Below are 56,981 nucleotides of genomic sequence, written 5' to 3'. Positions count from 1 at the left end.
CGGCCGCCGGCCGGGGGGTCAGAAGCCGGGCAAGGTGCGCGGCGCTCACCGTAGCGGTCCACTGAGGCATCGAACTCAGTCCACCTTTCCCGGATTGGCTGTGGAAGAAAGCCGTGTACAGGCCACAGAGTGGCATGCGCGTCCGTTCACACGCCAGGGGGGTACCCGTGCGCCGTCCACCCGTCCACCGCCTCGTCCGTCTCTACGCCGGGCTCGCGCTGTACGGCGCGAGCGACGCGCTGCTGGTCCGCGCCTCGCTCGGCCTGGACCCGTGGGACGTCTTCCACCAGGGGCTGTCGCGGCTGACCGGGATCAGCATCGGTCTGGTCTCCATTGTCGTCGGTGCCGCCGTTCTGCTCCTGTGGTGGCCGATGCGGCAGCGCCCGGGGCTCGGCACCGTGTCCAACGTGGTGCTCGTCGGCCTCACGCTCGACGCCACCTTGGCCCTGGTGCCGTATCACGCGGCGCTCGCGGTGCGGGTGCCACTGGTGGTGGGCGGGGTGCTGCTGAACGGCGCGGCCACCGGCCTGTACATCTCGGCCCGGTTCGGCCCCGGCCCCCGCGACGGCCTGATGACCGGCCTGCACCGCAGGACCGGCCGCTCGCTGCGGCTGATCCGTACCGGCATCGAGCTGACCGTGCTGGGGGCGGGCTTCGTACTCGGCGGCGGCGTGGGCGTCGGCACCGTGCTGTACGCCGTGTCGATCGGCCCGCTCGCCCAGTTCTTCCTGCGCCTGTTCGACACTCCCCCGGCCCGGTCCCAGGCCGGGCCCCCGGCCTCGTCCGCGGCCTTGTCCGCGGCCGGTTCCGAGCCGATCATGGCCGGTACGGACGGCTCTGCGGGCATTCGCCGGGAAGCGCCGGAACACCGGGTGGTGGACACGATTTAGCCCTGAGGGGTGCGGGCGGGTAGTGTACGCGGTTGGCCCAGCGAGCTGACCGCTACTGCACGCAAAAGATACGACGACAGCGGGTGACATATCCCGCCGAGTGTGACAAATGGGATGTCGCTGGGTAGAAACAGGGGCGACACGACGGGCGACGCATATCCCGAAACGGGAATCTTCACCGCCGACCGGACGTTGACCGGATGACGACGACAGCGACACCTGTCCTGTGGGCGACCAAAGCCCGGGAGGCACGATTCATGAGTGAGCGAGCTCTCCGCGGCACGCGACTCGGGGCCACCAGCTACGAGACCGACCGCGGCATCGATCTGGCCCCGCGCCAGACCGTTGAGTACGCATGCCGGAACGGCCATCGATTTGAGATGCCGTTTTCGGTTGAGGCCGAGATTCCTCCGGAGTGGGAGTGCCGCGCCTGCGGCCAGACCGCGCTTCTGGTGGACGGAGAAGGTCCCGAGGAGAAGACCACGAAGCCGGCGCGCACGCACTGGGACATGCTCATGGAGCGGCGCACGCTCGAAGAGTTGGAGGAAGTGCTGGCCGAACGGCTCGCCGTCCTCCGGTCCGGAGCGATGAACATCGCGGTGCATCCGCGCGACAACCGCAAGACCGCCTGACGGACCGGGTCCGCGGCGCCGCGGGCCCCACTCCGGGCCCGCATCCGCGGCCCCCGAACCCTTCCGCCCGGCCGGAGCATCCGCTCCGCGCCGGGCGTACCTATGCCGTCCTACGGTGTCCTGTGCGGGCCCGATCCTGTGCCGCCGGTCGCCGCGGCCGACGGCAGGCCCCGCCGCCCGCCGTAACAGGCCGAGAGGGCCGTGGCGGGCCGTGGCGGGCAGTCCGTGCCGGTTGCGGGCGGTCAGTCCCGGTTGATGACCTCGCCCTGGACCACCTTGTCCCCGGAGGAACCAGGCCCGCCGTCCGAGCCGCTGCCGGAGCCGGGCCCACCACCGGGGCCGGCCCCGCCGCCGAAGCCGGGTCCACCGCCGAAGCCAGGTCCGCCGGGCCCTCCGAAGCCGCCCGCGGGCCCTCCCGGCGGCATCGGCACGGCGCGGCCGAGTATCGCCCGGTCCACCCGGCGCCCGATGAACGCCCGGGCCTGCGGGATCAGCAGGACCAGCGCGACCGCGTCGGAGACGAACCCGGGGATGATCAGCAGCAGCCCGCCCAGCATGGCCAGGCCGGTCCGGCCACCGCCCTGGGGCGGGCCGGGCTGCACCCCCTGCTGCTGGGCGTTCACGGATGCCGCGAGGTTCTGCCAGGCGCTGCGCCCGGCGCGCTTCACGGCGGCGGCGCCCAGCACGAACCCGGCGAGGATGCACAGAAAGACCACGAGCCAGTTGGTCGCCCCGGCCACCACCGTCAGCAGCCAGATCTCCAGCGCCACCCACACCGCGATCGCGATCGGCACGATGGTGCGAGCCCGCGAGCGACGCTGTCGCTGCGGCCTGACCGGGGGCGGTGTGTTCGTCGTCATATCTCAAGTGTGCCAAAGGCCGGGTAAAGCCCGTCGCCGGGCGCCCGTGGCGCTGGACTGGCGCCGTACCGGCCAGCGACGATGTGCGGCGTGACACACCCGGAGCCCTCCGACGACCCCGCGCCGCAGGCACACCAGCCCCGAGCCGCCGACCCGCACGCCGGATCACCCGGCGGTCCTGCCCCCGAGGGCGACACCCTCGCCGACCGCCTGGCCCGGATCGAGGCCCTGCTCGTCCCCGCCCGGGCCGAACCCGGCACAAGCCGGAACGAGGCCGTACCGGCTTGGCGCCGGGCCACCCGGGGGGAGCCGCGTTGGGCCGCGACCGCCTCCGTGCTCGCGGTGGTGGCGATCCAGCTCGTGCTGCCCGACCGGCTGGTGGGCCACCCCCGGATTCTGGTCCCCGTGGTGGAGGCGGCCCTGCTCGCCTGCCTGATCGCGCTCAACCCGCACCGCATCGAGCGCGGCTCCCGTACGTACCGGGTGCTCAGCCTGGTGCTCACCCTGGCGATCGGGGCCGCGAACCTGTACTCCGTGGTCCTGCTGGTGCGCGGGCTGGCCGAGGGCACCGACCACACGCCGGCCGGGAGGCTGCTGCTGACCGGTGGCGCGATCTGGCTGATCAACGTCGTGATCTTCGCGCTCGCCTACTGGGAGCTGGACCGTGGCGGCCCGGCCGCCCGCGCGCACGGCGAGCAGGACGTGCCGGACCTCCTCTTCCCGCAGTTGCAGTCCCCGCAGCTGTCGCCTCCGCACTGGGAGCCCGCCTACCTGGACTACTTCTACCTCTCCTTCACCAACTCCACGGCGTTCAGCCCGACCGACGTGCTGCCGGTGACACGGAAAGCGAAGCTGCTGATGATGGCGCAGTCCGCGGTGTCGCTGGTCACCGTGGTGCTGGTGGTGGCCCGGGCGGTCAACATCCTCAACTGACCGGCAGCGGCGGCCCGATGACGCTACGGCAGCTGGCGGCGCCCGGTGATCTTGCTCGCCCGCGCCCCGACGCCCCACGCGGTGACCCGCCACAGCGCCTCGGCCACGATGTTGCGGCTCATCTTGCTGTCACCGCGCTCGCGCTCCACGAAGGTGATCGGCACCTCGACCACGTGGAAGCCGGCCTTCACCGCGCGCCAGGCCAGGTCCACCTGGAAGCAGTAGCCGGCGGAGGCGATGTCGCCCATGCCCAGGCTCTCCAGGGTCTGCCGCCGGAAGGCCCGGTAGCCGCCGGTGACGTCGCGGAGCGGCACGTCGAGCATCATCCGGGAGTAGGTGCTGCCGCCCCGGGAGAGGTACTCGCGGTGCTTGGGCCAGTTCACCACCCGGCCGCCGGGAATCCACCGGGAGCCGAGCACCAGGTCGGCGCTCTTCAACGCGGTGAGCAGCCGCGGCAGTTCCTCCGGCTGGTGCGACCCGTCGGCGTCCATCTCGACCAGCACGCCGTAGTCGTGGTCGATCCCCCACTGGAACCCGGCCAGGTAGGCGGCGCCGAGGCCCTCCTTGCCCTTGCGGTGCATCACGTGCACCTGCGGGTCGTCGGCGGCGAGTTCGTCCGCCAACTTGCCGGTGCCGTCAGGGCTGTTGTCATCGGCGATCAGGATGTCCGCTTCGGGCACCGACGCCCGGACCCGCTTGACGATCGGCCGGACGTTCTCCGCCTCGTTGTAGGTGGGGATGATGACCAGGACCCTGCCGAGGGAGTCGAAGCTCCGCTGCTCGTCCTCGTTCACTGCTGCGTCTGCCCTTTCGCCATGCGCGTGCGCTCCAGCCTGCCGATCGCGGTGGCGGCCGCGCAGGACAGAAGACCAACCATAGCGAGTGCCCACTCAGGTGCCGCACCGACTCGGTCCGCGATCGTCTTCTCGTCGCGCAGCGGAATGTCGGCGCTGATGACCTGCTGGGTGAACTCCTTGCTGCGCTTCTCGATCGTCCCGTCCGGCTCGACCACCGCGCTGATCCCACTGGTCGCCGCGGTGACCACGGCCCGGCCGTGCTCGACCGCGCGCAGCTTGGACATCGCGAGCTGCTGGTCGGGCTGGCCGGTGCGGCCGTAAGTTGCGTTGTTGGTCTGTACGACGATGGCGCGGGCTCCGGCGTTCACTGTGTCGCGCACAATTCCGTCGTAGGCCACCTCGAAGCAGATCACGTCGCCCAGCTTCGCCGGTCCGATCTGCATCACACCGCTGCCCTTACCTGGGTAGAAGTCCTTCGGGATCTCGTTCAGCATCGGGATGACCTTGGTCAACTCTTTACGGAACGGGACGTACTCGCCGAACGGCACCGGGTGCTGCTTCGTATAGTGCGCGCCCGGGCCGGTGACCGGGTCCCAGACGATCCCCTCGTTCTGCACGTGCGCCTTGTCCGGGCCGTCGACCAGCGCGCCGACCAGCACCGGCACACCCACCGCCTGGACCGCCTCGGTGATCTTGTCGTACGCCTGCGGGTAGGTGAACGGGTCCAGGTCCGAGGAGTTCTCCGGCCACAGCACGATGTCGGGCTTGGGCACCTTGCCGGCCTTGATGTCCGCGGCAAGCTTGAGGGTGGCCTGCACGTGGTTGTCCAGGATCTTCATCGGGCGGCCGAGGAAGTGCATGCCGGGCTGCTGCACGTTGCCCTGCACGATGGCGACCTTCACGTGCCCGACGGCGTTGGTGTGGATCGGCACGAGCAGGCCGGACAGCAGCACCGCCGCGGCCAGGACGAGCGCCCCGGCCGCGGGCAGGACGCCCCGCACGGTCAGTGCCCGGGTCCGTGGCGCCTCGGGGCGGGCGCGGTACGCCCGGTGGGCGGCGAGCGCCGCCGCGGCCAGCAGGGCGCCGCTGAGCGCCACCGCGAAGCTCACCAGCGGGGCGCCGCCGAGCGCGGCGAGCGGGGTGAACGGCGACCCGGTGTTCGCGAACGCCAGCCGGCCCCAAGGGAATCCGCCGAACGGCAGCCGGTCGCGGACCAGTTCCTGGGTCACCCACAGGCAGGCCGCCCACAGCGGCCACCACGGCAGCCGGCGGGCCACCACCATCAAGGCGGCCATCACCACCAGGTAGAGCGCCTCGATCGCGGACAGGCCCACCACGGCGAGCCAGATCACCGACCGCAGCCACAGCAGCAGCCACAGGAAGAACGGGAACGCGAAGGCGAAGCCCAGCCAGGCGCCCTGGCGGACCGTGCGGCCCTCCAGCACCAGCGCGAGGCCGGCCACCGCGACCAGCGACAACGGCCACACGCCGTACGGCGGGAAGGCGGCGGCCATCATCAGGCCGAAGGCCGCGGCCACCCCGCTCCTGGGGGCCGCGGCCCTGGCGGTGGCCTTCCACCGGGCGCGCCGCGTCGCCGGTACGACCGGTACGACGGTCACGTCGGCGGCAGGCACGGCCACGGGGGGCGCCGCGGGGGCGTTCGGCGGACGCAGGCGCACGGGGGTGGCCTTCCTGCAGGTCGAGAGAGTTGTCGAAGGTGACCGTACCTCGTCTTCCTGGCGGTTCGGCCGGGGCGGGGTCCGCCCGTCCCGCCGATCCCCGTGGGTTCCCGGACCTCGCGGCACGCGGGTGGCTCGCCGCGCCGTTCTCCCGGCGCGATCAGCCACTGACCAGGAGTGGTCCCTCAACCGGCGGAACGGGGCAGCCGGGCGGGTCAGGGCCCCCAACGGGAGCGGGCCCGGACACCCTTCGGGCCGACCTGGGAACCGCTGGCTGCGGCTCGGCACCGAGGCCGTTGTCTACTGGGCGTCCGGGCCCTTCCCGGGTCACACCTGTCGATCGGGCGGCACTCCCCCCGCGTTCCGCGCCGCGGACGCTGGACCTGGCTGCCAGTGGCGGCGCGCGTGCGGCGCGGCGCCCCATGGCCCAGCGGTGTTCGACGCAACCGCGGAGAGCCCCCGGTCCGACGTCCTGTGGTGGACCTGGCCGAACCTACTCGCCCCCGACCAGCCACTGTCAACACCCCTGTGACCTGCGGACTCCCGGTAAATCAGCAGGTCAGTGGCGAGGCACCGGCGCGACCGCGACACGCCGCCACCGGTCCACCGCACACCGTTCGGCCGCATGCCGGAAAGCGCAGGTCACCCGTTCGGCGGGCGGTGGATCGTGCGACCGGCGACGACCGTGCGCAGCGCGGTGGGCAGCGGCGTGCCGGGGGTGAGGTCGGGCAGGCCGGGGGTGCCGGAGCGGGGGTCGGTGGACCAGTTGGCGACGCGTTCGTCGGGGGTCTGCACGATCAGGTCGCCGACCTGCCAGACCGCGTAGTCGGCCGGGGCGCCGGGCACGAGCACGCCGGCGTCGTCGCGGCCGAGGGCGCGCCAGCCGCCGCGGGTGTGGGCGTTGAAGGCGGCGCGGGCGGAGATGCGGTGCTCGGGCGTGCGGTGGAAGGCGGCCGCGCGGACGGTGCCCCAGGGGTCGAGGGGGGTGACGGGGCTGTCGGAGCCGAGGACGAGCGGCACCCCGGCGCGGGTCATCGCGGCGTACGGGTTGAGGGTGCGGGCCCGCTCGCGGCCGAGGCGGGCCGCGTACATGCCGTCGTCGCCGCCCCAGGCCGCGTCGAAGGCGGGCTGCACGGACGCGATCAGGCCGTACTCCGCGAACGCGGCGATCGTCGCGTCGGTCATCGACTCGGCGTGCTCGACGCGGTGCCGCAGGGCCCGTACGCGGTCCAGGCCGGCCGTGGAGGTCGCCGCGCGCACTCCGTCGACCACGGCGGCCACCGCGGCGTCCCCGATGGCGTGGAAGCCCGCCTGGACCCCTGCCTGGGTGCACAGGGTGAGGTGGCGGGCGATGGTGTCGGCGTCGAGGTAGGTGACGCCGCGGTGGCCGGCCTCCGCGTCGGGGCCGTGGTCGGCGTACGGATCGTGCAGCGCGGCGGTGCGGGAGCCGAGCGAGCCGTCCACGAAGAGGTCACCGCCGGCGCCGACCGCGCCGAGGTCGCGCAGCCGCTCCAGGTCGGCCGGGCCGCTCACGGGCTCGGCCCAGTAGCCGTGCACGCGGGGGCCGGGTTCTGCGGCGGCGAGGGCGAGCAGGCCGGTGAGGTCGTCCTGCGAGGAGATGTCGGGGCCGGCGCACTCGTGCAGGCTGCCGATGCCGCGGGCGGCGGCGTGCCGGAGCGCGGCGCGCTGGGCGGCGGCGCGCTGGGCGGGGGTCACGGCGGCGTACGCGGCCGCGCGGGCGGCGTGGTGGGCGTCGCGGGTGAGCGGGCCGGCCGGGTGGTGGCCGGGCAGGTCGGCGGCGCCGGGCACCAGGTCGAGCAGGGCGGTGGTGACGACGGCGGAGTGCACGTCGGTGCGGGCGAGGTAGAGCGGGCGGCCGTGCACCGCCCGGTCCAGCTCCTCGCGGGTCGGCGGGCGGCCCTCGGGCCAGCGGGTGTCGTCCCAGCCGTGGCCGAGCAGCACCCGGTCGCCGGGGTGCGCGTCGGCGTACGCGGCGGTGCGGTCCAGCGCGTCCGCGAGGGTGGGAGCCGCGCCGAGGTCGAGGCCGGTCAGGGCCAGGCCGGTGGCCGTGGTGTGCACGTGGGCGTCGACGAAGGCGGGGGTGACCAGCGCGCCGTCGAGCTGGACGACCTGGTCCACGCCGTCGGCGAAGGAGTCGGCGGCGCCTTCCGAGCCGACCCAGGCCACCGTGTCGCCGTCGACCACCATCGCGGTGGCGAAGGGGTCGGCGGGGCTGTAGACGAAGCCGCCGCGCAGCAGCACGGTGCCGCCGGCGGGGCCGTCCAGGTCGTTCGGGTCGGGGGTCGTGGTCGCCGCTGCGGCGGGGCGCTGGTGCATACCGCCAGTCTCCCCCGGCCCGGGCCGGGATCAGATCCGGGGGGGCCTGGACTCGTAGGCGGTGGACAGGACCACGGTGGTGCGGGTGGAGACGCCGGCCAGCGACCGTATCCGGGAGAGCAGGTGCTCCAGCTCGATGGGCGCGGAGACCCGCACCTTGAGGATGTAGTTCTCGTCGCCGGCCACGCTGTGGCACGCCTCGATCTCGGGCACCTCGGCGAGCCGGTCGGCGATGTCGTCGGGCGCGCTGGGGTCGAACGGCTTGACGGAGATGAACGCGGTCAGCGACAGGCCGACCGCTTCCGGGTCGATGACGGCCGCGTACCCGCGGATGACGCCGCGCTGCTCCAGCCGGCGCACCCGCTGGTGCACGGCCGAGGTGGACAGGCCGGTGGCCTTGCCCAGGTCGGTGTAGCTCATCCGCCCGTCGGCGACGAGCAGTTCCACGATGTGCCGGTCCAGCTCCTCCACAGCCGACGACCTTACCGGCCCGGAGGGGTTCGCGGTCACGGGACGGCCGGGCTCGGGCTGGTCGGTCATGGCACCAGCATCCGGCGCAGGAAGGCGTTGCCGAAGGTGCCGTCGGGGTCGGTGGCCGCGACCAGCGCCTGGAAGTCGGCCATCCGGGGGTAGAGGCCGCGGACGGTGGCGGGGTCGGTGGTGGCGAGTTTGCCCCAGTGCGGGCGGGCCGCGTAGGGGGCGAGGGCGGCCTCGATCCGGCCGAGCACGGGGGTGACGGCGGCCGGGTCCTGGCGCCAGGTGAAGTGCAGGGCGACGGTGTCCTGCCCGTAGGCGGGGCTGAGCCAGAGCCGGTCGGCGGCGACGGTGCGGACCTCGCAGATCTGCAGGACCGGCGCGACCGTCTCGCGCAGGGCGGCGACGGCGGCGATCGCGGCGGTGGCGTGGGTGCGCGGCACGAGGTACTCGGACTGGAGTTCCTCGCCGCTGCTGGGGGTGAACTCGGGGCGGAAGTGCGGCAGCCGCTCGTGCCAGGGGCCGGGGGTGCCGTCCTGCGGGGTGCAGTGCACCGGGTCGACGCCGGGCACGGGGTGCAGCGGGCCGGGGGCGGGCGCGGTCCAGGGCAGTTCGGGTTCGGGGGTGCCGTCGAGCCGCTTGAGCCATATCTGGGTGAAGCGGTCGGCGCGCCAGTCGGTGAAGAGGCTGACGCTGTAGGCGGCGCCGGTGAGCGCGTCGAAGTGGGTGAGGGCGTCGTCGAGCGCGAGGCCGGTGCGGGTGGTCTGCCGGACCTGGAAGGTGGGCACCACGTCGAGCGTGAGGTGGGTGGCGATGCCGAGCGCGCCGAGCGCGACGACGGCGCCGTCGAAGCGGTCGCCGTCCTTGTCGCGGCTGAGGCTGAGGGTGTCGCCGCCGGAGGTGACCAGGTCCAGGGCGGTCACGGAAGTGCCGAGCGAGCCGTTGGCGTCGCCGGAGCCGTGGGTGCCGGTGGCGACCGAGCCGGCCACCGAGATGTGCGGCAGGGAGGCGAGGTTGGGCAGCGCGAGGCCGTGGGCGTGCAGGTGCGCGGCGAGTTCGGCGTAGCGCACTCCGGCGGCGACGCGGACGGTGCCGGCGGCGCTGTCGATGTCGATCTCGGCCGGGAGCGCGGTGAGTTCGACGAGATCGCCGTCGGTGTCGGCGATCTCGTTGAAGGAGTGGCCGCTGCCGAGCGCCTTGACCCGGCGGCCGCCGGCCACGATCGCGCGCAGCTCGTCGAGGGTGGCGGGGCGGTGCACGCGTTCCGCGGTGAAGGTGAGGTTGCCCGCCCAGTTGGTCCGCATGCCGTGCCACTCCCGCCCGCCGGCTCTCCGCCGGCACAACCGCGCTGGTCCCCGCCCTTTCGCCACCCTATAAGGCGGGTCGGCGGGGCACGGCCCGGGGCATTCCGGGGGCGTACGGGCGCATGGCGGGGGCGCATCCACCGCCCGCCCGGCGAGTGTGACGAAGGCCACACGGCGACCGTGCGGAGCACTCCGTATGGCGCGATTACCCGCGTAGCGCGGCGGGAAGTGCTCGCTATGGCCGCGTGCCTGATGCCGGGCCGGCCCAACGGAGGGCAACACCCAAGGGGGAACGCAGTATGCGTAACCATGTGCGCCACAGCCGCAGCGTGCGGACGACATCGGCCGTCGCGGAGGGGCACGAACGCGACCTCGTGCTCGCCCCGGCGCCCGCCCCCGCGGCCGAGGACGCGGACCTGGCCGACGGGTACGACGACGCGGAGGAGCCGTACACCGACGAGGAGGGTGCCGAGGAGGAGGGCGCCGACCTCGCCGATGTCGTACGGCTGGCCTGCCCGGTCTGCGCGCGGCCGATCGCGGTGGCCGGCGACGACAGCGTGCTGCCGTCGCACGCGGTGTGCCCGAACCCCTGGCAGCCCTTCGGGCTGACCGTCTGCACCGGTTCCGGCCGCGCGGTCGCCGACGCGGGGTCCCTGGAGCCGCTGGTGCTCGCCCCCGCGACCGAGCAGTTCACGGCCGCGCTCCCGCTCGACTGGCGTACGCAGCCCTTCTCCCACGTCGGTGGGCCGGGCTCCCGCCCGATCCTCGTCCCCCTCCAGCGCGACGCCCACCCGCTCGCGGCCTAGGCGTCATCACCGCGAGCGCTGTCGACACGGCCCACGGCGGGAAGCCGTACCCCCCGCCGCGGGACGCTAGTCGCGGGACTCGGGTCCCACCAGGTGCCGGGCGATCACCATCCGCTGGATCTGGTTGGTGCCCTCGACGATCTGCAGCACCTTCGCCTCGCGCATGTACCGCTCGACCGGGAAGTCCGCGGTGTAGCCGTATCCCCCGAGCAGTTGCACCGCGTCCGTGGCGACCTGCATCGCGGTGTCCGTGCAGAACAGCTTCGCCATCGCCGCCCGCGCGCTGAAGTCCTGCCCGGCGTCGCGCAGTCGAGCCGCCGTCAGGTAAAGCGCGCGGCCCGCCTCGACCCGGGTGGCCATGTCGGCGAGCATGAACCGCAGCCCCTGGAAGTCCGCGATCGGGCGGCCGAACTGGCGGCGCTGCCCCATGTAGCCCACCGCGGCGTCGAGCGCGGCCTGCGCCACGCCGATCGCGCACGCGGCGATGCCCAGCCGCCCGGCGTCGAGCGCGGCCAGCGCGATCGCGAAGCCCTGTCCCTCCTCGCCGATCCGCCGCTCGTCGGCCACCTCGACCCCGTCGAAGTGCATCTGGGCGGTCGGCGAGCCCTTCATGCCCATCTTCCGCTCGGGCGCGCCCGCGCTCAGCCCGGACGCGTCGCCGGGCACGAGGAAGGCGGAGATGCCGTGCGCGCCCTCGCCGCCGGTGCGGGCCAGCACCGTGTAGAAGTCGGCGACGCCGCCGTGCGTGATCCACGCCTTGGTGCCGTCGATGGTCCAGGAGTCGCCATGGCGCACAGCCCGGGTGCGCAGGCTCGCCGCGTCGGAACCGGAGGTCGGCTCGGACAGGCAGTAGGCGCCGAGCAGTTCGCCGCCGAGCATCGCGGGCAGGTGGTCGGCGCGCTGCTGCTTGCCGCCGAACGCGGCCACCGCGTGGCAGGCCAGCGTGTGCACGCTGACACCGAGCCCCACGGTCAGGCGCGCGGCCGCCAGCTCCTCCAGCACCTGCAGGTAGACCTCGTACGGCTGGCCGCCGCCGCCGTGCTCCTCGGCGTAGGGCAGGCCGAGCAGTCCGGAGCTCCCGATCAGGGCCATGGTCTCCCGCGGGAAGCGCCCGGCCTCCTCCTCGGAGTCCGCGGCGGGCGCGATCTCGCGCCGGGCCAGGTCGCGGGTCAGGTCGAGCAGGAAGCGGGCCTCATCGGTGGGCAGCTGCCTTTCGACCGGCTGCGGGCCTTGCTGGGGCATGACGGCACTTCCTCCCTGTGGGGTGGCGGCGGCCCCTCGCCTGGGTGTGGTGGAGCCGTCCGGTGAGAACTACCCCGATCCCGTCGCGGTCTCCCACGCCGGGTCGCGGCAATGGTGATCAACGGGTCCGGCGGATGGAGTATGCCGTACGGCGGCGTCCCCGTCACAGGCGATTCCCCGCCACAAGCCCCCCGGCGGGTCCGCAACCGCGCGGGCGGCCGACCGCGTCCCCTGGTTCGGTGCCCGGGTGGTCCGGGCGGTCGCGGGTGATCCTGGCGGATGCCGGCGAACGAAGCGGAAGGGCCACGTACGCTGCTGCGCATGGAGAGCTTGGGGGCGGCCGATCCCCGTTCGGTGGGCGGGTATCCGCTCTTCGCACGGCTGGGAGCGGGCGGGATGGGACAGGTCTACCTGGCCCGCACGGTCGCGGGGCGGCCGCTGGCGCTGAAGACGGTCCGCGCGGAGTTCGGCCTGGACCCGGCGTTCGGCGAGCGGTTCGCCCGCGAGATCAGGAACGCGGACCGGGTGCGCTCGCCGTGGACCGCCGCCGTGGTCGACTACTCCCCCGTCGGCGCGAGCCCGCAGTGGCTGGCGACCGAGTACGTGGCCGCGCCGTCGCTGGCGGACTGGGTGCGCGAGCACGGGCCGCTGCCCGGCGACAGCGTGGCGGCGCTCGGCGTGGAGCTGTGCGAGGCCCTGCACGCGGTGCACCACGCCGGGCTCGCGCACCGTGACGTGAAACCGTCGAACGTCCTGCTGCCGCGGGCCCGTCCGCTGCTGATCGACTTCGGCATCGCCCGTGCCGCCGAGGACACCCGGCACACCAGCACCGGTGCGATGATCGGCTCGCCCGGCTACATGGCACCCGAGCAGGCCGCCTCCGGGACCTCCGCCGAGCCCGGCGATCTGTTCTCGCTCGGCGCGGTGCTGGTCTACGCGGCGACCGGCCGCGGCCCGTTCAACCACCCCGGGGAGACCGCCTCGACGCCGGCACTGCTGTACCGCGTGGTGCACGAGGAGCCGGACCTGAGCGGAGTGCCTGACGCGCTGCTGCCGGCGCTGACCGCGCTGCTGGCCAAGAGCCCCGGGGACCGTCCGACCGCGCTGGGGGCGGCCGAGTTGCTGCGCGGACCGGGCGGGGCGGCTGCCGCGCCGTCGCCCTGGTCCGGGCACCTGCCGCCGGGGCTGCCCGACGAACTGGCCGCCCGCGAGGAGGAGATGCGGGCGACGCTGGGCGATCCGCCGGCGCCCGACGCCGGCCCGGGTCCCGCCGGTCCCGCCGAGCCGCCGGCCAAGCCCGCGACGGCGCCCCCGGCCGCTCTGCCCGCGCCCGGCGCCCCGCCGGTGGCGGCCACCACGCCCTACGGTCCGGCGTCCACGACGTTCCGGCACCCCGCCTACCAGGGGCCGCCGGCGGCCACCGGGCAGCCGGCTCAGGGCCCGCCCGGGCAACCGCTCGCACCGCCCGCCCACGGCTCGCCCGGCGGCCCGAACCGCGGCGGGGGCCGGCGGACCACGGTCGTCGCCGCGGCGGCGGTCGCCGTCGTCCTGGTGGTCGTGGGCACCCTCGCGGTGCACCGCTGGCGGCAGCACACGGGCTCCGGCGACGGCTCGAACGCGGACGCGCCCACCACCTCGGCCACCGCGACCACGAACGGAACGGGCGCGGCCGGCGGCTCCACCGGCAGCGGCGACTCCGGCTCCGGTTCGGGCTCCGATTCGGGTTCCGGTTCGGGCGACAAGCTGCCCTCCTCCTGGATCGGCACCTGGTCCGGTGTCGGTCCCGGCCTGGCCTCGGTCACCGGGAAGACGAAGGTCACCCTCACCCTCACCGGCGGCACGCGCGGGAGCGTGGTCGGCAAGGAGGTCACCCACGTCACCGCGCTGCTCTCCGGCCAGGACATCGGCTGCACCGACACGCTCAGCTTCAGCGAGCAGGAGGGCTCCACCGTGATCTTCCAGGCGGTGGCCAGCGCGCCGTCCGACCCGTCCAGCGGCACCGTGTGCGTCCAGGGCCGGATCTACACCCTCAGCATCGACATCGGCGGCGACACGCTGCGGCTCGCCGACTTCAGCGGCGGCCAGTCGGTGGGTGCGCCCGACACGTTCACCAAGCAGAACTGACCGGTCGTCACGGGCCGGCCGCCGGCCCGCCGACCAACCGGCCGGGCGCCGGCGCGGGCGGCCTCAGCTGGCGTCGGCGAGCAGGAGGGTGCCCAACTGCTCGGGCGGGGCGGGACGTCCGTAGAACCAGCCCTGGCCGGTGTCGCAGCCCAGGTCCCGCAGGTAGTCGGCCTGGGCGCTGGTCTCGACGCCCTCGACGGTGACGGACAGGCCGAGGCCGTGCGCGAGGGAGACGATCCCCTCGACGATCTTCAGGTCGACCGGGTCGGCGGGGTGGTGGCTCATCCCCCGGGAGAAGGCGCGGTCGAGCTTGAGCACGCTGACGGGCAGCCAGCGCAGCGAGGAGAGGTTGGAGTAGCCGGTGCCGAAGTCGTCCAGGGCGATCTCGACACCGAGGTCGGCGATCCGGCGCAGCGGCTTCAACGCGTCCTGGTCGGCGCCGATCAGCGCGCTCTCGGTGACCTCCAGGCAGAGCGACTCCGGGGCGAGCCCGCTGTCGTCCAGCACCCGGGTCACCTCGGCGACCAGGTCGGGGTGGTGCAGCTGGATCGGCGAGAGGTTGACGTTCACCCGGGGGGCGCGTGCGCCGTGGTGGCTGCGCTGCCACACCTCGGCCTGCCGGACGGCCTGCTCCAGCACCCAGCGGCCGAGCGGCACGATCTGCCCGGTGTGCTCGGCGAGCGGGATGAACCGGTCCGGCCCGAGCACGCCGTGCACCGGGTGGCCCCAGCGGACCAGGGCCTCCGCGCCGTGCACCACGCCGTCGCTGAGCCCGATCAGCGGCTGGTACTCCACGAAGAACTCGCCGCGCTCCAGGGCGCCCGGCAGCCGGTTGGTGAGGCTGTGCCGGGTGATCGCGCGGGCGTCGGCGTCGGGGTCGGCGACCTCGTAGCGGTTGCCGCCCAGTTCCTTGGCGCGGTACATGGTGATGTCGGCGCTGCGCAGCACGTCGGCGGCGGCGTGCGAGGCGGTCGGGGTGAGCACGATGCCGATGCTGCCGTGCACCGGCAGTTCGCGGCCGTCGAGGAGCACGGGCGCGGACAGCGCGGACAGGATGCGGCCGGCCAGATCGGTGACGGCCTCCAGGCTCGGCGGGTCGGTGTAGAGGGCGACGAACTCGTCGCCGCCGATCCTGGCCACGAGCTGGTCGGGCGTGGTCAGGCAGTCCCGCAGCCGCTCGGCGACGGCGACCAGGAGCTGGTCGCCCACCGCGTGGCCGAGGCTGTCGTTGACCGCCTTGAAGCCGTCGAGGTCGAGGTAGCACAGGCCGATCCGGCGGCCCGGGCCCGTACCGCCGCCGTCGGTGGAGGCGGTGGGGGCGCCGGTCGCTGGGGCGGCTGCGCGGTGTGAGCGGTCGCCCGGTGTGCCGCCGTCGGCGCCTTGCTCGGGCGGGGCGGGGGCCGCCGTCGCGGCGGATACCCCGGGCGCGTCGGTCTCGGCTGTCGCGGCGAGTGCCTGGTCGAGCCGTTCGAAGAACAGGGCGCGGTTGGGCAGGCCGGTGAGGGCGTCGTGGGTGGCCTCGTGGCGCAGCCGGTGCAGCAGCTGGCGGCGCTCGGTGATGTCCTCCAGCAGGGCGAGTTGGTACTGGGGGCTGCCGGTGGCGTCGCGGAGCAGGGAGACCTGGAGGTTGGCCCACAGCACGGAGCCGTCGGCCCGGGGGTACGCCTTCTCGATGTGGTAGCCGTCGCGTTCGCCGCGGACCAGTTCGCCGTTGAGGGCGACGGTGGTCGCCGCGTTGTCGGGGTGGGCCCACTCCGAGACGGTGCGCTGCATGACGTGCTTCTCGCCGCCGAACATCCGGCTGAGCGCGTCGTTGACCTCCACGACGCGGCCGTCCAGGTCGGCGATGCCGATGCCGACGGCGGCCCCCTCGAAGACCGCGCGGAAGCGGGCCTCACTGGCGGCCAGCGCGCGTTCGGCGTCGGCCTGGGCGGCCAGCGCGGCCCGGGAGATGGACTCCTGCTCGTTCAGGGTGCGTTCGCGCAGTGCCTGGGAGAACCCGACGGCGACGGCGTGCTGGAGGCGGGAGCAGCGGGCGCGCGCCTCGTCGGCGGGCAGGCCGCCGCCGGGCGGGCAGTACAGCACGAGATAGGCGTCGATGATGCCGAGGATGCTGGGCAGCGCCTCGGGGTCGGTGCAGTGCGCGCCGACCAGCGCGGCACCGACCGGCACGGCGGCGCGCGGGTCGAACCGGTCGGCGCTCAGCGCGGCGCTGAGCACGCGGGCCAACGGCCTCAGGTACGACTCCAGTTCGGCCCGCGTCATGGAAGTGGCGGTCAGCGGGTAGACCGCGCGGCCCCATATGGCGGCGAACCTGCGCAGGTTGTCCTCCGCCTCCGCTTGCGCGGAACCCTCCGTCCCGGCGTGGGCTTCCACTTCGGCGGCGGATTCGGCGGCGGATTCCGCCTCGGCGCCCGCCTCCGCCTCGGCGGGGCCTGCCGTCCGGGCGGTGTCTGCCGGCCGGGCGGGCACCGCGGTTGCGGCTCGGGCTCTGTTTGCGGCGGTGGCCCCGCTCCTGTCGACGGCTCCGGTGGCGCCGGACGCTCCGATTTCGGCCGCGGCCGCGCTCCCTGACGCGCTCGTGGTCACGCTCCCGGATACGCTTCCGGACGCGGCGGCCGGCTCCCCGCCGGCCCGCCGCGCCGCGTCCCCGGCCGCGGCCGGCTCGGCGGTCACGCCTTCAGCCCCACACCGGCGAGGCCGTGCAGCACCGACGGGTCGTCGTCGTCGGCCGGCGGGGTGTCGGGCCGCCAGAAGGGCAGCGGCACGATGCCCGGCTCCACGATGTCGAAGCCGTCGAAGAAGGGCTCCAACTCGGCGGCGGTGCGCATGATCAGCGGGGTGCTGGTGCGCTGGTAGACCTTCTGGACACCGCGCTGGCCGGCCGGGGTCGGGCCGTACTCGACGGTGGCGTGGGTGATGACCATGACGCTGCCGGGGGCCAGCGCGTCGCGCAGGGTGGCGATGAGTTCGGCGGGGCGGTCGTCGTCGGCGAGGAAGTGGACGACGGCCACCAGCATCAGCGCGACCGGCCGGGACAGGTCGAGCAGCCTGCCGGTCTCGGGGGCGTCGAGGATCGACCGGGGGTCGCGCAGGTCGGCGGCGACGATGGTCGCGTCGTCGTTGCCGTCCAGGACGGCGCGGCTGTGGGCGACCGCGACCGGGTCGTTGTCGACGTAGACGACGCGGGCGCCGGGGTGGCCGGCCTGGGCGACCTCGTGGACGTTGCCGAAGGTGGGGATGCCCGAGCCGATGTCCAGGAACTGGGTGATCCCGCGGTCCAGGGCGAAGTCCACCGCCCTGCGCATGACGGCCCGGTTGGCCTGGCCGATCTTGGGTATCCCCGGCAGCGCGCTGAGCGCGACCCGAGCCGCTTCCCGGTCGACCTCGAAGTTGTGCGAGCCGCCCAGGAAGTAGTCGTAGATCCGGGACACGCTCGGCACGGTGATGTCGATGCCTTGCGGGGCCCAGGACGGTCGCTCGGTCACGGTCGGTGTCTCCAGGTCGGGGGGAGTGCGGACACGGCAGGCGGGCACGGCCGGATCGGGCAGACTCCCGGATGCTCAACCGAGGTTACTGATCACATGTTCGGAGTGAAGCACATAACCGGAAAAGCGAGGTCCGTTTTGGTCGGCTACCACCGGCATGTGCATATGCGAAAACGCGCACGTGCGGAGATGCGCACCCAGCCGAAAGGGCCCGTGGCGCAAGCGCGCCACGGGCCCGACCTCGGCTTTCGAGGTCCGTGCGGATCAGTGCTGCGACCGGCGCGTGCGCCGGCCCTGACGGCTCAGCAGGCGCCCTCGTCCTTCCACACGCCCCACTCACCGGTGGTGCCGGGCTGCTCGTTCGTGGTCCACCACTGCGCGAGCCACTTGTGGCCGCCGTACGAGACCTCGTCGCCGCCGTTGTAGACCGCGGACGCGCTCCAGGCGGACACGCTCGCGCAGTCGCCGCCGCCCGGCGGGCTGGTGGGCGGGGTGGTGGGCGGCGTGGTCGGCGGGTCGGTGGGCGGGGTCGCGCCGGCGAACTTCACGGAGTACTTGGCGAAGTCCCAGGCGCCCTGCGGAACCGAGCTGCACGTACCGGACGTGGTGCCGTTGTTGTCCGGCGGGGTGCACTGGCGGTCGCGGTTGAGCGACCAGAAGGTGAAGCGGCCCATGCCGTGGCTGGTGGCGTAGTCCAGCACGGTCTGGAAGTCCGCCTGGTAGAAGTACTCCCCCGAGTCACTGCGGCCGTTCATGCCGGAGAAGCCCTCGTGGGCGTAGGCGGTGGCGGCGTCCCAACCGAAGGTGCTCTGGAGCAGCCCGTTGAACGCGGTCAGGGCCGCGGTCTGGGAGGCGGCGCCGCTGAAGCCGCCGTCGAACGGCATGATGGAGAAGTTGTTCGGGGTGAAGCCGAGCGACTTGGCCTCGTTGAGCATCTGCTGGCCGAACCAGCCGGTGCCGGCCGCGGTGCCCGCGGTGGTGACCGAGATGTAGATGCCGGGGTTGTTCCGCTGCAGGATCTGGGCGGCGCCCAGCTCGTTGGCGACCGCCGCGGTGTTCTCGTACTCCGGCTCCTCCAGGTCGAAGTCGATCGCCTTGAGCTGGTACTTGGTGACGACCTGCTGGTACGCGGCCGCGGTCGAGGCCGCGTCGGAACACGCCTGGCCGAGCTTGGTGCCGCCGTAGCCGCCGATCGAGACGGAGACGTCGCCGCCCTTGGCGCGGATCGCGGCGATGGTGCTCGCGACCGAGGTGTCCGAGGAGACCGCGTTGGTGCCGCCCCAGGTGGGGCTGCACCCGCCGCCGTTGGGGGCGAGGATGAAGGCGAGCTGGAACGCCTTGAGCCCGGTGGCGTCCATGATCGCGGTGGCGTCCGGCGGGTCGTTGTCCAGCGGCATCAGATAGGGCGCGGCGGCGTACCAGTTGTTGCCGAGCGCGCTCGCGGTGGGTGCCGCGCTGGCCTGGCCGGTGCCGAGGGCGGCGGCGGTACCCAGCCCGGCGACGGCGAGCACCGCGGCGGCCACTCCCGTGCCGAGGGCTTTGAGACGGTTCACGTCGGACCTCCTGTGGGGGAACGTGGCAGCAGGTTCCTGCGATGATCCGAACACGTCAATAGGTTGGTCCAGACCTTTGGGTCAATCCACAAATTGGTCTCTACCAGTTGGACCACGTGAAAAGGGCCCCGACCCCGCGGAAGACGCGGGACCGGGGCCCTGGAGCTGTCGTGCCGTCGAACCGTCAGCTGTCGTGCCGTCAGCCGTCATGCCGTCAGCTGTGGAGCCGTCAGCCGTCCAGCCGTCGACCGGACTCAGACGACGCCGACGGAGGCGAGCGCGCGCTTCTGCCCGGGGCTCGGCTTCGCCGGGAAGTACAGGTACACCACGCCGCCGGAGCCGGAGCCGACCGAGCCGGTCGCGGTGATCCGCTTCGTCCGCAGCCACACCGTCTCGAACTGGGCGCGCTTGTAGACGTTGCGCACCGCGTCGTCGCTCTCGCTGGCCGGGTCGTTCATGATCACGTCGCCCTCGGCGGTGAAGCCGACCATGCACATCAGGTGGCCCGAGGTGCTGTAGTTGGACCCGTCCAGCTCGCTGGCCAGGAACGACTGTGACGTTATCACCGGGATGCCGGCCTTGATCAGCCGCTCCGCGTCGTTGAGCGAGTGCAACTGGGTGACGACGCCCTGCATGTCCTTGTACGTGGCCGCGTAGGCCGCGTTGAACGGCCAGTTGCCACAGCCCTCGTACTGGTAGTCGTAGGTGTAGCGGGCGCCCTGGTCGACCTGCGGGTCGGCGTAGGAGGGGTCCACCCAGGCCAGGTCGGCCGCGGTCGGGCCGCGGCCCCAGTACTCGATGCACATGGTGGACGAGGTGGGGCTGCACCACGCCTCGCCGCCGTTGTCGTACTGCGGGTACTGGCCCTTGTGGATGTCCTGCGAGTAGCGCGGCACCGGCAGTTCGACGGCGCCCTTCAGGCTCGGCACGGACGCGGGCACCGTGTAGCGGTCGGGGATGTTCGAGGCGAACGCGCCGACCCGCCACACGGTCGGGGTGTCGTGGCTGCCGGGCTTGCGGTAGAGGGTGACCCGCAGCCGGTAGGAGGCGAGCAGCTTGCCCGCAGTGGCGTCGTCGATGGAGAACGTGTCGGTGTAGATGCTGCTGGTGTCGTCGCCCTGGTCGTCGACGGAGGTGCGGCGGATGTCCTCGTCGCTGTCGCCGGAGGTCCAGCGGCCCATCACGTAGGCCGGGGTGGCGGTGCCGTCGGTGTACGTGCCCAGCAGCTCCACCTGAATCCAGGTGCCCGCGGGTGTCCGCGCGTTCCACGAGGAGACCAGCTCGGTGGCGGGGTGCGGGAGCTTGCGCGCCGGCGACGTCCAGGAGGCGTACTCGTACGTGGCGGTCTTGCCGGTGTGCGGGTCGGTGTAGTCCGACGTGCCGGCCGGGCGGACGATCCGCACCCCGGGGCGGGAGCCGGGCACCGGGAGGGTGCCCTGGTGCTCGCCGAACAGCCAGTCGGGGTAGGTGCTCCAGCCGTGGTAGTCGACCGGCGCGGGGTCGGCCGCGGCGGCGCCGCCCTTGCCGCCGCTGTGCGCGGCCCGCCCCGCGGCGGTCCCGGTGCCGGCCGGCGCGGCGGCCGGGGCGGCGGAAGCGGTCTGCGCGTTCGAGGCGGCGACGCCGGCCGCGGCGGCGAGCGCGGCGGTCAGCACGGCACGCCGGGGCGCGTTACTGGTCATGATGGGTGGTACCTCGGTTCCCCTCGACGTGAACGGGAGATGGCCCGTCCGGGCCCTGCTGGGGCACGGTGGGTGCCGACCACTATCGTCGCTGACCGGGTCGTTCCACCAGGGGTGCCGTGTTCCCAGACCGATCAATATTGGACTGGACCACTGGCGGTCACCCGGGAAGAACCACCAGGTCACGCCCGGTCAGATTGAGCCGCTCGCCGCCTTCTTCGGTGCACACCGCGATGTCCTCGATGCGCGCGCCGAACCGGCCGGGCAGGTAGATCCCCGGCTCGACCGAGAACGCCATCCCCGGCTCCAGCGGCCGGGCGCTGCCCGTCACGATGTACGGCTCCTCGTGGGTCTCCAGGCCGATGCCGTGGCCGGTGCGGTGGATGAAGTGCTCGCCGTACCCGGCCGCGGCGATCCGGTCCCGGCCCACCGCGTCGAGCTGCTCCGCGGTGATCCCGGGGCGCACCGCGGCCGTCTGCGCGGTCTGGGCGGCGAGCAGCACCTCGTACAACTCCCGGAACGCGGCGGGCGGTTCGCCGACCGCGTAGGTGCGGGTGGAGTCCGAGCAGTACCCGTCGGGGGTGGTGCCGCCGATGTCCACCACCACCGGGTCGCCGGACTTCACCACCCGGTCGGAGACCTCGTGGTGCGGGCTGGCGCCGTTCGGTCCCGAGCCGACGATCACGAAGTCGACGGTGGCGTGGCCGGCCGCGATGATCGCGTCGGCGATGTCCTTGCCGATCTCGCGTTCGGTGCGGCCGGGCCGCAACCACTCGCCGATCCGGCGGTGCACCCGGTCGATCGCCGCGCCCGCCCGGCGCAGCGCCTCGACCTCGGCGGGGCTCTTGCGCATCCGCAGCACCGACAGCACGTCACCGGCCAGGCCCGCCTGGGCGGCGGGCAGCGCGGCCTGGAAGGCGAGCAGCTTCTCGGCCCACATGTGGTTGTCGACCGCGAAACGGGTGACGTGCGGCGGCAGTCGCCGGGCGATCATCGCGTACGCGTCGTCGGTCTCGGCGAAGCCGGTGATCTCCACGCCGAGGGCGCCGGCCGGGGACGCCTCGGCGGCCGCCTTCTCCAGTTCGGGCACCACCAGGAACGGGTCGCCGGCCGCCGGCAGCACCAGGCACGTCAGCCGTTCCAGCGGCAGGGCCTGATACCCGGTCAGATAGCGGAGGTCGGCGCCCGGGGAGACGAGGAGGGCGTCCAGCCCGGCGTCCTCGGCGGCCTGGCGGGCCCGGGCCAGTCGCTCCGGCGGAAACAGTTCGGCTGCGCCGGCCTTGCCGGTGGATTCGCTCACCCCCCTACGGTAGACGGCCGCGCCGCGCCGCGCCGGAAGGACGTCCGACCGTTTCGGCCGGCTCGACGCGGGACGGCGCCCCATGCGGGGCGGTGCGACGCGGGACGGTGCCCGACGCGAGACGGTGCCCGACGCGAGACCGGGGGCCCGGCCCGGGAAGGCGCCCGGCGCACGGTGCCCGGCGCGAGAGGGCGCCCGGCCCGGGGCGCCGGCCCACCGTTGCGGCAGCCACTCCCCCGCGGGGGCGCCGGGCGGGCGGCTCGGCGAGGCGGGCCGTATGGTCGCGGGGTGGCGGATATGACGTTGACGGAGATGGCCGCGGGCATGGACGGCCTGGCGCCGTCGTGCGGCCGGACCCGGCTGATCGCGGTGGACGGTCACGCGGGTGCCGGAAAGACCACCCTCGCCAGGCACCTCGCGGCGGCGCTCGGCGGCAGCCCGGTCGTCCACACGGACGACCTGGCCACGCACGAGCAGCCGTTCGACTGGACCGGCCGGCTGGCGACGCAGGTGCTCGGCCCGCTCGGCGCCGGCCGAGGCGCGGTGCACGAGGTCTACGACTGGCACGCGCGCCGGTTCGCGGGCGAGCAGACGGTGGACGCGGCGCCCTGCGTCGTGCTGGAAGGCGTCGGCACCGGCCGGGCCGCGCTGCGGCCCCACCTCGCGCTGGTGCTGTGGCTGGAGGTCGGCCCGGCCGAGGCGCGGCGGCGCGGACTGCGCCGGGACGGGCCGGAGTTGACCCCGTTCTGGACCGGCTGGACCGCCGCCGAGGACGCGCACTTCGCCGCCGACCCGACCCGCCCCTACGCCGACCTCCTGGTCCACCAGGACCAGGAAGGCGGCTACCGGTTCACCCCGGGCCCCGCGCCCCGCGCGGCGCAGCACCCGAACCCCGCCGACCGCTACGGTCGGTGAGCATCCGATGCCTGCCCGCTGCGGACCCCGACGGCCGGACCCGCGCCGGTCGGACCCGGTCGGCGAGCGATCGCAAGCGATCGGCGACCGCGCGCGATCTCGTCACGAACGGGCTTCCGCGATCGCTTGACCGGCCGGGTATCGAGAGATTACGTTTTCAACCAGCGGCGTTGCGCAGCCGCTCAGCAGACACGGAGCCCCCGATTGTTCCCCCGTGATCGGGGGCTTCGTCCTGCTCTCCGCGCCGTTCGCCACGCTGCCGGCGCGCCCTTCTCCTCACCCACCGTGACGACACGGCACCTCAAGGTCCCCTCCCCCGGCACGCCGTGCTCCCCCGTCCCGCTTGCCTCGGCACCCTACGGTGATCGGACCATCGCGGGTACGATGCGCGAAGGGGTCGGTGCGGTGCCTGGGGGGTATCGCAGTCTGCTCAACTCCCGCCCGTTGGCCACGGGTTGGGGCGTGCGTGTCCGCGAGGCGGGGGGACGGAGTGGTGGGGACTTGATGGACTTCGGCACCGACCGCCCGGGCGCGCCGGCCGATCTGGCCTGGTTGCGCGGGGTGGACGCGTACACGATGGGCGCTTACGTGCAGGCCGAGGAGGAGTTCAGGACCGCGGTCCGGCTGGACCCGGGCATGGCCGACGCGTGGCTGGGCCTGCACGCGCTGCGCGCCGACACCTCCACCGCGCTGCTCCAGATGTACCGGCACCGCGACCGCTTCGGCGAGCAGCGCGCCGCCCACCGCCGCACCCTCAACTCCTGGTACTGGCTGGGCTGGTGGGTGCAGCCGGTGCTGGAGACCAGCCGCGACCTGCTGCTCGCGCACGCCTCGCACTGGCTGGACGGCCGCCATGTCGCCGAACTGGACCGGGCGTTGGCCGACTGCCCGCCGGTGGACACCGACCCGCAGGTGCGTTTCCTGCACGCCTGCCGCGCCTACCTGGTCAAGGACTGGGAGCGGCTGGTCCGGCACACCGAACCGCTGCTCGGCGACACCGTACTCGGCATCGAGGCGGGGCTGTTCGGCGGAATGGCCCGGGTCCGGCTGGAGATGTGCGGCCAGGCCGAACCGCTGCTGTCCGCCGCGCTGATGCGCTGCCGCAGCGAGCAGCCGCAGCGCAAGGAGCTGCGCTACTGGCTCGCCCGGGCCTACGAGGGCACCGGCCGCAGCGCCGCCGCCGTACCGCTCTACCGCGCCGTGCACCGGGTCGACGCGTCCTTCATGGACACCTCCGCCCGGCTCGCCGCGATCCACGAGTCCGACGACGGCCTCGACGAGGGCGCGGGACTGGCCGCGGTCTCGCTGGCCGGGGGTGGCGGCCAGGCCGTGCCCGAAGGGGGCGACCCGGACGGCGGCTACCCCGTCGACTTCCCGCCCGACCCGTCGGCGGCCACCGGCCCGGGCCCCGACGCCGAGTTGGACGAGTCACTGCTGATGTCCGGGCCGCTGGACGACGCGGTACGCGACCGGGCCGCGCCGCCGGCCGGCGGCGCGGCGGCCACCGGCGCGGCCGGACTGCCGCTCGGCGGCTCCGACTCCGTGCTGCTCGCCGAGGCGCTCGCCGAACTGGACCGGATGGTCGGTCTTGAGCCGGTCAAGCGCCAAGTGCGGGCGCTGTCGGCCCAGTTGCGGATGGCCCGGCTGCGGGCCGGGCAGGGCCTGCCGGTCCAGCCGCCGAAACGGCACTTCGTCTTCTCCGGCCCCTCCGGCACCGGCAAGACCACCGTCGCCCGTATCCTCGGCCGGGTCTTCTACGCCCTCGGCCTGCTCGGCGGCGATCACCTGGTCGAGGCCCAACGCTCCGACCTGGTCGGCGAGTTCCTCGGGCAGACCGCGGTGAAGGCGAACGAGCTGATCGACTCCGCGCTCGGCGGGGTGCTCTTCGTGGACGAGGCGTACGCCCTGTCCAACTCCGGCTACAGCAAGGGCGACGCCTACGGCGACGAGGCGCTCCAGGTGCTCCTCAAGCGCGCCGAGGACAACCGGGACCGGCTCGTGGTGATCCTGGCGGGCTACCCCGAGGGCATGGACCGGCTGCTCGCGGCGAACCCCGGACTCAGCTCGCGCTTCACCACCCGGGTGGACTTCCCCAGTTACCGTCCGCAGGAGCTGACCCGGATCGGTGAGGTGCTCGCCGGCGAGAACGGCGACCGGTGGGACGACGAGGCGCTCGACGAGCTCGGCGCGATCAGCGGGCATGTCGTCGACCAGGGATGGGTCGACGAACTCGGCAACGGGCGCTTACTGCGGACCCTTTACGAGAAGAGCTGCGCCTATCGGGATCTGCGGCTGTCGGAGTACCCGGCCGCACCGAGCCGCGACGAGCTGGCCACGCTGCGCCTGCCGGACCTCATGCAGGCGTACGGCGAGGTGCTCTCGGGGCGGGGCCCCGGGGCCCCGCCCCCGGCCGACCCGACGGAGTGACGCCCGCGGGCGGCACCGCTCGCCGGACCGGGCCCGGGGACAGGGCCTGGGGACGCGGTTCGGGACATGACCCGGGGACATGACCCGGCGGCCAGGGCTCAGCGCACCAGTTCACCCGGCGAGGTGCCTTCGGCGGCCGGGCCCGGGAGCGGCACCCCGTTCTTCCGCGGGGACGCCCGGTGCGCGGGGTCCCGGACCTCGCCGACCAGCTTTTCGAGCACGTCCTCCAGGGCGACCAGGCCGAGCACCCGCCCGTTCGCGTCGGTGACGGACGCGAGATGGGTGGCGGCGCGGCGCATGGAAGTGAGGGCGTCGTCGAGCGGAAGGTCGGCGCGGAGGGTGGCCATCGGGCGCCAGAGCCGCTGCGGCACCGGCTGGTCGGGGTCCTCGACGTCGAGGATGTCCTTGACGTGGAGGTAGCCGAGATAGCCGGAACCGCCGGAGGCGTCCGCGCCGGCGGCCACCGGGAAGCGGGAGTAGCCGGTCCGCACGGTCAGCGCCTCGATCTCGCGGGCGGTGGCCCCCGGGCCGAGCGTGACCAGCTCGTCCGGGGTGAGCAGGACCTCCGTGACCGGGCGGGTGCCCAGCTCCAGGGCGTCCTCCAGCCGCTCCTGCTCGTCGGAGTCGAGCAGCCCCGCGGCGCGCGCGTCCTCGACCAGGACGGTCAGCTCGGCGCTGGTGAACACCGCGTCGACCTCGTCCTTCGGCTCGACCCGGAACGCCCGCAGGATGAGCCGGGCGCACGACCCGAGCACCGCGATCACCGGGCGGAAAACCCGGGCGAACCCGACCAGCCCGGGGGCGAGCCGCAGCGCGGCCTTCTCCGGGTCGGACATCGCCAGGTTCTTCGGCACCATCTCGCCGATCACCAGGTGCAGGAAGACCACGATGGCCAGCGCCAGCACGTAGCCGATCGGGTGCACCAGGTCGTGCGGGACATGGACGGCGGAGAAGGCGGGCTCCACCAAGTGGGCGACGGTCGGTTCGGCGACCGCGCCGAGGGTCAGCGAGCAGACGGTGACGCCGAACTGCGCGGCGGCCATCATCTGCGGCAGGTGCTCCAGCCCGTACAGGACGGTACGGGCGGCGCGCTGCTCCGCGGCGTGCGGCTCGATCTGGCTGCGGCGCACGGAGACGAGCGCGAACTCGGCGCCGACGAAGAAGCCGTTGCCGAGCACGAGCAGCACGGCGAACAGGAGTTGGAGTGCGCTCATCGCTGGTCGTCCCCCTCGACGCCCTCGACGCCGGCGGCACGGACAGCACCCGCGGCACCCGCGGCGCAGCCGGCGCCGTCGTCCGGTCCGTCGTCGGGTCCTGACGGTGCGGTCCGCACGATCCTGACGCGTTCGGCCCGGTGGTGGCCGACCTCCTCGACGCGCAGCAGCCAGCCGGGCAGGTCGGCGGTGTCGCCGACCTCGGGGATGCGGCCGAGCAGGTCGGCGACGAGACCGGCGACGGTCTCGTAGGGGCCCTCGGGCGCGGCCATGCCTATCCGGGCGAGGGTGTCGATCCGGCAGCCGCCGTCCGCCGCCCACGCCGGGTGGCCGTCCTCGGCCGGCGCCTGGGCGAGTTCGGGCAGGTCGGCGGTGTCGTGCTCGTCGCGGACCTCGCCGACCAGCTCCTCGACGATGTCCTCGAGGGTGACCACGCCGGCGGTGCCGCCGTACTCGTCGACGACCACCGCGATCGGCTGCTGGCTGCGCAGCAGTTCCAGCAGGTGCTGGACCGGCAGCGTCTCGGGCACCAGCAGCGGGGCGACGGCGATCCGCGACACAGGGGTGCGGTCGCGCGCGTCGGCGGCCACCGCGAGCGCGTCCTTGAGGTGCACCATGCCGGTGGTGTCGTCCAGCCGCTCGCGGTAGACGGGGAACCGGGACAGGCCGGTGGCGCGGGTGAGGTTGAGGACGTCGGCGGCGGTCGCGGTGTCCTCCAGGGCACTGACCCGCACCCGGGGAGTCATCACGTTCTCCGCGGTGAGGTCGCCGAGCGACAGGGTGCGCACGAACAGGTCGGCGGTGTCCGGCTCCAGGGCGCCGGCGAGCGCGGAGTGCCGGGCCAGCGAGACCAGTTCGCCGGGGGTGCGGGCGGAGGCCAGCTCGTCGGTGGGCTCCACGCCGAGCATCCGCACCAGGCGGTTCGCGGCGCGGTTGAGCAGCTCGATCACCGGGCGGAAGGCGCTGGAGAAGGCCCGCTGCGGGCCGGCCACCATCCGTGCGACGGCCAGCGGGCGGGAGACCGCCCAGTTCTTCGGTACGAGTTCGCCGATCACCATCTGCACGCCGGAGGCGACCATCATGCCGATCACCACGGCGAAGCCGGGGGCGGCGCCTTCCGGCAGGCCGGCGGCGTGCAGCGGGTCCTCCAGCAGGTCGCCGAGCGCGGGCTCGGCGAGCATGCCGACGACCAGCGAGGTGATGGTGATGCCGAGCTGGGTGCCGGAGAGCTGGAAGGAGAGTTTCCGCAGGGCGGCGACCACGCTGCGGGCTCTGCGGTCGCCCTCTGCCGCGGCCCGCTCGGCGGCGGGGCGCTCCACCGTCACCAGGCCGAACTCGGCGGCGACGAAGAAGCCGTTGGCGAGGATCAGAACGAATGCTGCCGCGAGCAGCAGCAACGGGGTGCTCATGAGGCCGCCGCCCCGCGTTTCCGGTGGGAGTTCCGGGCGGGAGGGGCGGCGCAAGTACTACCGGACGGTTCGTCCATCGGGGTGTGAGTGTCACTCCTCGGGTGGGCGCCGCGCGGGGCAGCGCCGGGGTGGGTGGGCGCGGTCGAGTGCGCTTGGTGAACCAGGGTAGTCACTGCGGGCGCGCCCGCGAAGTGACGGTGCCCACCCGGCGGAAGACGGCTGCCCCCGCGGGGACGGGGTGCTCTCGGGACAGACGGTCGCCCCGGCGCCGGGGCGGGGGCACCGCGGCCCCTTGGGGATGGCCCCCTTACGAGGACGGGGCCTCGCCCAGCGCTTCCACCAGCTCACGCAGCCTCCGGGCGTCGCGCACCGCGCGCCCCCGGGCGATCCCGGGCTGAATCCCCATCACCGCCAGGGTCGTGCCGTCGGCGAGGTCGAGGCGGACCCAGGCGTCGCCGTGCCCGAGGTTGACCCCGAGCACCTCGGCCCAGGCCAGCCGCCGCCGCACCGTGAGGTTCACCACGGTGAGCCCGCTGGTGTCGGCGACGGCCTTCGGCCGGCTCAGCAGCGTCAGCCCCGCACCGATCAGCACGGCCGTGCCGACCACGGTGCCGCGCTCGGCGGTGCTCCAGGGCGAGGCGCCGTCATGCGGCATGAGCACCGCGACGCTGGTCAGCACCACGACGATCGCCACGGCGAGTGTGAGCAGCACCACACGGGTGACGACCGGCCGGAAGGTGATCGGCAGGTCGTCCGGCGCGGCAGCGGCGGCCGTGGGGTGTTCGGCCGGGGCGCCGGGCATCGTCACAGCCGGGCGGCGTGGATGCCGGTGGTCAGGATGGCGCGGGCGCCCAGGTCGTAGAGCTGGTCCATGATGAGCTGGGCCTCGGCGGTGGGCACCATCGCGCGGACCGCGACCCAGCCCTCGTGGTGCAGCGGGGAGACGGTGGGCGATTCGAGCCCGGGGGTCAGCGCGACGGCCTTCTCGACCTGCTCGACGCGGATGTCGTAGTCCATCATCACGTACCGCCGCGCGACCAGGACGCCTTGCAGGCGGCGCAGGAACTTCCGCACGTCGACGTCGTCGGGCTCGGCGCCGGTGCGGCGGATGACGACGGCCTCGGACTCCATGATCGGCTCGCCGAACGCCTCCAGGCCGGCGATGCGCAGCGAGGTGCCGGTCTCCACCACGTCGGCGATGACCTGGGCGACGCCGAGCTGGATCGCGGTCTCCACGGCGCCGTCGAGGTGGACGACGGAGGCGGCCACGCCGCTGTCGGCGAGGTGCTTGGCGACCACGCCCTCGTAGGAGGTGGCGACGGTCAGCCCGGCCAGGTCGGTCACGTCGCTCGCGGTGCCGGGCTTGGCGGCGTACCGGAACGTCGAGCGGGCGAAGCCGAGTTGCAGGATCTCCTCGGCGCTCGCCCCGGAGTCCAGCAGCAGGTCGCGGCCGGTGATGCCGATGTCGAGCCGGCCGGAGCTGACGTAGATCGCGATGTCGCGCGGGCGCAGGTAGAAGAACTCGACGTCGTTCACGTTGTCGAACAGGACGAGTTCCTTGGACTCCTTGCGCTGGCGGTAGCCGGCCTCATGGAGCATGGCCGCCGCGGGTCCGGAGAGTGCACCCTTGTTCGGTACGGCGATGCGCAGCATGGGGTCGGGTTCCTTTTCTTCGTCGGGTTCTTCGAGTACGGCGGATGTGCCGGACGTGCCGGCTTCATCGGTGGTGCGGGGGGGACTCGCGGCGGTACGGGTCCGCGGGAGACGCGGACCCGCCGCGCGTGCGCGGTGCGCCGGGCGTACGGTGCCGCCCGGCTCACAGATGGGCGTAGACGTCCTCCAGGGAGATCCCGCGCGCCACCATCATCACCTGAACGTGGTACAGCAGCTGCGAGATCTCCTCGGCGGTCGCGTCCGGACCTTCGTACTCGGCCGCCATCCACACCTCGGCGGCCTCTTCGACCACCTTCTTGCCGATCGCGTGCACGCCCTTCCCGACCAGTTCGGCGGTGCGGGAAGTGCTGGGGTCGCCGGTGGCGGCCTTCTGCCGGAGCTCGCTGAACAGCTCCTCGAATGTCTTGTCAGCCATGGTGGTCCCTAGCGTACGGGGAAGTGCCCGGGGACCATCGCCATGGTTCGGATGCTGGTCACCGCCACGGTTCGGAGACCGAGCGCAGGATGGCCGCGGTGGCCACCGCGGCGGTCACCGCTTCGTGGCCCTTGTCCTCGGTGGAGCCGGGCAAGCCGGCCCGGTCCAGCGCCTGCTCCTCGTTGTCGCAGGTGAGGATGCCGAAGCCGACCGGGACTCCGGTCTCCACGGAGACCTGGGTGAGCCCGGCGGTGACGCCCTGCGAGACGTACTCGAAGTGCGGGGTGCCGCCGCGGATGATCACGCCGAGGGCGACGATCGCGTCGTAGCCGCGGCCGGCCAGCACCTTGGCGACGACGGGCAGTTCGAAGCTGCCCGGCACCCGCAGCAGGGTCGGCTCCTCGATGCCGAGGTCGCGCAGGGCGCGGACCGCCCCGTCCACGAGGCCGTCCATCACCTGGGTGTGCCACTGCGCCGCGATGACGGCGACCCGCAGGTCACCGCAGTTCTTCACGGTCAGTTCCGGGGCGCCCTTGCCGCTCACTTCTCTCCTCGGGTAGTGCTTCGGGTGGTGGTGCCGGGGGTGCTGCTTCGGGTGGTGCTGCTTCGGGTGGTGGTGCTTCGGCTGGTGCTGTGGCCCGCGACGGTCTCGGGCAGGGCGCCGGGGACGGCCGCTTCGCCGTCGAGCCACGGCAGTTCGTGGCCCATCCGGTCCCGCTTGGTGCGCAGGTACCGCACGTTGTGCTCACCCGCGACGACCGGCATCGGCACGCGGGAGAGCACCTCCAGGCCGTGTCCGACCAGTGCCGCGGACTTCGCCGGGTTGTTCGTCATCAGCCGCAGCGAGCGCACTCCGAGGTCGGTGAGGATGTGCGCGGCGGCGGCGTAGTCGCGGGCGTCGGCGGGCAGGCCGAGTTCGAGGTTGGCGTCGAGCGTGTCGCGGCCGCGCTCCTGGAGTTCGTACGCGCGCAGCTTCGACATCAGGCCGATGCCGCGGCCTTCGTGGCCGCGCAGGTAGAGCACCACGCCGCGGCCGGCGGCGGCGACCTCGCGCAGCGCGGTCTGGAGTTGCGGGCCGCAGTCGCAGCGCAGCGAGCCGAAGACGTCGCCGGTCAGGCACTCGGAGTGCACCCGGACCAGGACGTCGGTGCCGTCGCCGAGGTCGCCGGCGACCAGCGCGACATGCTCGGCGCCGTCGGCGGGGACGCGGTAGCCGTACGCGCGGAACTCGCCGTAGGCGGTGGGCAGTCGGGTGCTGGCCTCGCGGCGCACCTCGGCCTGCTCGGCGCGGCGGTAGGCGATCAGGGCCTCGATGGAGATGATCGCCAGGCCGTGCTTGCGGGCGAAGGGCACCAGCTCGGGGAGCCGGGCCATGGTGCCGTCCTCGAGGGCGATCTCCACGATGGCCGCGGCCGGCCGCAGTCCGGCCAGCCGGGCGAGGTCGACGCCCGCCTCGGTGTGGCCGGCCCGCTCCAGCACCCCGCCGGGGCGGGCGGCGAGCGGGAAGACATGGCCGGGCCGGACGAAGTCGTCGGCGCGCGCGGCCGGGTCGGCGAGCAGCCGGATGGTGGCGGCGCGGTCGGCGGCGGAGATGCCGGTGGTCACGCCGTGCGCACCGCTCGCGTCCACGGACACGGTGAACGCGGTGCGCATGGACTCGGTGTTGGACTCCACCATCTGCGGCAGTTCCAGCCGGTCCAGCTCCGGGCTCTCCATCGGCACGCAGACCAGGCCGCGGCACTCGTTCATCATGAAGGCGACGATCTGCGGGGTGATCCGCTCGGCGGCCACGACGAGGTCGCCCTCGTTCTCCCGGTCCTCGTCGTCGACGACCACCACGGGGCGGCCCGCGGCGATGTCGGCGATGGCCCGCTCGACCGGGTCGAGCACGAGGTCATCAAGGTCGTCGAGACCGTCGGAGGCGTCGACCGCGGTGGGCCCGTCGGGGACGCCGCTGTCGATGCGGTGCTGCCAGGGGTCGTGCGGTGCGGTCACGGTGGTCATGCCGTCGCTCCTTCCGCGGTGGTGACGGGCTGCCGCGGCTGCGGGCCGCCCTGCTCGCCGGCGGTGCGCCGCGTCTGCTGCCACCAGGCGTACATCCCGGCGATCACCAGGACGAAGTAGATGATGTAGACCAGGCCGGAGAACGGCAGCCCGCTGTGGAAGTTCAGCGGCACGCCGACCAGGTCGACGGCCAGCCAGGCGAACCAGAACTCGACCCAGCCGCGGGCCTGCGCGTACATCGCGGCGAGGGTGCCGACGAAGATGTAGGCGTCCGGCCACGGGTTCCACGAGAGCTTCGGGTAGGCGAGGAAGAGCGAGGCGACCGCCACGGTGCCCAGGCCGGTGGCGAGCACCAGGACGGCCCGCTCGCGCCAGGTGGCGAAGCGGATGGCGAGCCGGCCGGCGCTCCCGCCGCTGCCGCGCCGCCACTGGAACCAGCCCCACACCGCGACGGTGATCACCACGAGCTGCTTGCCGACGCCGCCGCCGAGGTGCGCGCCCCAGAACGCGGCCACCAGCACCACGCCGGAGAGCAGTTGGACCGGCCAGGTCAGCATGGCCCGCCGCCAGCCGAGCGCGAGGGCGGCCAGGCCGAGCAGGTTGCCGATCATGTCGGACCACACCACGTGCTGGTCGAACGCGGTGAACGCCTGGCTGTTCAGCCAGTGCACGATGCTCACCGGCCGGCCCCCGTCCGCCGGTCGTCGTCACGGTCGGTCGCGCGGTCGGCGTCACGGTCGGTGGCGCGGTCGGCGCCGCCGAGCATCCGCTCGACGTACTTGGCGATGACGTCCACTTCGAGGTTGACCGGGTCGCCCGGCTGCTTGATGCCGAGCGTGGTCAGCGCGAGGGTGGTCGGGATGAGGCTGACGGTGAAGAAGTCCGCTGCCGCGTCGACCACGGTCAGGCTGATCCCGTCGACGGTGATGGAGCCCTTCTCGACCACGTAGCGGGCGAGTTCGGCGGGCAGCGCGATCTTGACGATCTCCCAGTGCTCGCCGGGGACGCGCTCCAGCACGGTGCCGGTGCCGTCCACGTGGCCCTGCACGAGGTGGCCGCCGAGCCGGCCGCCGAGCGCCATCGGCCGCTCCAGGTTGACCCGGGAGCCGGGGGCGAGCGCGCCGAGGCTGGAGCGTTTGAGCGTCTCGGCCATCACGTCGGCGGTGAAGGCGCCGTCGGGCAGGTCCACGACGGTCAGGCAGACCCCGTTGACGGCGATGGAGTCACCGTGTTTCGCGCCTTCGGTGACGACGGGTCCGCTTACGGTGAAGCGGGACGCGTCGCCCAGGTCCTCGACGGCGGTGATCTCGCCCAGCTCTTCCACGATTCCGGTGAACACGTCAGCTCTCCTGGGGTGCGGTGGGGACGTCGGCGGGAGTGGCGGCGCTGGCGACGGTGGCAGCGGGTACGGCGGTGACGCGCAGGTCGGGTCCGAGGCGGTCGACGCCGGTCACGTCGAGCCGCAACGCCCGCGCGATGGTGGTGATTCCCCCGCCCGTGAGCACGGCGGGGCCGGCGCCGAGCAGCGCCGGGGCGAGGTAGGCGGTGACGGTGTCGATGTATCCGGCGGCCACGAACGCCCCCGCGAGCGTCGGCCCTCCTTCGAGCAGCACCGAGCGGACCCCGCGGGCGAGCAGTTCGGCGAGCAGCGCGGCCACGTCGACGCCGCGGCCCTGCGGCGCGTACGGCAGCCGGACGACGTCCACGCCGGTCGCGGTCAGGTGGGAGGTGTCGGCGTCCTTGCCGACGGCGATGAGGGTGGGCGCGGCGTCGTCGAGCACCCGGACGCCCGCGGTCGTACGGGCCCGCGTGTCGACCACCACCCGCAGCGGCTGGGTGGCGCCGTCGATGCCGCGTACCGCCAGGTGCGGGTCGTCCGCGGTCAGGGTGCCGGAGCCGACCACGACGGCGTCGGCCTCGGCGCGCAGCCGGTGCACGTCGGCGCGGGCCTCGGCGGAGGTGATCCAGCGGCTGGTGCCGTCGGCGGCCGCGATCCGGCCGTCGAGGGTGGCGGCGTACTTCCACCGGACGTAGGGGCGACCCTTGCGCACCGAGGTGAGCCAGGCCGCGTTGACCGCGGCGGCCTCCTCGCCGAGCAGGCCGCCGGCCACGTCGACGCCCGCCGCGCGCAGGGTGTGCGCGCCGCCGGACGCCACCCGGTTGGGGTCGGCCACCGCGTACACCACGCGGGCCACGCCGGCTTCGATCAGCGCCTTCGCGCACGGGCCGGTGCGGCCGGTGTGGTTGCACGGTTCCAGGGTGACCAGGGCGGTGCCGCCGCGGGCCCGCTCGCCGGCGGCGAGCAGCGCGTGCACTTCGGCGTGCGGTCCGCCGGCCCGCTGGTGCCAGCCCTCTCCCGCGACGCGGCCGGCCGCGTCGAGGATCACGCAGCCCACCACGGGGTTCGGCGCGGTCGCGCCGAGGGCGCGCGCGGACAGCGCGACGGCTCGACGCATCGCGTCGGCTTCTGCACTGGTGGCCACCGGGTCCTCCTGCCTCATCAGGCACGGACTCCGGGGCGAGGGAACTGACGGGCTCCCACTCGCCGGAACGACCGACCACGCACGCACCGATCCGCGCTTGCGCACGGACCCGCTCCTACGGCGGCCTTCCCGAGTGAACGCCCGCCGCGCACTGCCTCCCATCCGGACTTTCACCGTCGGTCCAGGAATTTCACCTGGTCAACCGGCCGCTGGCTGCGGCCGGGTCGCGGACTGTAACCGCCGGTTCGGAATTACACCGACCCCGGAGTGCGCGAACGTCACTACTGCGGTCAAGTCTGCCACGCGACGGTGCTCTCGCTCCACCCCCACCTCTTTGTGCGCTCCCTCACACAACCGGACGCGCCCGTGCGCCCCTGTCCGCCGGTGGCGGGACCTCGCCGTCCGCGGTGGCCTGTCGCGCAGTTCCTCCCCCAGAGCCTGCCCCCGGCGGAGCCGGGGGGAGCACCCCCAGCGCCCCCGTGCAAGTGCGGCTCCCACCGTGCTTGCCCCGTGGCAACCCGGGGGGATCAGGGCGCCGTGGCGAACACGTCCTGCTGGGCCGCGTCCATGGCCGTGATGACCGCACCGCGCAGGATCGGGCCGCCCTTGACCGCGGTGACGTGGAAGGACGTGCGCAGCGGGGAGAGCCGGGCGAAGGCCGCGCCGACCCGCTCGGCAAGCACGTCTCCCCCGGCCTCGCCCACTTCGCCGGCGAGCACCACCCGGCCCGGGTCGAGCACCGCGCAGATGGCGGCGGCGCCCACCGCGATCCGCTCGGCAAGTTCCGTGAGGAAGGCGTCGGCCCCGCCCTCGACCGCGGCCCGTACCGCCGACGCCGCCGACTCCGCGTCCGCCCCAGACCCCGGGGAAAGCCCGTGCGCCCGCGCCAGCGCGCACACCCCCCTGCTCCCCACCAGCCCGTGGTACCCCTTGTCGCAGTCCTCCGCGCTGGGCAGCGCCCCGTCCGGCGAGATCGGCAGGAACCCGACCTCCCCGGCGCCGCCGGACACCCCGCGCCGCAGCCGCCCGTCGAGCATGACGCCCGCCCCGACCCCGCTGCCGATCCACAGCAGTACGAACGTGTCGCCGTCGGGCCCCGCGGCCGCGACGCGCTGTTCCGCGACGGCCGCGAGGTTCGCCTCGTTCTCCAGCAGGACGGGCACGCCGAGCCGCCGCCGCACCTCGTCCACGAAGTCCGCGTGCCAGGCGGGCAGTGCGCCGGAGGGGCTCAGCCGCCCGGTGCCGGGGTCGATCAGGCCGGGCGCGCCGAAGACGACGGTGTGCAGTGCGGCGGCGCCGGCCGTCCGCGCGGTCCCGGTCAGCAGCGCGATGCCGTCCTCGACGATCCGCTCGGGGTCGGTCCCGGCGGCGACCGGCCGCTCGGCGCGGGCGACGGTCCGCCCGAGCAGGTCGGCGATCTCCACGCCGATGCTCTCGATCCGGACATCGAGCCCGGCGACGTACGCCCGGTCGGCGACGATCCCGTAGACCCGCGCGTTCGGGCCGCGCCGGGCCGCGCCCGCCTCGCCGACCACCTCGATCAGCCCGGAGTCCTGAAGGCGTTCGACCAGGTCGGCGACGCTGGGCCGGGACATCCCGGTCAGCTCCTTCAACTGCCCCGCGGTGAGCGGCCCTTCCTCCTGGAGCAGTCGCAGGGCGAGCCGGTCGTTGATCGCCCGGGCGGTGCGGGGGGAGGCACCGCGCCCGGGGTGCGCGCTGGTGGCGGTCATGGCGGCGATCCTTCCAGAACCCGCCGATGCGGCCGGAAAAGCGGCTTAACTTTCAGGCAGGCTTCCTGATAGTTTACCGCGCATGACGAGCAGTTCCCCGCCCGCGCAGTGGTCGCCGGCGCAGTGGTCACCCGCCCGGGTCCGCCGGGCCCACCTGACCATGCGCGCGGCCTTCGCCGTGCACGGCGCGGTCCAGGGCTCGTTCGCCACCCGCATCCCGTGGATCAAGGACCATCTCGGCCTGAGCGCGGGCACGTTGGGGCTCGCGCTGGTCTGCCCGGCGATCGGCTCGTCGCTGATGATGCCGCTGGCCGGACGGCTGATGCACCGCTACGGTTCGCGCGCGGCCCTGCGGGTGCTGCTGGGCGTGTGGTGCGCGACGCTCGCGCTGCCCGCGCTCGCGCCGGGGCTGCCCTGGCTGTGCGCGGCGCTGCTCGCGTTCGGGGCGACCTCCGGCATGGCCGACGTGGTGATGAACGCGCTCGGCATCGCCGTCGAGGAGCACAAGGGCAAGTCGATCATGTCCGGGCTGCACGGCATGTGGAGCGCGGGCACGCTGGTCGGGGCCGCGGTGGGCGTCTCGGCGGTGCGCGTCGGCCTGGACGGCCGGGTGCACCTGGCCCTGATGGCGGCCGCGCTGGTGGTGGCCGCGCTGCTGATCACCTCGGGCGCGCCGGATGTGCGCCCGCACGAGGACGAGGCCGCGCCGCCGCGCTTCTCGCTGCCCCCGAAGGCCGCGCTGGTGATCGGGGCGATCGGGTTCTGCGGGGTGTTCGCGGAGGGCGGCAGTTCCGACTGGTGCGCGGTCTACCTGAAGGAGATCGCGCACGCCTCGCCGGCCGTCGCCGCGCTGGCGTACACCGCGTTCTCGTGCACGATGGCCGTCTCCCGGCTGGTCGGCGACCTGGTGGTCCGGCGGCTCGGAGCGGTGCGCACGCTGCGGATCGGCGGGGCCGTCTCCACGCTCGGCGGCCTCCTCGTGGTCCTCGCGCACACCCCGGCGCCGGCGATCATCGGGTTCGCCCTGATCGGGGTGGGCATCTCCACGACGGTGCCGCTGTGCTTCGCCGCGGCCGGGCGGCGCGGGCCGGTGCCGAGCCAGGCGATCGCCGGGGTCGCCACGGTGACGTACACCTCCGGGCTGGTCGCGCCCGCCGCGATCGGGGGTATCGCGGGGGCGAGTTCGCTGACCACGTCCTTCGTGCTGGTCACCGTGCTGACCCTCGGGCTGGTGCTCGGCGCGGGCGTGGTCCGGCCCACCCCGCGCAAGGAGGTGGCCGCCTCGGGCGTGGCCGCCCCAGCCGCCCCAGCCGCTCCCGCCTCGTCGCCGACCACCGGCCGGTGACCGGGGCGGCTGCCCGCCGCCGGCCGCCGACCGGTGGATCGCGCGGGTACGGCCACCGGGTGGTCCGCCCCGCTCGCCGGGCCGCGCGCCCGGCCCCGTAGACCCTCCGAGTCGCGGACCGTCGGCTCAGGGACGGCGCGTCCGCGGCCCGGAGGTCCCGTCCGATCGCGCGGGCGGCCGCCCGCGATGGCGCTACCGCGAGATCGGGTCGAGCTGTTCCGGGGAGGGGCGCAGCGGCCACAGGTCGCCGCCGGGCGGTGCCTGGAGTTCGGGTACGGCCTCGGCCGCCGCGGGGTCGCCCGCCTCGGCGGCGGCCCGCACCACGTCGCTCGCCGCGAAGCGCTGGAAGTGCAGCTCCGGGTGCGGCCAGGGCGCGCGGCCGGTGGCGGCGGGAAGCAGGTAGCGGACCGCGTCGAGGATGCCCGCGCCCGCGGGGTTGCGGTACGACCACAGGTCGACGCCGACCTGCCGGCCGATGTGGGCGAGCCGGGTGAGGGCCACCAGGCAGAAGGTCGAGTAGTGCCAACTACGGCTCCTGGCCAGCTCTTCGGGCAGGCTGCCGTCCGCCGCGATCTGCGGGTCGATCCGGGCGGCGCGGGCGGCGAGCACCGTCCGGCGGGCGGAATCCGGCTGTCCGACGGCGAGTTGGAGCGCGGCGAGCTGCATGTCGAAGAAGGTGCCGTGGTTGTTGGCGGTGGCCGCCTCCTCGGCCGCGAAGTCGCCGCCGAGCCAGCGGGTGAAGTCAGCACACCAGGCGTGCATTCCGGCCCGGTCGGCCTCGGTCCAGCCTGGGGCGCCGGCGCCGAGCAGTGCGATCGCGTCCAGGATCGAGGTGAACTGCTGGGAGAAGTCGATGATGCCGATCGGCCGGCCGTCGGTGCTGCCGGGGATCGCCTGGGCGTGCGCGAGATGCGGGTTCATCCGGGTGGCGGGGGCGAGGAACCAGGTGCGCAGCAGGTGGGCGGCGTGCTCGGCGTAGTCGGCGCGGCCGGTGTGGTACCAGGCGAGGGCGAGGGTCTGCACCGCGTCGAACATCGCGCCGCGCCCGCGGTGGTCGGTGATGAGGTCGACCTCGGGGTTGCGCAGCCCGTCCCGCCGCTCGTACGGCAGGCCGTCGGGGTCGGCGGCGGTACGCGGGCGGCTGGGCCACCAGTACGGGGCCTGGCTGAGGTAGTCGTGCCGGTCACCGCTGGGCGGGATCTGCGGCTTGTCCGTCACCGACCATGGGCCCAGGGCGAGTTGGCGCTCCGCGCGGGCGGTGAGGTGGGCCAGGGCCGCGGTGGCCTCGGGGTCGCCGGAGCGCAGCAGGTCCCGGGCCTGCCGCAGGCGGCTGCCGTCGAGCACCACCGTCGGCGGCACCACGGTCGGCGGCGCCGCTTCGCCTGCGACGGCCGTCCGTATGGCGCCCGCCGCGCTCCGTACGACCGCATGCGCGCCCGCCTCCGTCTCCGGACGTTCCCGCACCACAGCCTCCCGTTCGCGTACATGAACCCAGTTCATCAATAAGATCGCTGGATCGTATGAGGGCCGTCCGCTCCGAGGCAATGGGGAGCCGGCGATACGGGCTTGCGGTACAGGGATGCGGCACAGGTTTCGCGTCAACGGCGTTGCGCCATCGGGTCGCGGTGCGCTCCCGGGCACCACCCGGTGGGCGCTTGCCCGCAGGGCGCCCCGCGCCACTGCGGCATCCCGCCGCGGCCGCGAAGAGAGCGCGGCGAGAAAGCGGTCCGGCGGGTGCGCACGGGGGAATCGAACCCGCCGGACCGTGTCTCCACGTTAGCGCGCCCTTACGGAACGTCGAAGGCGCGAGTCGGACAAATGCAGTCGCGCGAACACGCCATGGCACAGGCTCGCGCCATCTCCCGCGCCACACAAGGGAGTTGGCGGTCAGCTCACGGAGAGGTCCTGCAGGCCGACCACCCGCAGCAGTTGGAGCCGTTGGCACGACTCGGAGCCGGGCCGGGCGGTGAACACCACCAGCCGCTGGTCCCCTTCGGCACTCAGCAGCACCTCGCAGTCGAGCGTCAACTCCCCCACCACCGGGTGCCGGAAGCGCTTCACGTCCGAACGCCGCACCGCCACCTCGTGGTCGGTCCACAGGCGGGCGAACAGCGGGCTGGCGGCGCGGAGTTCGGCGACCAGCGCGGCCGGGCGCGGGTCCTTCGGCCGGGCCGCGACGACCGCGCGCAACTGCGCCACATGGCTCCTGGCCACCCGCTCGAAGTCCTCCGCCGGCAGCGCCGCGCGGCCCTCGGGGTCGGTGAACATCCGCCGCACGATGTTGCGCATCGCCGGCGGCCGGGCGGACACGTCGCCGTGCAGCGCGGCGGCCATCGCGTTCTGGGCGAGCACGTCGCCGATGTCGCTGAGCACCTGTGCGGGCGTGTCGTGCAGCCGGTCCAGGATCAGCAGCAGCCCTGGGCGCACATGCCGGCCGCCGCCCGGCTCGCGCGGCGGCACCTCGCCGGCCAGGTGGAAGAGGTGGTCGTGCTCGTCGGCCGTCAGCCGCAGCGCACGGGCGAGCGCGGCGAGCATCTGCCGGGACGGCCGCGGGCCGCGGGCCTGCTCCAGCCGGGCGTAGTAGTCCGCGGACATGCCCGCGAGCTGTGCGACCTCCTCCCGGCGCAGTCCGGGCGTCCGGCGGCGGGGGCTCCCGGCCAGGCCCACGTCTGCGGGTCCCAGGCGGCCACGGCAGCGGCGCAGGAAGTCGGCGAGTTCTGGTCGGTCCACGCCTCCAGCATGCGGCGGCCGCGCGGGGCTATCCAGGGAGTGCTGCTCCCTGGATCGGCAGGTCTCTCCCGCCCGGCGCCGGTCGGCCGCACGGTGGGAACCGCACCCCGACGGACAGGAGCGGCGGACACGGTCCGCCGGCCGCCGTCCGGCGGACCGTACAACGGACACTTCCGAGGAGCACGTCATGAGAATTCTGGTCACCGGAGCCACCGGCCAGGTCGGCCGCAGGTTCGTCCCCCGGCTGATGCAGCAGGCCGGGCGCGGCGGCGACACCGTGCGGCTGCTGGTGCGGGACGAGGCGCGGGCCGAGCCGCTCACCCGGCTCGGCGCTCAGGCCGTGGCCGGCGAGCTGCGCGACGGCGCCGACGTGCGCAAGGCCGTCGACGGTGTCGACGCGGTGGTGAACATCGCGGCCTCCTTCCGCGGTGTGCCCGACGAGGAGGCGTGGGCGGTCAACCGCGACGCCGCACTCGACCTCGGCCGGGCCGCGGTGGAGGCGGGCGTGCACCGCTTCGTGCAGGTCAGCACCAACCTGGTGTACGGCGCCGGGCGCGGCCGCCCCGCCGTCGAGGACGACCAGCCGCTGTCCGGCGGCCGGCACCCGGGCGCCGCCTACCCCGACTCCAAGTGGGCGGCCGAGACCGGGCTGCTCGCCCTGGACGGTCTCGACGTGCGGATCGGCCGGCTCGCGTTCGTCTACGGCGAGGGCGACCCGCACCTCGCGCAGGTCGTGCGGTGGGCCGAGGGGTGGGCCGGGCACAAGCGGCTGCAGATGGTCCACCACGCCGATGTCGGCCAGGGCCTGCTGCGCCTGCTGTACGCCCCCGGCCTGGCCGGCCGGACCTACAACATCGCCGACGACGCGCCGGTCAGCAGCGTCGAACTGCTCTGGCTCAACGGCGTCGAGCCGCCCGCCGAGGCCGCCGACCGCCAGGTCGAGGACCCCTGGGACGGCATCGTCTCCACCGCCCGCATCCGCGACGAGCTGGGCTTCCGCCCGATCCACCCCTCGGTCTGGACCGCGCGCGACGCGGGCGCGCTGTAGCGGTCAGCGCGGCGGCCCGAGGATGATCTGGCCGTACCGGTCGGCCGCCTCGGCCATGACGTCCTGGGAGATCTCAAAGCCCTCGGGGCGGGGAGCCGACTTGTCGCGTCCGGCGTGGCGGAACATGCCTTCGATGCCGCCGGGCGTGCAGATCATCAGCAGGTCGGCGGTGTCGGAGGTGATCCGGTAGCCGTGCGGGACGTTGCGCGGCAGGAAGACGATGCCACCCTCGGCCAGCTCCCTCTCCTCGTCGTCGCACCACACCAGCGCGGTGCCCTTGACCAGCATGAAGACCTCGTCCTCACGCGTGTGCAGGTGGTACGGCGGCGCTTCGCCCTTGCGGACGGAGAAGCGTCCCACGGTCAGTTGCCCGGCGGTGGCCGCGCTGTCGAGGAGCACGGCGAACTCCCCGCCGTCGAGCCATTCGAGCTTCTGCTGCTGTTCGGGCTGTGCCAGGTAGGCCATGGTCACGGCGGTGTCCGTTCTGCGCCGTCGAGGGCGCGGTCGGCGGGCGCGGCCGGCGCGGCCGGGCCGTTTCCTTCCCGTCGTCGAGCATGCCCTCGGCACCGCCGCGACCGCCATACGTGGCAGGCGGAACCGGTCGGCGCGCCTCCCGCGCGCCGCCGGTCCGGTCCGCCGTCACGGCGACATCGCCGCGCGGCGCGGGAGGCGGCGGCGGGGTGGTGCGGAAGCTGGGGGGATGACGACGACGGCACAGTGGACGGCGCCGGGGGACGTGGCGGATGTGGTGGCGCGGATGCGGGCGCTCGCGGCGGGGCTCCCGCCTGCGGACGGGGTGGCGGTGTTCAACCGGGTCTACCTGGCGGTCACCGAGGAGGTCACCCGGGGGCTCGCCGGCGGGCGGTTCTCGGACGGGCCCGAGGCGGCGGAGCTGGCCGTGCTCTTCGCCGGGCGGTACCTGGCGGCGGTCGAGGCCGGGGAAGCGGCGGGTGGCGCGGCCGGCGGCGGCAGGCACCGCGCCGCCGAGGACAGGTGCGCGCCCGCCTGCTGGCGGCCCCTGCTGCGGGCCCGGGCCGACCCGACCGTCCACCCGCTCCAGTTCGCCCTCGCCGGGATCACCGCCCACGTGGGCCACGACCTCCCGCTCGCGGTGGTCGACACCTGCCGGGCCACCGGCCGGGTGCCCGCCGAGGTCGCCGCCGACTACGCCGAGGTCGGCGGCGTGCTGACCGCCATCGAGGTCCGGGTCAGGGAGGAGCTGATGCCCGGCCCCGACCTGCTGGAGCGCCTCGACCCGCTCACGCACGCCGTCGCGTCGTGGTCCCTGGCCCGCGCGCGGGACGGCGCGTGGGCCACGGCCCGCCTGCTGTGGGCGATCCGCGACCGGCAGGAGGCGTACGAGGACTGCGTCCGGAGCCTGGAGTCGTCCGTCGGCCTGATGGCCCACGCGCTGCTCGCCCCGTTCCCGGCCCACCGCGCACGCCGCCCGCAGGCGCCGCCCGCGCCGACCGCGCCGGCGGCTCGTCCGGTCCCGTCGGCTCCGCCGCCCGCGTCAGTCCTCCGGTAGCAGCACCGGCGCGATCTCGTCGTAGCGGTCGCCGGGGCCCGGGTTGAGCGGGTCGGTGGCGCCGCCCAGGTGGTGCATGACGCCCCACACCGCGTTGAGCGCGGTCTGCACCGCGCCCTCGGCCCATCCGGCGGTCCAGGACACGTCGTCCCCGGCGAGGAAGATGCCGCGCTGGTCGGCGGGGAGCAGATCCTGCACGAAGTGCGTGAACAGCCGCCGCTGGTAGCGGTAGTGGCCGGGCAGGTTGGCCTTGAACGCGCCCATGAAGTAGGGCTCGTCCTCCCACGAGACGGTGACGGGGTTGCCGATGACGTGCTTCCTGATGTCGACCCCGGGATAGATCTCGCCGAGCGACTTGAGCATGACCTCCATCCGCTCGTGCGCGCTCAGCGGCAGCCACTTCGAGCTGTCGTCGCACCAGGTGTACGACAGGCAGATCACCGCCGGCCGGTCCGGCCCGTCGTCCAGCAGGTAGGTGCCGCGGGTCATCCGGTCGGTGAGCGTCATCGACATCGTGTCGCGGCCGGTGCGCGGGTCCCGGTCGAGCCAGAACGGCCGGTCGACGGGCACGAAGAGCTTGCTGGACTCCATGTAGTGGGTGCGCTCGATCGCGGTCCAGTGGTCGATCGGGAAGAGCGAGTCGTCGCAGGCGATCTTCGACAGCAGCATCCAGCTCTGCGCGGTGAACACCGCCGCGCGGTAGCTGCGGATGTCGCCGGTCGCGTCGGTGACAGTGATCCGGTTGCCCGCGGTGCGGTGCAGTCCGGTGACCGCCGGGCGCGGGGTGCCGCCGTGCAGGGAGCGCAGCGAGGTGCCGCGCGGCCAGTGCAGCAGCTTGTCCGGCTCGCGTTCCCACAGCCGCAGCGGGAGTTGCCGGCTGCCGCCGACGATGCTGTGGTGGTCGTCGTCGGCGCCGGTGTAGACGACCCGCAGGATCTCCAGGATCGAGTTGGGGAAGTCGGTGTCCCAGCCGCCGGTGCCGAAGCCGACCTGGCCGAAGATCTCCCGGTGCCGGAACGACGCGAACGCCGGTGCGGCGCACAGGAATCCGTAGAAGGTCTGGTTGTCCAGCCGCTCGACCAGCGCGGACCAGATCTCCCTGATCCGCGGCACGTCCCTGGTGCGCAGCGCCTGCTGCATCGCGGAGAAGTCCGCGCCCTCCTCCAGGCAGGCGTTCCAGGCGCGCATCACCTGGTGGTAGACCTCGGGCAGGTCGTCGACCGACGTGGCGTAGTGCGACTGCCCCTTGAGGTCGACGACCGTCGAAGGGGTGCAGGGCGCCAGCGGGTTGGGGAACGGCTTGGTGGTCAGCCCCACCAGGTCGATGTAGTGGCGCAGCGCGGTGGACGACGGCGGGAAGCGCATCGCGCCCATCTCCGCGGTCAGCGCGCCGTCCTCGCCGACGGCGCCGAACCCGTCGAAGGCGACGGTGCGCAGCCGGCCGCCGATCTCGTCGGCCTCGTAGAGCACCGGCCGCAGGCCCATCCGCATCAGCTCGTAGGCGGTCACCAGGCCGGACAGGCCGCCGCCGATCACGGCGACCTCGGTGCCGTGGGCGGCCGGCGGCACCGCGCCGAGCCCGGCGGGGTGCGCGAGGAAGTCGTCGTAGGGGAAGGGGAAGTCGGGGCCGAACATCGTGATGGGCGGTTCGGCCTGGGCCCGGACGTGCCCCTCGTCGTGGATGGCGGTGGGCACGGACGTCATGGGGCGGTTCTCCTGGCGGCGAGCGAGCCGTACAGCTCGGGGCGGCGGTCGGTCAGGTACGGGTTCTGCTCGCGGGTGGCGCGCAGCAGCTCCATGTCGGCGTCGGCGACGAGGAGTTCGGGTCCGGCGCCGGCCCGGGCGCGCACCGCGCCGTCCGGCCCGGCCAGGCAGCTTCCGCCGGCGAAGTCGTACGCGCCTTCCGGGCCGCAGCGGTTGGCGTACGCGATGTGCAGGCCGTTCTCGAACGCGCGGGCCGGCAGCAGCGTTTCGGCGACGAACTCGTACGGGCGCATCAACGCGGTGGGTACGGCGAGCAGTTCGGTGCCGGCCAGGGCGTGCGCGCGTACCGCTTCGGGGAACTCGACGTCGTAGCAGATCAGCAGGCCGATCCGGACGCCGTCCAGGGTGGCCTGGACCAGCGGGCGGTCGCCGGGGGTGAACACGGAGCGCTCGTAGTCGCCGAAGAGGTGGGTCTTGCGGTAGTCGGCCAGCGCGGTGCCGTCGGGGCCGGTGAGCCGGGCGGCGTTGTAGACGTGCGCGCCGTCCCGCTCGGGGTAGCCGTGCACGATGGCGATGGCGTGCCGTGCGGCGATGCCGGCGATGTGCTGGGCCGCGGCCCCGCCGGCCGGCTCGGCCGCTTCGGCGACCGCGTCCCCGAGGGCGTAGCCGGTCAGGAACATCTCCCCGGTCACCAGCAGCCGTGCGCCGCGTCCGGCCGCCTCGGCGGCGGCCGTCTCCAGCGCCGCGAGGCTCGCCGCGGTGCTCGCGGGCAGCCCGCCGGGCCCTTGCAGCAGCCCTGTCCGCAACGCTTCCACGGTTCCCCGCTTCCTGGTGACCGATCCGGTCCGCAGCGGCTTTTCCGCAGCTCAACCGGTCCCCTCCAGGACGCTACGTGCCCTCCCGCGGGAGCGACAAGACGCGAACATTGCGCCTGTGGCCCCGATCCGTTGCGTCCTGAGGCGCGAAAACGGCGATCCGTTGCGCGACGCGGGCGCCCACCCCCGGTTCGGGGGGTGGGCGCCCGGGCTTGACGCGAGGGGCGGCTGTCAGGTCAGGCCCTCCTCGTCGGTGGACTTGGTGGCGCGTTCGGTGCCGGGCTCGCCGCTCATCTCGGACTCGATCCGCTCCTTGCGGACCCTGCCGTGCACCTTGCGCTGCTCGGTGTGCTCCTCGACGCGCATCCGCACGCGCTCCTTCGGCACGACCTCGGTCTCGACCACGGCCTTGTCCTCGTGGAGGGTGACGACCCGCTCGGCCTCGCTGATGTCGCCGGCGCGGGCGTCGCGGTCCGCCTCGGTGATCGGCATCCGTTCGAGCCGGACCTCCTCGTGGGCGATCGGTACGGTCTGCTCGACCTCCTCGACGTCGACGTACTTGTGCAGCCGTGCCCGGCCGCTCGTCTGGCGCTCGACCCTGACGTGCATCTCCTCTTCGGAGCGGGTCATCGCCTCGTCGGTGTCCATGGCCCGCGCGTCCCCGGAGCCGAGCCGCTCGGCCGCTCCGCTGGGGCCGGCCGCGTAGGCGGCGGTGCCGGTGCCCGCCTCGCTGCCGGACATCTCCGTGTCGGTGGCCTTCGCGGTCGCGGCGCCCGAGTCCGCCGTGTCACCGCGTGCCTGCCGGCCCCGGCCCGCGGCACCGGCCGCCCCGGCCATGCCACCGGCCGCCGCGGCCTTCTCCCCGGTGTCGCCCGAGCCGCCCCGCGTCTCCAGGCCGTAGTAGCGGTACAGGTGCCGCTCCTCCTCCGCGGACAGGTGGCCACCGGAGTCCACGTCCACGTTGGGCGCGCCCTTGACCTTGTCCTTCTCGTACGGCACCTCGACGTGGTCCTGCACGATCTTCGCGGCGCGGGTCGGCACGAACGTCTCGTTGTTGCCGAAGAAGCCGGTTTTGACCGTCACCCATTCCGGAAGGCCGGTGGCGTCGTCCAGGTACATGTGCTTGGCATCGCCGATCTTCTTCCCCTGAGTGTCATGGACGGGATGGCCCACGACTTGGGGAATCTGCTCGCGCGTGATCATGTCGCCTCCTCGGGCTGCCGGGGCCGTTTTCCCGGCCTCACTTCACCGCGTTACCCCATTGGGACGGGCAAAACATATCCACTCATCCCAATAGGGACATTCCGGGGCGGGATTCGGGCGCCGAGCGGGCTCTCACGAAGGGCTCGGAGCGCTCGGAATCCCGGGGACCCGGGGCCGGGAAGGGGCCTGCGGCCCAGGAGCGGCCCGGGGTTCGGAAGGGGCCTGCGGCTCAGGAAGGGCCCGCGGCTCAGGAAGGGCCCGCGGCACCGTAGCGGCGCAGCAGCGGCGAGAGCACCAGCACGGAGCGGGTCCGGCTGACGAACGGCTCCCCCGCGATCCGCTCCAGCACCTGCTCGAAGTGGCGCACATCGGCGGCGAAGACCTGCACCACCGCGTCCGCGTCCCCCGTCACGGTCGACGCGGACGCCACCTCCGGATAGCGCGCCAGGCCGCGCCGGATGTCCGCGGGCGACGTGTTGTGCCGGCAGTACAGCTCCACCAGCGCCTCGGTCTGCCAGCCGAGCGCCGCGGGGTCCACCCGTACGGTGAACCCCGTGATCGCGCCCGCCGCCAGCAGCCGGTCCACCCGCCGTTTCACCGCGGGTGCCGACAACCCCACCTCGGAGCCGATGTCCGCGTAGGAGCGGCGCGCGTCGGCGGCCAGGGCGTGCACGATCCGTTCGTCGATCTCATTGAGCGCCACAGCGGGAGTGTGCCACGGCGCCCCCTGTCCCCCGGGCCGCCGGGTCCGGTCGGCGGCGGCACCGGCACCCCTGCGACCAGCGGCGCTACGACCAGCTGGCGTAGAGCGGCTTGCCCTCGGCGTACCCCGCGGCGCTCTGCACCCCGACGACGGCGCGCTCGGCGAACTCCTCCAGCGAGGCCGCGCCCGCGTACGTGCAGGAGCTGCGCACGCCCGCCACGATCGAGTCGATCAGGTCCTCCACCCCGGGCCGGGCCGGGTCGAGGAACATCCGCGACGTGGAGATGCCCTCCTCGAACAGCGCCTTGCGCGCCCGGTCGTACGCCGACTCGTCGCTGGTCCTGTTGCGCACCGCGCGGGCGGAGGCCATGCCGAACGACTCCTTGTACAGCCGGCCGTCGGCCGCCTGCTGGAGGTCCCCGGGGGACTCGTGGGTCCCGGCGAACCAGGAGCCGATCATCACGTTGGACGCGCCGGCCGCGAGCGCCATGGCGACGTCGCGCGGGTGCCGCACGCCCCCGTCGGCCCACACGTGCTTGCCGAGCCGCCGCGCCTCGGCCGCGCACTCCAGCACCGCCGAGAACTGCGGCCGCCCCACCCCGGTCATCATGCGGGTGGTGCACATGGCGCCGGGCCCGACGCCGACCTTGACGATGTCCGCGCCGGCCTCGATCAGGTCGCGCACGCCGTCCGCCGCGACCACGTTGCCGGCCACGATCGGCACCCGGGGGTCGAGGGCGCGCACCGCGCGCACCGTGGCGAGCATCGACTCCTGGTGGCCGTGCGCGGTGTCGACCACGAGCGTGTCGACGCCCGCGTCCAGGAGCTGCTTCGCCTTGCCGGCCACGTCGCCGTTGATACCGACCGCGGCGGCTATCCGCAGCCGGCCGTCGGCGTCCACGGCCGGCTGGTAGAGGGTGGCGCGCAGCGCGCCGGTGCGGGAGAGGATGCCGGCCAGCCGCCCGTCGGCGTCGACGGCCGGGGCGATCCGGCGGTGCGCGTTGTCCAGGCGGTGGAAGGCGTCCCGGGGGTCGAGGTCCGCGTCGAGGACCAGCAGGTCCCGGGACATCACCTCGGACAGCTGGGTGAAGCGGTCCACGCCGGTGAGGTCGGCCTCGGTGACGACGCCGACCGGGCGGCCGTCCTCCACCACGACGCCGGCGCCGTGCGCGCGCTTGGGCAGCAGCGAGAGCGCGTCGGCGACGGTCTGCGACGGCGCCAGGGTGATCGGCGTGTCGAGCACGAGATGGCGCTGCTTGACCCAGCCGATGACCTCGGTGACCACGTCGATCGGGATGTCCTGCGGGATGACGGTCAGGCCGCCGCGGCGGGCGACCGTCTCGGCCATCCGGCGGCCGGCGATCGCGGTCATGTTCGACACGACCAGCGGGATCGTGGTGCCGGTGCCGTCGGGCGCGCGCAGGTCCACCGCCTGCCGGGAGCCCACGGCGCTGCGGCCGGGCACCATGAACACATCGTCGTACGTCAGGTCGTACGGGGGCTGGACATCGTTGAGGAAACGCATACCGACTCTCTCACCTGCGGGTTCAACTGGGGCGGGCGGGGAGTCAGCACGGGCCGGGGACTGGCCCGGCTGCGGCTCCTCGGCCCATCATCCCCGAAATCCGCTGGTCGCGGGACCCGGCGGAGGTGCCTTCGTCGGTTTGCCCGATTCCCCGCGGTCGCGTTTTGTGGCTTTCTCCGAAGACCTCCCGGGGGCGCCAGGAGTTCCCCCGCCTCACCCGGCGCTCCCGGACCGCCGGAGGGCCGGCGCCGTGCGGAGCAGGCACTCGTCGGCGCCGGGCGCGCCCAGCAGGCACAGGCCGACGGGAAGGCCGCCGACCCGGGCGACGGGGAGGGTGAGGGCCGGCAGACCGCCCAGCCCGGCCACGCAGGTCAGGGCGAGCAGGGCGGCACGGTCGCCCGAGGCGGGGACGGAGGCGCCATAGGGCGGGGCGGGGGTGGGGGTCGCGGGAATCGCCAGGATCGCGCCGTCCAGGCGGTGGTGCAGCCAGGAGGCCAGCCGGGCCACGGTGGCGCGGGCCGCGGCCTCGGCCTCCGGGGTCACGCGCTCGGCCCGGGCCAGCCGCTCGGCGACGTGGGGTCCGAAGACGGGCCGGGCGCGGCGCACCCACGGGCCGTGCGCGCGCCACACCTCCGCCGCCTGGACCAGGGTGAAGGCATCCCGGGCGTCCGCGTGGGCGCACGGGGCACCGTCCGAGAACAGCGGCGCCGCGTCCAGCGGGACGCCGAGCGCCGGTCCGAGGCGGTCCGCGCGGGGGCGCAGCGCGGCGCGGACACCGTCGGCGGCGCACCCCCACAGGTCGGCGGGGACCAGGACGCGCCGCACCGGCCGGTCGTCGCGCGGGGTGTCGGCGAGGAGCGCCGCGGCGGCCTCGGTGAGCAGCGGCAGGGTCCGGGTGAGCAGCGCCGGGGTGTCGAACGACGGCGCCAGGGGCGCGATGCCCCGCCGGTCGGCGCGCGCGTGGGTGGGGCGCAGCCCGTACAGGCCGCAGTACGAGGCGGGCACCCGGATCGAGCCCGCCGTGTCGGTGCCGAGCCCGACGTCGGCGAGGCCGCCGGCGACGGCCGCCGCGGTGCCGCTGGAACTGCCTCCGGTCAGCCGGCCCGGTGCGGCGGGGTTGGCGGGGGTGCCGTAGTGGGCGTTGGTGCCGCCGAGGCTGTAGGCGAGTTCGTCGGTGTGGGTCTTTCCGGCGTACCGGGCGCCCGCGGACAGCAGGCGCGCGACGGCGGCGGCGTGCGCGGGGGCCGGCGCCGCGGCGGCGAGCAGCAGCGGGTGGCCGCTGCCGGTGGGCGCGCCCTGGACGTCGATGACGTCCTTGACCGCGAGCCGTGCCCCGGCGAGCGCGACCGGTCCGTCCTGGTCGGCGGTGCCGGCGGCGGGGGCCTCGGCCGGGGCGGTGTCCGCCGGGAGCCAGGGCACGAACGGGTCGATCAGCGGTGCGGGCGTCATGCGGGTATCGTCCCCGCGCCGGGGCCGGACGGCCCGGTGAGCAGGGGCGCCAGATCGGCCTTCGGCAGGCAGATGTGGACGCCCTTCACGTCGTCCACGACCTGCGAGATCCGCACGTCGACCGCGGCGCTGAGGTAGGCCAGCGCGACCGGGGCGGGCAGCGCGCACCGCTCGGCGAGATACCCGAGCGCGGCGCGGGTCGCCTTGCGGACCGCCTCGTCCAGGTCGGTGTCCAGGCCGGTGACGAGGTGGTGCCCGGCGGTCTCGGCGTACGGCCCGGCCAGGCGCGCCGCCAGCCGGCGGGTGGCCGGGTCGGAGTGCAGGACGAGCCGTACGGTCGCGCGCAGCGGTGCCTCGAAGGCGGTGAGGGCGACCTCGCCGTCGCCCTGGGAGAAGTGCGGGTCGCCCGCGTAGAACAGCGCGTCGGGTACCTGCACGGGCAGGAACAGCCGGGCGCCCTCGGTGAGCAGGCGGATGTCCAGGTTGCCGCCGTGCGGGCCCGGCGGCACGGAGTGCACGGGCCGCTCGGTCGCGGCGGCGACTCCCATGATGCCGAGGAACGGCGCGAGGGGGAACCGCACGGCGCGGCCGTCGCCGACCGGGAGCCGGCCCAGGCCGTCGTCGTCCACGTGCGCGACGAGGCTGACGGTCGGCACCGGCGCGCCCTCGGGGTGGCCGGGCGGCGGCGCCGGGTACTCGCCGGGCAGCGCGCCCCGGCCGTGCCGGTTGCTGATCACGCCGTACGCGGTGCGGCGCCGCAGCCGCAGCACCTCCACCTCCAGGACGTCACCGGGCCGGGCGCCGGCGACGGCCACCGGGCCGGTGACCACGTGCGGGCCGCGCCGGGCCGGGTCGAACGGCCGCGCGGTGGCGGCGAGTTCGGCCGCGTCCCGCAGGACCCGGCCGGCCGGGATGCCCGCGGCGGCGAAGAAGGCGGCCGGGTCCGCGCCCTGGTCCGAGAGGATGCCCTCGTGGCTGACGGTGTCCAGGCACAGCGCGGTGCCCGGCGCGACGGTCAGGACGGGGCGGCTCGCGGCGTTCGGCAACAGGCCCCAGCAGGTCGACTTCCGGTCCGCGGCGAGATACACCGAGCCGTCGGTCCCGCCCTCGTACGGCTGAAGTACGCTCATGGCCGGGGACCTTTGCATACAACTGTTACACGTCGGTTAACGCAGCGACGGAGACGGGAGAGGCGGCCGGATGACCGAGCGGAGTGCGGTGCGGCGGCGCGACACCACGCAGACGGTGTGCGCGGCGATCAGGGCCGACGTCGTCGGCCACGTGTTCGCGCCCGGCGAGCGGTTGACCGAGGAGGGGCTGGCGACGCGCTACCGGGTCTCGCGCATCCCGGTCCGGGAGGCGCTGCGCACCCTGGAGTCGGAGGGCTTCGTCCACTCGCGGCCGTACGCGGGCACCTTCGTGGCCGAGTTGAGCGAGGCCGAGGCGGAGGACCTGCTCGGGATAAGGCTGTTGATGGAGCCCTTCGGCGCGGAGCGGGCGGCGCTGCGCCGCACACCCGTACAACTCGCCACCCTGGAACTGCTGATCGCCGAGGCACGTGAGGCGCTGGCGGCCGGATCGGCGGTCGGGCCGGCCGGACTGGCCGCCCTCAACACCCGCTTCCACCAGGTGCTCGCGGAGGCGTCGGGGAGCCCGACGCTCGCCGCTCTCGTGGCGCAGCTCGGCTACAAGATCTCGTGGGTGTATTCACTCGGCCTTCCGCGGCGGGCGGCGGAGTCCTGGGACGAGCACGAGGGCATCGTCCGGGCGCTGCGCGACCGCGAACCCGAACAGGCCCGGGAGCGGGTCGCCGAGCACATCCGGAAGGCGCAGGCGGCGTACCGCCTGCGGCGGCGCTCCTGATCCTCCCCGCGTCCCGGACCGGCGCGGCCCGCCCGGGCCGATCACGTCCACCCGGCGCTGCCGCGACTGCGCGCGCCGGGTGGAGAGGACACGGAAACACGGCCGTCATCAAAGTGCGCCGAACCGTGTAATCAGCCATTTGTATACACCTTCCAGGAGCCCGAATCCGCTGCCGCGGAACCCGGAAGGAGCGTCCCGTGTTCGACCTCGTACTGCGTCGCGCGAAGATCGCCGAAAGAGAAGACCTCGTGGACATCGCGGTCACGGGCGGCCTGATCGCGGCGGTGGGCGCGATACCCGCGGACGCCGCCGCGGCGGAGACGGTCGACTGCGACGGTCTCGTGGTGCTGCCCGGCCTGATCGAAGCCCATCTGCACCTGGACAAGGCCCTGCTGGACCGGGACCGCCCCAACCTGTCGGGCACCCTCGCCGGCGCGATCGAGGTCACCGGCGCGCTGAAGCGGGACTTCACCCCGCGGTCGGTACGCGCCCGCGCCGAGCGGGTGCTGCGGTGGGCGGTGGCGAACGGCACCACGCTGATCCGGGCGCACCCCGACGTGGACCCGCTGGCGGGCCTGACCGGCCTGGACGTGATGCTCGAACTGCGCGAGTCGCACCGGCACCTGGTGGACCTCCAGGTCGTGGCGTTCCCCCAGGAGGGCATCGAACGGGCCCCGGGTACGTACGCGTTGCTGCGCGAGTCGCTGCTGCGCGGGGCGGACGTGGTGGGCGGCTGCGCGTACAACGAGGGCGACCTCGACGCGTGCCGACGGCACATCGACACCGTGTTCGCGCTGGCCGCCGAGTTCCGGGTGCCGGCCGACCTGCACGCCGACTTCGCCGACGACGCGGGCGACGCCCGCTTCGCGCTGGCCGAGGCCGTCGCCGACGCGACCGAGCAGCACGGCATGGCCGGCCGGGTGACGCTCGGCCACGTCACCTCGCTCGCCGGCCGGCCGCCGGCCGAGCGCGCCCGGGTGATCGCCCGCCTCGCCGAGGCCGGCGTCGCGGTGGTCGCGCTGCCCGCCACCGACCTGCACCTGGGCGGCCGCGCCGACCCCCAGGCCGTACGCCGAGGCGTCACCCCGGTCCGCGAACTGCTCGACGCGGGCGTGCTGACCGGCTTCTCCTCGAACAACATCCGCAACGCCTTCACCCCGTTCGGCAACGCCGACCTGCTCGACATCGGCCTGCTGCTGGCGCAGACCTGTCACATGGGCAGCCCCGCCGACACCGAGCGCATCCTGCGGATGGCCACCACCGACGCCGCCCGGATCACCGGCACCGACGCGGACTACGGGCTGCGGCCCGGCGCCCGCGCCGACCTCGTGGTGCTCGGCACCCGGCGCCGCGAGGACGCCCTCACCGACCGCCCGGACCGGCGCTACGTCGTCAAGCGGGGCCGGATCGTGGCCCGCACCACCCGTACCAGCGAAGTCCTCGACGCGCGGGTGCCGCAGGCCGTCTGACCTCCTGTCCGACCGTCCCTCCGCCCCTTCCGCCCCTCGGTCCCTCCCCCTCCGCGTGCTCTCCGCCCGCCGCGCGCCCGCGCCGCCGCCCGGTGGCCCGCCTCGCTCGCGCCGGACCCCACCACACCACGTCCCACCGCACCGCAGCCCTCCTCACCCCGACCGCATCCCGCCAGGAGCCCGCCATGCGCGAACGCGTCCCGCACGAGATCGCCGCCTCTGTCCTCGCCGCCACCACCGCCTTCGTCGGCGGCACCGCCCTGAACCTGCCGCCATGGGCGATCTTCGTCTCCTGGGCCGGGCTGCACCTGATGGGCCCGCTCAGCCTGGCCAACGCCGCACGGCTGTGGGCCGCGATGCCGGTGGGCTCGGCGTTCGCGCTCGCCATCGTGCTGGCCGACCAGCACCTCGGGCCGCACGTGAGCAGCGGCCGCTGGGCCCAGGACGCGCTGCTCGCCGCGATCATCCTGGTGCTCAACACGGCCCTGATGTACGCCGGCCGACTCCGGGCGACCTCGCTGGTGCCGGGGATGTTCCTCGGCTTCGCCTCATACTTCGCCACGTTCTTCGGCGGCTTCGGCTACCACGCGGGAAGCGTCTGGGCGGCCTGGGTGAGCGTGGTGGCCATGAACGCGCTCGGCCCGGTCTACGCCTACCTCGCCGGCCGGCTCACCTTCGCCCGCGCCGAGCCGGCCGACACCGCGACCGCGGCACACCCCGCGCCCGCCGGCCCGGCCCCCGTACGGGCCCGCTGACATGGCCGCCGACGTGCCCGCCCACGCCCCGAGTGCGCGGATCAACCACCCGGACGTCGTCGCCGAGGTGACCGCGCTCGCGGACGCGTACGAAGCCGCGCTGACCGGAAACGACATCCCGGTCCTCGACGCGCTGTTCTGGGACGGCCCGCACACGGTGCGGCTCGGCGCGACGGAGGAGCTGTTCGGCGCCGAGGAGATCGCGGCCTTCCGCCGTGGCCGCCCGGCCGCCGGGCTGGATCGGACCCGCACCCGCATCGAAGTCACCACCTTCGGCACCGACTTCGCGGTCACCACGACCGTGTTCGTACGCGCCGGAGTCCCGGGGGTGGGCCGGCAGTCCCAGACCTGGGTGCGGCTCCCCGAGGGCTGGCGGGTCGTGGCCGCGCACGTCTCCCAGCGCCCCGGCGCCGGGACCGACCGGCCCGCGCCCGTATCCCCGCACCCGCCCGTACCCGTCCCACCGTCCTGCGCGCAGCCGCCGCGGGTGTATGCACCGGACCATCCGACCGACGAACAGGGGACCCGACCGTGACCGGACCCGATCGCCCCGCCGCCGGCACGGGGGCGGAGTACGAGCACACCGCCGTGCCACCGGGCGCCCGCAAGAGCCTGCTGTCGGTCGCCGGTGTCTGGGGCGGCTTCCCGATGTGCCTGGGCAACGCCGTCTTCGGCGGCCTGATCGTGTACAACCTCGGCCTGCGCGAGGGGTTCTGGGCCATCCTCGCCGGCAACCTCGCCCTGCTCGGATACGTCGGCGTGCTCAGCCACCACGCCGGCCGCACCGGCCGCAGCTTCGCGATGCAGGCGGCCGACGCGTTCGGCCCGCGCGGCAGGCTGCTGGTCACCGGCCTGCTCGCGACCGTGGTGATCGGCTGGTTCTCCTACCAGGTGGGGCTGACCGGCACCACGCTCCAGCAGGTGCTCGGCTGGACCCCGGTGTGGGGCGCCCTGCTCGGCGCGGTGGTCTACGTCGCCCTCACCGTCACCGGCATCCGCGCGCTGTCGCTGGTCGGCCTCGTCGCGGTGCCGCTCTTCCTGCTCACCGCCGGACTGGCGTTCTGGTACGCGGCCCGCGGAGGCGCCACCGCGAGCGGCGCCCTGTCGTACCGCGGCCACGACCACGGCATCACCTTCTGGTCGGCGGTGGGGATCGTGGTGGCGGGGTTCGCGGACTCCGGCACCATGACCGCCGACTTCACCCGGTGGAGCCGTGACGGCCGCTCGGCCGTGTACGCGACCGCGGCGGCCTTCCCGTTCGGCAACACCGTGGCCTACCTGGTGGGCGGCGCGGTGGTCGCCACGGGCGGTGCCGCGCACCCGGCCACCGACGGCGGCTCCTTCCTCGGGCTGCTGGACGGGCACGGCGGCTGGATCACCGCGCTCGCGGTGCTGTTCACCCTGGCCAACCTCGGCTCGGTCGCCGCGCACTGCCTCTACAACGCGGCGGTGGGCTGGTCAGGGCTGACCCCGCTGCGGATGCGCCCGCTGGCGGTCCTGCTGGGCGCGGCCGGCGCGGCGCTGGCGCTCACCGGCGTGTGGACGTCGATCGTGAGCTGGCTGCAACTCCTGGGCATCCTGGTGCCGCCCATCGGCGCGGTGCTGATCGTCCACCAGTTCCTGGGGCGCCGGGCGGAGAACGGGGAGGCCGCGGGCTCCGCCACCACGGCGCCCGGAGCCGGCACCGGAGCCGACACCGCGGCCGGCACCGGAGCTGTCACCGGAGCCGTCACCGCGGCCGGTGGTCCCGGCCTCCCCGCGGCCCAGGCCAGTGGCGTGCCGGCCCGCCGGGACCACGGGCTGCGGTGGCCCGCGACGGCGAGTTGGGCGGCCGGTTCGGGCGCCGCCTGGCTGCTGCACCACCTGGAGCCCGGCTCGCTCGACGCCCTGCTGGGCTTCTGCGTCGCCGCGTGCGCCTTCGGCGGCCACCACCTGGTGACGGCCCGGGTCCGTCCGCACGCACCGGGCGGGCCTGCCGCCGCCGCGGTCGCCGCCGGGGCGGCGCGGCGGTGACCCCCGCCGAGCGCGACGCGCTGTGCTTCCTGCCTGCCACGGAGGTGGCCGCCGCCGTGGCGGCCCGGCGGTTGTCGCCGGTCGAGGTGGTGGACGCCGTGCTGGAGCGGATCGAGGCGGTGGACCCGGAGTTGGGGGCGTTCTGCACGCCGGTGCCCGACCGGGCCAGGGCGGAGGCGGCGGACCTCGCGGACCGCCTCGCCCGCGGGGAGGCGGCCGGCCCGCTGGCGGGCGTGCCGCTGGGGGTGAAGGACCTGATCGCGACGGCCGGCATCCGCACCACCTCGGGCTCTCCCGCCTACCGCGACCACGTGCCCGACCAGGACGACATCGTGGTGGAGCGGGTGAGGGGCGCGGGCGGGGTGGTACTCGGGAAGACGAACACGACCGAGTTCGGCTACAGCCCGGCAGGGCACAACCCGCTCTTCCCGCCCACGCGCAACCCCTGGGCCCCGTCCCTCA

At 74.2% G+C, this 56,981-nt stretch carries 50 protein-coding genes and 1 riboswitch (2 of these 51 only partly in view); of the genes, 16 read left to right on the top strand and 34 right to left on the bottom strand.

Translation table 11 applies throughout. The features are described from left to right. Positions 1-70: the 5' end (the start) of a MocR-like transcription factor YczR gene (gene yczR / locus OG896_RS34745; RefSeq protein WP_329371746.1), read on the bottom strand. The gene continues 1,442 nt to the left of window position 1, outside the view; 70 of the gene's 1,512 nt are visible here — the first part of the coding sequence; it begins with the start codon at positions 68-70; its stop codon lies off the left edge, out of view. Positions 71-134: 64 nt separating this feature from the next. On the opposite strand from yczR, the gene yczE reads away from it, so the two are divergent. Then, positions 135-890 (top strand): membrane protein YczE, encoded by a 756-nt coding sequence (yczE, locus tag OG896_RS34740; RefSeq protein WP_329371744.1) that lies wholly within the window; start codon positions 135-137, stop codon positions 888-890. Positions 891-1,147: 257 nt separating this feature from the next. Next, positions 1,148-1,522 (top strand): RNA polymerase-binding protein RbpA, encoded by a 375-nt coding sequence (locus tag OG896_RS34735; RefSeq protein WP_031517570.1) that lies wholly within the window; start codon positions 1,148-1,150, stop codon positions 1,520-1,522. A gap of 242 nt (positions 1,523-1,764) precedes the next feature. Here OG896_RS34735 and fxsA read toward each other — a convergent pair whose 3' ends face one another. Further along, a complete protein-coding gene (fxsA, locus tag OG896_RS34730; protein ID WP_329371742.1) occupies positions 1,765-2,382 on the bottom strand; it encodes an FxsA family membrane protein in 618 nt (205 codons plus the stop codon). 90 nt (positions 2,383-2,472) lie between these two features. Between fxsA and OG896_RS34725 the strand changes: the two genes are divergently transcribed. Then, the gene (locus tag OG896_RS34725) at positions 2,473-3,315 is read left to right on the top strand and encodes a DUF1345 domain-containing protein (RefSeq protein WP_329371739.1); all 843 of its coding nucleotides are present in this window, start codon (positions 2,473-2,475) and stop codon (positions 3,313-3,315) included. Positions 3,316-3,338: 23 nt separating this feature from the next. Here OG896_RS34725 and OG896_RS34720 read toward each other — a convergent pair whose 3' ends face one another. From OG896_RS34720 to OG896_RS34700, 5 genes are all read right to left on the bottom strand, one after another. Beyond that, on the bottom strand, positions 3,339-4,109 hold the full coding sequence (locus OG896_RS34720) for a polyprenol monophosphomannose synthase (RefSeq protein WP_329371737.1): 771 nt from the start codon (positions 4,107-4,109) through the stop codon (positions 3,339-3,341). Then, a complete protein-coding gene (gene lnt, locus OG896_RS34715; protein WP_443057278.1) occupies positions 4,106-5,785 on the bottom strand; it encodes an apolipoprotein N-acyltransferase in 1,680 nt (559 codons plus the stop codon). The genes OG896_RS34720 and lnt overlap by 4 nt, the downstream gene beginning before the upstream one ends. 648 nt (positions 5,786-6,433) lie before the next feature. After that, positions 6,434-8,128, bottom strand: coding sequence for an amidohydrolase (locus tag OG896_RS34710; RefSeq protein WP_329371735.1), 1,695 nt, complete (start codon positions 8,126-8,128; stop codon positions 6,434-6,436). 30 nt (positions 8,129-8,158) lie between these two features. Continuing rightward, on the bottom strand, positions 8,159-8,599 hold the full coding sequence (locus OG896_RS34705) for an Lrp/AsnC family transcriptional regulator (protein ID WP_328473841.1): 441 nt from the start codon (positions 8,597-8,599) through the stop codon (positions 8,159-8,161). Positions 8,600-8,664: 65 nt separating this feature from the next. Beyond that, positions 8,665-9,906: a D-arabinono-1,4-lactone oxidase gene (locus tag OG896_RS34700; protein ID WP_329371733.1), complete on the bottom strand. Its 1,242-nt coding sequence runs from the start codon at positions 9,904-9,906 to the stop codon at positions 8,665-8,667. A gap of 329 nt (positions 9,907-10,235) precedes the next feature. Between OG896_RS34700 and OG896_RS34695 the strand changes: the two genes are divergently transcribed. Further along, on the top strand, positions 10,236-10,712 hold the full coding sequence (locus OG896_RS34695) for a hypothetical protein (protein WP_329371731.1): 477 nt from the start codon (positions 10,236-10,238) through the stop codon (positions 10,710-10,712). A gap of 66 nt (positions 10,713-10,778) precedes the next feature. On the opposite strand, the gene OG896_RS34690 is transcribed toward OG896_RS34695, so the two are convergent. Further along, positions 10,779-11,954, bottom strand: a complete 1,176-nt coding sequence (locus OG896_RS34690) for an acyl-CoA dehydrogenase family protein (RefSeq protein WP_329371729.1) — start codon at positions 11,952-11,954, stop codon at positions 10,779-10,781. 321 nt (positions 11,955-12,275) lie between these two features. Between OG896_RS34690 and OG896_RS34685 the strand changes: the two genes are divergently transcribed. Then, on the top strand, positions 12,276-14,078 hold the full coding sequence (locus tag OG896_RS34685; RefSeq protein WP_329371727.1) for a serine/threonine-protein kinase: 1,803 nt from the start codon (positions 12,276-12,278) through the stop codon (positions 14,076-14,078). A 63-nt stretch (positions 14,079-14,141) separates the two neighbouring features. On the opposite strand, the gene OG896_RS34680 is transcribed toward OG896_RS34685, so the two are convergent. From OG896_RS34680 to OG896_RS34660, 5 genes are all read right to left on the bottom strand, one after another. Continuing rightward, positions 14,142-16,454: a putative bifunctional diguanylate cyclase/phosphodiesterase gene (locus OG896_RS34680; RefSeq protein ID WP_329371725.1), complete on the bottom strand. Its 2,313-nt coding sequence runs from the start codon at positions 16,452-16,454 to the stop codon at positions 14,142-14,144. Positions 16,455-16,750: 296 nt separating this feature from the next. Beyond that, positions 16,751-17,566 (bottom strand): SAM-dependent methyltransferase, encoded by an 816-nt coding sequence (locus tag OG896_RS34675; RefSeq protein ID WP_329371723.1) that lies wholly within the window; start codon positions 17,564-17,566, stop codon positions 16,751-16,753. Between the two features lie 302 nt (positions 17,567-17,868). Next, positions 17,869-19,119 carry a carbohydrate-binding protein gene (locus tag OG896_RS34670; protein ID WP_329371721.1) on the bottom strand — a complete coding sequence of 417 codons (1,251 nt, stop codon included), beginning with the start codon at positions 19,117-19,119 and terminating at the stop codon, positions 17,869-17,871. Positions 19,120-19,373: 254 nt separating this feature from the next. Beyond that, positions 19,374-20,798 (bottom strand): C39 family peptidase, encoded by a 1,425-nt coding sequence (locus OG896_RS34665; RefSeq protein ID WP_329371719.1) that lies wholly within the window; start codon positions 20,796-20,798, stop codon positions 19,374-19,376. Between the two features lie 160 nt (positions 20,799-20,958). Further along, complete coding sequence (locus tag OG896_RS34660; protein WP_329371718.1) at positions 20,959-22,098, bottom strand: M24 family metallopeptidase; 1,140 nt, start codon at positions 22,096-22,098, stop codon at positions 20,959-20,961. Positions 22,099-22,395: 297 nt separating this feature from the next. Between OG896_RS34660 and OG896_RS34655 the strand changes: the two genes are divergently transcribed. After that, a complete protein-coding gene (locus OG896_RS34655; RefSeq protein ID WP_329374453.1) occupies positions 22,396-23,013 on the top strand; it encodes a uridine kinase family protein in 618 nt (205 codons plus the stop codon). Positions 23,014-23,517: 504 nt separating this feature from the next. Further along, positions 23,518-25,440 (top strand): AAA family ATPase, encoded by a 1,923-nt coding sequence (locus OG896_RS34650; RefSeq protein WP_329371717.1) that lies wholly within the window; start codon positions 23,518-23,520, stop codon positions 25,438-25,440. A 98-nt stretch (positions 25,441-25,538) separates the two neighbouring features. Here OG896_RS34650 and OG896_RS34645 read toward each other — a convergent pair whose 3' ends face one another. The 11 genes from OG896_RS34645 to OG896_RS34595 form a co-directional block, all read right to left on the bottom strand. Beyond that, positions 25,539-26,654 carry a hemolysin family protein gene (locus OG896_RS34645; protein WP_329371715.1) on the bottom strand — a complete coding sequence of 372 codons (1,116 nt, stop codon included), beginning with the start codon at positions 26,652-26,654 and terminating at the stop codon, positions 25,539-25,541. After that, on the bottom strand, positions 26,651-28,063 hold the full coding sequence (locus tag OG896_RS34640) for a hemolysin family protein (RefSeq protein WP_329371713.1): 1,413 nt from the start codon (positions 28,061-28,063) through the stop codon (positions 26,651-26,653). The genes OG896_RS34645 and OG896_RS34640 overlap by 4 nt, the downstream gene beginning before the upstream one ends. A 307-nt stretch (positions 28,064-28,370) precedes the next feature. Further along, positions 28,371-28,865 (bottom strand): PH domain-containing protein, encoded by a 495-nt coding sequence (locus OG896_RS34635; RefSeq protein WP_328461399.1) that lies wholly within the window; start codon positions 28,863-28,865, stop codon positions 28,371-28,373. Between the two features lie 2 nt (positions 28,866-28,867). Next, a complete protein-coding gene (gene hisG / locus OG896_RS34630) occupies positions 28,868-29,716 on the bottom strand; it encodes an ATP phosphoribosyltransferase (RefSeq protein WP_328461400.1) in 849 nt (282 codons plus the stop codon). A 163-nt stretch (positions 29,717-29,879) separates the two neighbouring features. Further along, positions 29,880-30,152, bottom strand: coding sequence for a phosphoribosyl-ATP diphosphatase (locus OG896_RS34625; protein WP_103887687.1), 273 nt, complete (start codon positions 30,150-30,152; stop codon positions 29,880-29,882). 58 nt (positions 30,153-30,210) lie between these two features. Continuing rightward, the gene (gene ribH / locus OG896_RS34620) at positions 30,211-30,696 is read right to left on the bottom strand and encodes a 6,7-dimethyl-8-ribityllumazine synthase (protein WP_328461401.1); all 486 of its coding nucleotides are present in this window, start codon (positions 30,694-30,696) and stop codon (positions 30,211-30,213) included. Further along, positions 30,693-32,156, bottom strand: coding sequence for a bifunctional 3,4-dihydroxy-2-butanone-4-phosphate synthase/GTP cyclohydrolase II (locus OG896_RS34615; RefSeq protein WP_443057196.1), 1,464 nt, complete (start codon positions 32,154-32,156; stop codon positions 30,693-30,695). Before OG896_RS34615 ends, ribH begins: the two co-directional genes overlap by 4 nt. Continuing rightward, positions 32,153-32,836, bottom strand: coding sequence for a nicotinamide mononucleotide transporter family protein (locus OG896_RS34610; protein ID WP_329371709.1), 684 nt, complete (start codon positions 32,834-32,836; stop codon positions 32,153-32,155). Before OG896_RS34610 ends, OG896_RS34615 begins: the two co-directional genes overlap by 4 nt. Next, positions 32,833-33,495 carry a riboflavin synthase gene (locus OG896_RS34605; protein WP_329371707.1) on the bottom strand — a complete coding sequence of 221 codons (663 nt, stop codon included), beginning with the start codon at positions 33,493-33,495 and terminating at the stop codon, positions 32,833-32,835. The genes OG896_RS34610 and OG896_RS34605 overlap by 4 nt, the downstream gene beginning before the upstream one ends. A gap of 1 nt (position 33,496) precedes the next feature. Continuing rightward, positions 33,497-34,639: a bifunctional diaminohydroxyphosphoribosylaminopyrimidine deaminase/5-amino-6-(5-phosphoribosylamino)uracil reductase RibD gene (gene ribD / locus OG896_RS34600; RefSeq protein WP_329371705.1), complete on the bottom strand. Its 1,143-nt coding sequence runs from the start codon at positions 34,637-34,639 to the stop codon at positions 33,497-33,499. A gap of 144 nt (positions 34,640-34,783) precedes the next feature. Continuing rightward, positions 34,784-34,914, bottom strand: a riboswitch (FMN riboswitch). Between the two features lie 252 nt (positions 34,915-35,166). Next, the gene (locus tag OG896_RS34595) at positions 35,167-36,369 is read right to left on the bottom strand and encodes an ROK family transcriptional regulator (protein WP_329371704.1); all 1,203 of its coding nucleotides are present in this window, start codon (positions 36,367-36,369) and stop codon (positions 35,167-35,169) included. Between the two features lie 82 nt (positions 36,370-36,451). Between OG896_RS34595 and OG896_RS34590 the strand changes: the two genes are divergently transcribed. Further along, positions 36,452-37,714, top strand: a complete 1,263-nt coding sequence (locus OG896_RS34590; protein WP_329371702.1) for an MFS transporter — start codon at positions 36,452-36,454, stop codon at positions 37,712-37,714. A gap of 192 nt (positions 37,715-37,906) precedes the next feature. On the opposite strand, the gene OG896_RS34585 is transcribed toward OG896_RS34590, so the two are convergent. Next, entirely contained in the window at positions 37,907-39,178 is a 1,272-nt protein-coding gene (locus OG896_RS34585; protein WP_443057195.1) for an alginate lyase family protein, read from the bottom strand. Positions 39,179-39,601: 423 nt separating this feature from the next. Beyond that, the gene (locus tag OG896_RS34580; RefSeq protein ID WP_329371700.1) at positions 39,602-40,444 is read right to left on the bottom strand and encodes a helix-turn-helix transcriptional regulator; all 843 of its coding nucleotides are present in this window, start codon (positions 40,442-40,444) and stop codon (positions 39,602-39,604) included. A 187-nt stretch (positions 40,445-40,631) separates the two neighbouring features. Here OG896_RS34580 and OG896_RS34575 point away from each other — a divergent pair, with 187 nt between their 5' ends. After that, positions 40,632-41,492 carry an NAD-dependent epimerase/dehydratase family protein gene (locus tag OG896_RS34575; RefSeq protein ID WP_329371698.1) on the top strand — a complete coding sequence of 287 codons (861 nt, stop codon included), beginning with the start codon at positions 40,632-40,634 and terminating at the stop codon, positions 41,490-41,492. A 3-nt stretch (positions 41,493-41,495) separates the two neighbouring features. On the opposite strand, the gene OG896_RS34570 is transcribed toward OG896_RS34575, so the two are convergent. Next, complete coding sequence (locus tag OG896_RS34570) at positions 41,496-41,957, bottom strand: cupin domain-containing protein (protein WP_329374448.1); 462 nt, start codon at positions 41,955-41,957, stop codon at positions 41,496-41,498. Between the two features lie 235 nt (positions 41,958-42,192). Between OG896_RS34570 and OG896_RS34565 the strand changes: the two genes are divergently transcribed. After that, positions 42,193-43,020, top strand: coding sequence for a DUF5995 family protein (locus OG896_RS34565; RefSeq protein WP_329371696.1), 828 nt, complete (start codon positions 42,193-42,195; stop codon positions 43,018-43,020). Here OG896_RS34565 and OG896_RS34560 read toward each other — a convergent pair. The 7 genes from OG896_RS34560 to OG896_RS34530 form a co-directional block, all read right to left on the bottom strand. Then, positions 43,006-44,724 carry a flavin monoamine oxidase family protein gene (locus OG896_RS34560; RefSeq protein ID WP_329371695.1) on the bottom strand — a complete coding sequence of 573 codons (1,719 nt, stop codon included), beginning with the start codon at positions 44,722-44,724 and terminating at the stop codon, positions 43,006-43,008. The two genes, OG896_RS34565 and OG896_RS34560, sit on opposite strands and share 15 nt — an antisense overlap. Continuing rightward, positions 44,721-45,539 (bottom strand): carbon-nitrogen hydrolase family protein, encoded by an 819-nt coding sequence (locus OG896_RS34555; RefSeq protein WP_329371694.1) that lies wholly within the window; start codon positions 45,537-45,539, stop codon positions 44,721-44,723. Before OG896_RS34555 ends, OG896_RS34560 begins: the two co-directional genes overlap by 4 nt. Positions 45,540-45,770: 231 nt before the next feature. Continuing rightward, the gene (locus OG896_RS34550) at positions 45,771-46,742 is read right to left on the bottom strand and encodes a PRC and DUF2382 domain-containing protein (protein WP_329371692.1); all 972 of its coding nucleotides are present in this window, start codon (positions 46,740-46,742) and stop codon (positions 45,771-45,773) included. Between the two features lie 247 nt (positions 46,743-46,989). Continuing rightward, entirely contained in the window at positions 46,990-47,445 is a 456-nt protein-coding gene (locus OG896_RS34545; RefSeq protein ID WP_328461431.1) for an Lrp/AsnC family transcriptional regulator, read from the bottom strand. 85 nt (positions 47,446-47,530) lie between these two features. Beyond that, positions 47,531-48,970 carry a GuaB1 family IMP dehydrogenase-related protein gene (locus OG896_RS34540; RefSeq protein ID WP_329371689.1) on the bottom strand — a complete coding sequence of 480 codons (1,440 nt, stop codon included), beginning with the start codon at positions 48,968-48,970 and terminating at the stop codon, positions 47,531-47,533. A 213-nt stretch (positions 48,971-49,183) separates the two neighbouring features. Next, positions 49,184-50,419, bottom strand: a complete 1,236-nt coding sequence (locus tag OG896_RS34535; RefSeq protein WP_329371687.1) for an amidase — start codon at positions 50,417-50,419, stop codon at positions 49,184-49,186. Beyond that, the gene (locus OG896_RS34530; protein WP_329371685.1) at positions 50,416-51,549 is read right to left on the bottom strand and encodes an acetamidase/formamidase family protein; all 1,134 of its coding nucleotides are present in this window, start codon (positions 51,547-51,549) and stop codon (positions 50,416-50,418) included. Before OG896_RS34530 ends, OG896_RS34535 begins: the two co-directional genes overlap by 4 nt. 70 nt (positions 51,550-51,619) lie before the next feature. On the opposite strand from OG896_RS34530, the gene OG896_RS34525 reads away from it, so the two are divergent. From OG896_RS34525 to OG896_RS34500, 6 genes are all read left to right on the top strand, one after another. Next, complete coding sequence (locus tag OG896_RS34525) at positions 51,620-52,282, top strand: GntR family transcriptional regulator (protein ID WP_329371684.1); 663 nt, start codon at positions 51,620-51,622, stop codon at positions 52,280-52,282. 197 nt (positions 52,283-52,479) lie between these two features. Then, entirely contained in the window at positions 52,480-53,751 is a 1,272-nt protein-coding gene (locus tag OG896_RS34520; RefSeq protein WP_329371682.1) for an amidohydrolase family protein, read from the top strand. Between the two features lie 185 nt (positions 53,752-53,936). Next, entirely contained in the window at positions 53,937-54,506 is a 570-nt protein-coding gene (locus OG896_RS34515; RefSeq protein WP_329371680.1) for a DUF1097 domain-containing protein, read from the top strand. Position 54,507: 1 nt separating this feature from the next. Beyond that, positions 54,508-55,041 carry an oxalurate catabolism protein HpxZ gene (gene hpxZ, locus OG896_RS34510; RefSeq protein ID WP_329371678.1) on the top strand — a complete coding sequence of 178 codons (534 nt, stop codon included), beginning with the start codon at positions 54,508-54,510 and terminating at the stop codon, positions 55,039-55,041. Next, positions 55,038-56,519 (top strand): cytosine permease, encoded by a 1,482-nt coding sequence (locus tag OG896_RS34505; protein WP_329371676.1) that lies wholly within the window; start codon positions 55,038-55,040, stop codon positions 56,517-56,519. The genes hpxZ and OG896_RS34505 overlap by 4 nt, the downstream gene beginning before the upstream one ends. After that, positions 56,516-56,981 carry the start of an amidase gene (locus OG896_RS34500; protein ID WP_329371674.1) on the top strand. The gene runs 1,067 nt beyond the window's last position, so only the first 466 of its 1,533 coding nucleotides appear in the window; it begins with the start codon at positions 56,516-56,518; the stop codon falls past the right edge of the window. The genes OG896_RS34505 and OG896_RS34500 overlap by 4 nt, the downstream gene beginning before the upstream one ends.

The sequence above is a fragment of the Streptomyces sp. NBC_00669 genome, from assembly GCF_036226785.1.
In the GTDB taxonomy this organism is placed as follows: domain Bacteria; phylum Actinomycetota; class Actinomycetes; order Streptomycetales; family Streptomycetaceae; genus Actinacidiphila.
The sequence above is the reverse complement of the archived record's forward strand: the minus strand, read 5'-3'. Positions and strand labels throughout refer to the sequence as shown.

What these genes read in the sequence shown, in the direction of transcription:
- yczE (WP_329371744.1), top strand. Translation starts at nt 135, where the DNA reads ATGCGCGTCCGTTCACACGCCAGGGGGGTACCCGTGCGCCGTCCACCC.
- OG896_RS34735 (WP_031517570.1), top strand. Translation starts at nt 1,148, where the DNA reads ATGAGTGAGCGAGCTCTCCGCGGCACGCGACTCGGGGCCACCAGCTAC.
- fxsA (WP_329371742.1), bottom strand. Translation starts at nt 2,382, where the DNA reads ATGACGACGAACACACCGCCCCCGGTCAGGCCGCAGCGACAGCGTCGC.
- OG896_RS34710 (WP_329371735.1), bottom strand. Translation starts at nt 8,128, where the DNA reads ATGCACCAGCGCCCCGCCGCAGCGGCGACCACGACCCCCGACCCGAAC.
- OG896_RS34700 (WP_329371733.1), bottom strand. Translation starts at nt 9,906, where the DNA reads ATGCGGACCAACTGGGCGGGCAACCTCACCTTCACCGCGGAACGCGTG.
- OG896_RS34690 (WP_329371729.1), bottom strand. Translation starts at nt 11,954, where the DNA reads ATGCCCCAGCAAGGCCCGCAGCCGGTCGAAAGGCAGCTGCCCACCGAT.
- OG896_RS34685 (WP_329371727.1), top strand. Translation starts at nt 12,276, where the DNA reads ATGGAGAGCTTGGGGGCGGCCGATCCCCGTTCGGTGGGCGGGTATCCG.
- OG896_RS34665 (WP_329371719.1), bottom strand. Translation starts at nt 20,798, where the DNA reads ATGACCAGTAACGCGCCCCGGCGTGCCGTGCTGACCGCCGCGCTCGCC.
- OG896_RS34655 (WP_329374453.1), top strand. Translation starts at nt 22,396, where the DNA reads ATGACGTTGACGGAGATGGCCGCGGGCATGGACGGCCTGGCGCCGTCG.
- OG896_RS34650 (WP_329371717.1), top strand. Translation starts at nt 23,518, where the DNA reads ATGGACTTCGGCACCGACCGCCCGGGCGCGCCGGCCGATCTGGCCTGG.
- OG896_RS34645 (WP_329371715.1), bottom strand. Translation starts at nt 26,654, where the DNA reads ATGAGCGCACTCCAACTCCTGTTCGCCGTGCTGCTCGTGCTCGGCAAC.
- OG896_RS34640 (WP_329371713.1), bottom strand. Translation starts at nt 28,063, where the DNA reads ATGAGCACCCCGTTGCTGCTGCTCGCGGCAGCATTCGTTCTGATCCTC.
- OG896_RS34635 (WP_328461399.1), bottom strand. Translation starts at nt 28,865, where the DNA reads ATGCCCGGCGCCCCGGCCGAACACCCCACGGCCGCCGCTGCCGCGCCG.
- hisG (WP_328461400.1), bottom strand. Translation starts at nt 29,716, where the DNA reads ATGCTGCGCATCGCCGTACCGAACAAGGGTGCACTCTCCGGACCCGCG.
- OG896_RS34625 (WP_103887687.1), bottom strand. Translation starts at nt 30,152, where the DNA reads ATGGCTGACAAGACATTCGAGGAGCTGTTCAGCGAGCTCCGGCAGAAG.
- OG896_RS34615 (WP_443057196.1), bottom strand. Translation starts at nt 32,156, where the DNA reads ATGACCACCGTGACCGCACCGCACGACCCCTGGCAGCACCGCATCGAC.
- OG896_RS34595 (WP_329371704.1), bottom strand. Translation starts at nt 36,369, where the DNA reads ATGACCGCCACCAGCGCGCACCCCGGGCGCGGTGCCTCCCCCCGCACC.
- OG896_RS34590 (WP_329371702.1), top strand. Translation starts at nt 36,452, where the DNA reads ATGACGAGCAGTTCCCCGCCCGCGCAGTGGTCGCCGGCGCAGTGGTCA.
- OG896_RS34575 (WP_329371698.1), top strand. Translation starts at nt 40,632, where the DNA reads ATGAGAATTCTGGTCACCGGAGCCACCGGCCAGGTCGGCCGCAGGTTC.
- OG896_RS34570 (WP_329374448.1), bottom strand. Translation starts at nt 41,957, where the DNA reads ATGGCCTACCTGGCACAGCCCGAACAGCAGCAGAAGCTCGAATGGCTC.
- OG896_RS34565 (WP_329371696.1), top strand. Translation starts at nt 42,193, where the DNA reads ATGACGACGACGGCACAGTGGACGGCGCCGGGGGACGTGGCGGATGTG.
- OG896_RS34560 (WP_329371695.1), bottom strand. Translation starts at nt 44,724, where the DNA reads ATGACGTCCGTGCCCACCGCCATCCACGACGAGGGGCACGTCCGGGCC.
- OG896_RS34550 (WP_329371692.1), bottom strand. Translation starts at nt 46,742, where the DNA reads ATGATCACGCGCGAGCAGATTCCCCAAGTCGTGGGCCATCCCGTCCAT.
- OG896_RS34540 (WP_329371689.1), bottom strand. Translation starts at nt 48,970, where the DNA reads ATGCGTTTCCTCAACGATGTCCAGCCCCCGTACGACCTGACGTACGAC.
- OG896_RS34535 (WP_329371687.1), bottom strand. Translation starts at nt 50,419, where the DNA reads ATGACGCCCGCACCGCTGATCGACCCGTTCGTGCCCTGGCTCCCGGCG.
- OG896_RS34530 (WP_329371685.1), bottom strand. Translation starts at nt 51,549, where the DNA reads ATGAGCGTACTTCAGCCGTACGAGGGCGGGACCGACGGCTCGGTGTAT.
- OG896_RS34525 (WP_329371684.1), top strand. Translation starts at nt 51,620, where the DNA reads ATGACCGAGCGGAGTGCGGTGCGGCGGCGCGACACCACGCAGACGGTG.
- OG896_RS34515 (WP_329371680.1), top strand. Translation starts at nt 53,937, where the DNA reads ATGCGCGAACGCGTCCCGCACGAGATCGCCGCCTCTGTCCTCGCCGCC.
- hpxZ (WP_329371678.1), top strand. Translation starts at nt 54,508, where the DNA reads ATGGCCGCCGACGTGCCCGCCCACGCCCCGAGTGCGCGGATCAACCAC.